This window comes from Collinsella sp. LCP19S3_B6 (assembly GCF_052121815.1).
Lineage (GTDB): Bacteria > Actinomycetota > Coriobacteriia > Coriobacteriales > Coriobacteriaceae > Collinsella.
This window is the reverse complement of record NZ_JBQKDN010000007.1, coordinates 1-57,098: the sequence shown is the minus strand read 5'-3', so window position 1 is coordinate 57,098 and position 57,098 is coordinate 1. Positions and strand designations below refer to the sequence as shown.

Sequence of the window (57,098 nt, the reverse complement as noted above, 5' to 3'; positions counted from 1 at the left end):
AGGACCCCGACGACCCGTTCCCGATCCGTTACATCGGCGGCAAGACGCGCGACGGCATCGTGCTGCACGACGAGCTCGTCGCATGGGTCGAGCGCAACAGCGTCGTCGGCTCGCCCAGAAGGGGCTAGCGCCGATGGCGGCCGCAGGCCCGAGGGGGCGCGACGGCCCCTCCCCGCGCGAGTTCACGACGGTACGGCACTTCATGATGGCGGACCTGGGCCTCTCCGGCCTTCCCCTGCTCGTCTACGCGCGCATCTTCGGCTTCTGCGACGCCGGGTGCGGCTACTTCGAGAGCAAGGGCGGCCTGGCCCGATTCCTCAACGTGCAGGAGCGCAGCGTCCACCGCGCCATCCGCGACCTGCTCGACCAGGGCCTCATCGAGGAGTGCGGCGTGCACGCCCCGGCGCGCGGGCACGCCACCAAGCGGTACCGCATCGTGCGCGAGAGGCTGCCGCCCGGAGCGCTGGCAACCCCTGGCGATTCGTCAGGGTTCCAGGTGCAAAAGGGTGACGAAATGACAGGGCTCGGCGCGAACAAGGATGACGAACCGTCAGGGTTCGCAGCCCGAACCCCTGACGAGATGTCAGGGAAACCCCTGACGATATGCCACCCAATAAGCAAAAGGGATAACAAGGACTTCAGAAGATAAGGAAGGGGCGCCCGATGGACCGAGCGGGACTCATCACTCTGGAGCAGGCCCGGGCTGCCGGGCTCTCCTTCGACGAGCCGGAGCCGAGGGCGTGCCCGCACTGCGGCGCCGCCCTCGATCCGCTCGGCGCGGCGCTGGCGGGCAGGGTCGCCTGGGTCTCCGCCGTCCCCTGCCCGTGCGAGGGCGCAACCCGCGAGCGGGAGGCCGAGGCGCGAAGGTGCGCGGCCCTCGCCGCCGAGGAGGAGGCCGCCCGCCGGGAGAAGACGCTCTCGCGCGCGGGCATCCCCAGGCGCTACTGGGCCGCCGAGGCCGACCGCCCCGAGTTCGCCGAGTACATCGCCTCGTTCGCAGGCAACGGGGGCGCCGGACTCTACATACACGGGGGTGTCGGCGCCGGCAAGACGCACGCCGCCTCCGCCATGGCCAGACTGTTCGCCGAGGCGGGCTACGAGGTCGCATTCACGACGGCCAAGGGCATGCTCGAGCGCGTGAAGGCGACGTTCGACGAGGGCGGCACCGAGGCCGCCGTCGCGCGGTACGCCAAGTGCGACGTCCTCGTGCTCGACGACCTCGGCAAGGAGGACGCGACCGAGTGGTCCGTCGGCACCGTGTTCAGCGTGCTCGACACGCGCTACGAGGACATGCGCCCGACCATCGTCACGTCGAACTACGCGCCCGGCGCGCTGGCGGACAGGCTCGCGAGGCGCGGCGAGCGCGTCACGGCAGAGGCCATCGCGAGCAGGATCTCCCAGACCTGCAGGCCCGTCTACCTGGGCGGAAGGGACAGGCGCCGGCGCGCCTGACCTGTGCGATTCCCGTGGAGGCGCGGACGGCTCGACCCAGCTCGACCCATCGCGGGCGGCCCCGCCCTATGCCGCAATCGAAATCGCTATACACGTCTTGGGCGGCGCCGACGCGCCAGCACGCACGCCTGCTCCGACTCGCACCGTGCCCCCATCGCGAGGACGCCGCCCGCCAAGCAACAAACGAAAGGCGGAGGGCCCATGGACGGCTTCGAGAGGATAACCGGCCGCGAGCATGAAGGGCTCGTGGAGAAGTGCCAGGAGAACGGCTGGCTCAAGGTCGGCGGCTTCGACTGGCAGGACGACCCGTTCCTCGAGGAGTACCCCTACGAGTTCTCCCGCACGGAAAGCCTCGACAGGCTCCGCGAGGCGCTCGGATCGGGCAACTGGGCCATACGCCAGGGGTTTTGCTACCGCGACCTCGCGTTCATCCAGCAGGTGAACGGCGGCGACGAGTGGTGGACGCTCAAGCGCGACGGCGATGCGTGGACCGGCTTCGAGAGCTGGAGCTTCGGCGCCATCGCCCAGGAGCCCGAGCGGTTCGAGCGCGCCATGCGCGACATGTGCGAGGCGACGCCCGAGCAGTGCCGCAGCGGCGAATGGGCCCACCTGCACGAGAAGGCGCCCGAGCCGCTGGCGCAGCGCGCCGCGTCCGCCCGCGAGGCGAGCCGCGCGCACGCCGAACAGGAAGCCCGCGCTCCCATGGCGCGAGAGAGGGCCGTCGGGGCCGAATAGGGACGACCGGGGCGCGAAGGCGCCCCTTTTTTCATCTCGACTGGAAGGGAGGCGCGGGATGGCGAGCGACTACGGGGACGAGGCGGGCGGCAAGCTGCTCGACTGGATGCTTAGGATCGGCCAGGAGGCCGGAGCCGAGGCCATGGCGCGCAGCGCGAGGGAGCTCTCGGAGCGCCTCGCGGGAATCCGCGGGACCATCTCCGGCGGGCGCGCCGAGCAGGTCGCGGCCGAGGGCGCGCCGACCTACGCGAAGCTCAGCCTCGAGGAGCTCTCGGGGCTTCCCGAGTACGCGACGATCAAAGAGGTCGTCTCCGACAAGCTGCGCGCCGCGTCGGTCGAGCACCACATCATCCCAGGCGAGGGCCGCGACTGGCTGCTCTTCAAGGTGGAGGACGCGCCCGAGGTCGACGAGGCCTTCCGCCAGCTCGAGCAAGAGACCGGCAAGGCCGCCGAGCGCGCCAGGGAGCGGCTCTCCGAGATAGCCGAGAGGCGCCAATCACCCGAGCGGCTGGCCGAGCGCGCCGAGCGTGCGCGCGAGGCGTCGAGGGCCCACAGCCAGGGCCTCGGACGGGACCGCGGCCCGCGCCAGATCGAGGGGCCCGAGAGATGAGGTGGCAGGCGGCGGCCGCGCTGGCCGCGGCGGCGTTCGGCGCGGGAGACTTCGCGGCCGCGGCGATTGCGGCGTCGGGCGCGAACCCGATCCTCGACCCGGAGGCCGCAATGGCGGCGATCCCCGCGGCGCTCCGCGCGGGACGCGCCTTCTCCGCGGAGACGCTTCCCCTGTGCGCGGGGACGGCCTGCGCGTGCGCGGCGCTCGTCGCCTGGACGCGCTCCCTGGGGTCCAAAGGCGCCCGGCGCGACGGCGAGGAGCACGGGAGCTCCAGGTGGGCCACGCGTAAGGACATCGCGCCCTTCGGGGACCCCAAGGACCCCGACAACAACATCATCCTCACCGACAACGCGCGCATCCGCCTCGTGAGCCGCAGGTTCGACCTCTCCACCGACACCAACGACAACGTGCTCGTGGTGGGCGGCCCGGGTACCGGCAAGACGCGCTACTACGTCAAGCCGAACCTCCTGCAGGCCAACGCCAGCTTCTTCGTGACCGACCCGAAGGGCACGCTCATCCGCGAGATGGGCGGCGCGCTGGCGGAGCTCGGGTACGAGATCCGCGCGTTCGACACCATCGACTTCTCGCGCTCAATGCGCTTCAACCCCATAGCCTACATACGCGACGAGGCGGGCGTCATCCGCTTCGCCCGCGGCATCGTCGCCAACACCGAGGGCGAGGCCGACCACAAGGGCGACCCCTACTGGGAGAAGGCCGAGCGGCTGGTCTACACCGCTCTCACGGCCTACCTCGTCATGCACTGCGAGCCCGCCGACAGGAACCTCGACGGGCTGCTCACGCTGCTATCGCTCGCCGACGCCCGCGACGACCCGGGCTACATGAGCCCGCTCGACATGGTGTTCCGCGAGCTGGAGACCGGCGAGCGCTACGTGAGGCGCGGCGGCGCTTCGGCGGAAGGCTGCGGTTCGCTACGCGGCTTCGCCGAAGAAGAAGGCGCGTGGGAGTGGGTCAAGGTCCGCGAGCCGGCACCGCCCGACGACTTCGCGCTCGCGAGCTACCGCGAGTTCCGCGTCGCCGCCGGCGACACCATGAAGTCGATGCTCTCGAGCTGCAACGTCCGCCTGAAGCCGCTTTCCATCCGCGCCGTGCGCGACCTCACCTCCGAAGACGAGCTCGACCTCGCCCATATGGGCGACGAGGGCGCCAAGGTCGCGCTCTTCGCGTCCATGAGCGACACAGACTCGACCTTCGACTTCCTGTTCGCCCTGCTCATGGACACCGCCGTGAGCGCGCTTTGCGCCGAGGCGCTCAAGGCGCACGGCGGATCGCTGCCCACGACGGTGCACTTCGTCTTCGACGAGTTCGCCAACATCGGGCGCATACCCGACTTCGAGCGGACCATCGCCGTCACCCGCAGCAGGAACATCGCCGTCTCGATGATCGCCCAATCGCTCTCGCAGCTGAAGGAGACCTACGGCGACAACAACGCCGAGACCATCGTGAACGCCTGCGACACGCTGCTCTACCTAGGCGGCAAGGCCAACGAGACCAACGAGGAGATCAGCAAGATGGCCGGCAAGCAGACGGTGGCGAGCGAGACGCAGAGCGACTCGCGGGGCGCCGGCTGGACCCGGACCGTAAACCGCGGCATCTCCGAGCGCGACCTCATACAGCCCGCCGAGGTGGCGCGCATGCCGCGAGAGGACGCGCTCGTGCTCGTGAACGGATGCATGCCGCTCATGGACCGGAAGTACCGACTCGAGCGCCATCCGCGCTCGCGCCTGCTCGAGGAGGCCGCGCGCCGCGGCCCATTCGACTTCGCAGAGTACCGCAGGCGGAAGGAGGGCGACTCGTGACGGGGCCGCGGAGGGCGCGGGCCTCCCCCGCCGCGGGGGAGGAACAGCAAGGAACATCGTCAACCGAAAGCAAAGGAGAGCAGCATGCTCGCAAACGTCATCAAGCTCGTGTCGGGCTGCGTGACCTTCCTCGGCGGCTTCCTGGTCGTGTGGGGCGCGGTCTCGCTCGGCCTGGCCATCAGGGAGCAGCAGGGCGGCCCGCAGATCGCGACCGCCATTTCCACCATCGCCGGCGGCGCGATCATCATCGCCGCGTCGGTCTACTTCGGGCAGCTGGACACGTCCTGGCTGCCGGCATAGGGGGCGTCGCGAATGGCGCTCCGGATACCGGTGCAGAAGGACATCGGGGAGTACGAGGAGAAGATCGTCGGGAAGATGAGCCTGCGCACGCTCGCATGCGTGTCGCTCGGCTTCGGCAGCGCCGTCGGGGCGGCGGCCTTCGTCCACCTGGGCCTGCGCGCAGACGTCGCGGACGCGGCCTTCCCGATCATGCTCTGCAGCATGCCGTTCTGGCTCGCCGGGTTCTGGCGGCCCTTCGGCATGCGCGCCGAGGAGCTGCTGCCGCTCCTGACGGCCCACGAGCTCTCCCCGCAGCTGCTCGCGTACGAGCCCTGCCTCGCCGGGAGCCTCCCCGAGGGCTCGCCGCGCCCGGGCCGCCCGGGGCGGCGCGCGAGGCGCAGGGCCAGGAAGAAAGGAGTCGAGCTCTATGAGCCGAGCAAGAACCAACAAGGAGAATAGGCCGAAGCGCCCGAGCACCCTCGGGCTGCTCCTCGGCGGCACGGGCGGGCGCAAGGACGCCTCGAAGGGCGCGGAGGCCGAGCGGCAGAGGCGCCGCCGGGAGCGCGACCGCTCGCGCGAGATGGCCGCCTACGTCGGCTACGACGCCATGTACAAGGACGGCATCGCACAGGTGATGCCCGGGGTGTTCAGCCAGACGGTCGAGTTCTCCGACATCAGCTACCAGTCCGCGCGCAAGGAGGCGCGCGAGACGGCCTTCACCGTGATGAGCTCGCTGTTCAACTACTTCCCGGCGGACTCCCACGTGCAGCTCCAGGTCGTGAACGCGCCCATCCCCGCCGACGAGGTCGGCCGCAAGGTCTTCTTCGAGCCCGGGGAGCGCGCCACCGCCGGGCTCGCCGAAGAGTACAACAGGATCCTCAACGACAAGATGCGCGAGGGCGTCTCGAACCTCGTGCGCCACCGCTACCTGACCTACGCCGTGGGCGCCGACGACGTCGACGCCGCGGTGCCCAAGCTCGCGCGCATACGCGGCGACGTGGAGCAGACCCTCGCGCGCATACGCTGCTCGTCGCGCGCCCTCGACGGCGCCGAGAGGCTCGAGCTCTTGCAGGGGCAGCTGCGCCCGGGGTCGCGCTTCGAGTTCTCCTGGGACAAATTGTCCCCGACGTCGGGCGCGCGGACGAAGGACTTCGTCATGCCCTCCACGCTCGACTTCAAGCCCGAGGGCAGGTCGGACTGCTTCCGCAGCGACGGGCGCTACGGCGCGGTGCTCGCCGTGCGCAGCTTCGGATCGGTCATCGAGGAGACCTACCTCGCCTCCATCATCGACCTGCCGCTGCCGCTCAACGTGACGCTCCACGTGCAGCCAATCGCGCAGAGCGAGGCGCTCGCGCTCGTGAAGCGCCAGATCGACTGGATGGACAAGGAGATCATCGACGAGCAGATGAGCGCCGTGAAGAAGGGCTACGACTACCAGATCCTGCCGCCCGAGCTGCGCTTCTCGAAGGAGGAGGCCGAGGAGCTGCTCGACTTCCTGCGCAACAAGTCCGAGCGCCTGTTCGTCTACACGGGCCTCGTCTACACCTGGGCCGACAGCCTCGAGGAGCTCGACCGCCGCGTGCAGCAGGTGACGAGCGTCGCGCAGGGCTGCACGATCGGCCTCGAGCCGCTCCACTTCCGCCAGCGCCAGGCGCTCAACTCGGTGCTCCCGCTCGGGGACAACCACGTCACCGTGAGCCGCTACCTCACCACGGGGCAGGTGGCGATGCAGATGCCCTTCGCCAGCCAGAGCCTCGACGAGGCGGGCGGAGGCTACTACGGGCAGTCCAAGGAGAGCGGGAACCTGGTGCTGTGCGACCGCAAGCGCCTGGCGAGCCCCATGGGATTCGTGTGCGGCAAGCCAGGCTCGGGCAAGAGCTTCTCGGTTAAGCGCGAGATAACCAACACCGTGCTCGCGCACCCCGAGGACGAGGTCGTGATCTTCGACCCCGCCGGCGAGTACGGCAACCTTGTCGGCGCGCTCGGCGGCGCGAACGTCGAGCTCGCCCCGGGATGCTCGGCGGTGCTCAACCCCCTCGACACCGCCGACGTCGCGGACCGCGCCGACGCCGCCAAGCTCGCGTACAAGACCGACGCGGTGCTCGCGCTCTCGAGCGCGCTCATGGCCGAGGGCCGCGAGGGCCTGCCGGAGCGCGACCGCTCGATCATCGCGCGCTGCGTCGGCGAGGCGTACCGGGAGTGCGCGAGGGACGGCCGCCTGCCCACGCTCGGCGACTTCCACGCGGCGCTGCTCGCGCAGCCCGAGCCCGAGGCCGCCGACATCGCGCTGCGCTACGAGCGCTACGTGAAGGGCGCCTTCTCCTTCTTCAACGGACAGAGCAACGTGGCGCTCGACAACCGCATCACCAACATCGACATGCACGGCCTCGGCCAGAACATGCGCGTGTTCGGCATGATCACGGCGCTCGAGATGGTGCGCAACCGCGTGATGGTCACGCCGCCGCGCCCCAACTACACGTGGCTCTACATCGACGAGGTGCAGAGCCTCTTCGCGCACCCGACGGTGGTCGAGTACTTCGCCCGCCTGTGGCGCGAGGGGCGCAAGTTCGGCCTCATCTGCACCGGCATCAGCCAGAACACGAGCCACATGCTGGCCAACGCCGAGGCCCGCGACATGGTGCTCAACTCCGAGTTCTTCCTGCTGCACAAGCAGTCCACCGCCGACCTCGACGCATGGGCGGAGATGCTCCAGCTATCCGCCACGGAGCGCGGCTACATCGGCGACGCCGTCAAGCCCGGCGAGGGTCTGCTCATCAGCGCCGGGATCCGCGTGCCCATCACCGACGACTTCCCGAAAGGCTCGCTCTACGACCTGTGGAACACCAAGCCCGCAGAGGTCGCCGAGCGCGAGATGCGCCGGGCGGCTCAAGAGGCGGAGGAATAGGAATGGCCGGCCCGAGCGAGGGCGGCGGGATGCTCGAGGTGGTCGGGGCGCAGCGCCGCGACGTGCTCACCGCGGGCGACGTCGCGGAGACCGAGCGCGACTCCCTGGGAAACGTCTCGGAGGGAGCCGGCCCGCTCGACGAGGCGGGGGGCCCAACCGCAACGGCGAAGGGGCGCCCTTCCAGGCCCGACGCGCCGGGAGGCGGGCTCGGGGACAAATTGTCCCAACCCGCCGGAGACCGGCGCGCGGCGGCAGCGATGCGCTCGCGCGTCGAGGCGGCGAAGCTGGCGATCGCCCGGGAGGCAGTCTCCCAGCTCGACGACTCTGAGGAGCTCGAGGGCGCCTCGGGCATGTACGACGCGGGGCATGCGGCCAAGAAGGCCGCGGGAGGGCTGCGGCAGAGGAAGGCGAAGAAAGCCGCCCGGGGCAGCCGCAAGGCGGCGACCGCGCTCGGCGCCCCCAAGGGAGGCGTGCGCAGCCCCGAGGCAGCCGGCGCGACCGCCCCGGCCAAGCACCAGGCGGCCCAGGCGGCGGCGCAGGCGTCGGGCGAGACGGCCCGAGCCGCAGGGTCGAAGGGCGCCGCCTCCGCGATCGCGGGCGCGGTCTCGGGCGCGGCGCCCGCCCTGCTCGGAGCGGTGGCCGGCATCGTGGCCTTCGTCGCGTGCGTGCTCGCCGTCGCGCAACTGCTGAGCGCGCTGTTCGGCTTCTGGGACGACGCGGCCTCCAAGCAGCGCCTCGAGGGGCTGCCTCCCTACATCACCTACGAGATGGTCGAGGCGGCGCTCGAGTGCCAGGAGGAGTACGGGCACCCGGCGGGCTGCACCATAGCGCAGATCATCCAGGAGTCCGGCCAGGGGGACCGCATGAGCCAGCTCGCAGAGCGCGACCACAACCTCTTCGGCATGAAGTGGTGGTCGGGCTACGCGGGCTGCCCGGAAGTCGCCGGCAAGGCGAACTGGGCCACCAGCGAGGAGTACGTGCCCGGCGAGCACACCCAGATCACGGCGAGCTTCATCCGCTTCACCGGCGACGCCGAGTGCATCCGCTTCCGCAGCAGGGTCTTCCTGCAGGCGGAGCGCTACTCGGGCAACGCCCTCATCCAGGAGGCGATCGAGAGGCACGACTCGGACAGGATGGCCGAGGGGCTCAAGGACGCCGGCTGGGCGACCGACTCGTCCTACGTCGAGTCCTTGAAGTCGATCATGGCGCAATGGGGCCTCTACAGGCTCGACTCCATGACGGTCGAGGACCTGAAGGACTCGACCGCGAACGGGAACGCGATCGTCGAGGCGGCGTACAGCCAGCTCGGCGTGCCCTACGTGTGGGGAGGCTCGACCCCCGGCAAGGCGCTCGACTGCAGCGGGCTCACGCAGTACTGCTACGCGCAGGCGGGCATCCGCATAAGCCACTACACGGGTTCCCAGTACGAGGAGCTCAGGCGCATACCGCTCTCGGAGGCGAAGCCCGGCGACATCCTCTACCGCTCGGGTCACGTGGCCATCTACATCGGCGACGACAGGTACATACACGAGCCGCGAGCGGGCGACGTGTGCCGCATAGCGAGCGGCATCGGCAGCTTCAGCTGCGCGCTCACCGCGAGATAGGAGAAACCAATGCAGGGAAAGTCAAGGGTCATGGCCGCCGTCGCGGCAGGCGCGCTCGTCGTGGCGATCGGCGCGGGCGCGGCGCGCTGCGCCATCGTCCCGCAGGAAGGCGCGCAGGATAGTCCCCAGGAGCAAGAGCAGCCCGCGTCTGCAGGCGCCGACGCGGCAACCGGGAAGGCCGCCATGGGCGTCGAGGCGTTCTGGAACACCGTGTGGACGGGAGCCGACGACCCGACAGCCACGCTGCGAATCGTCGAGGGCGCCATGGTGGAGAGCTCAGGCGGCACCGAGCGCGCCTGGTTCTTCTCGGCCGAGGAGCCCTCCGAGGCCGGCGGCGTTCTCAGCGTGCCCATCGAGGTTAAGGGAACCGGCGACAAGGCGGGAGGCCTGTCGCTCATCCAGGTCTCGGGCGGCGGGGACGCCCGCACCCTGGCCTGCGACCTCCTGACGCAGGCCTACGTGCCCCAGAAGGCGCAAGACGGAGCGTTCTCCGTGACCGGCACCGACGACCGCCTCTCCGAGGCGCTGGGCGCGGATGCCGCCGCCATCGAGGAGGCCGTCGCCGGGAAGGCGGCGGAGGTGTCCCCGCAGGCGACGGGAGCCACCTGGGACAAGGAGGTGTGGCTCGACTACGCCGGGAACGTCGCGTCGACGACCTTCACGCTCGACGACCCCGCCTCGACGGTGGTCACCGTGGTTTCGCACGGCGGCTCGCTGGAGGCGATGTAGCCGTGCGGGCGCTTGAATCGCGACGCCGAAGGGCCTTCGCCGTCTCCGCCGCGACCGCCTTCGCCCTCTGCGCGCTCCTGCTCGTCCCAGCGCAGCCGGCATACGCCGACATCGCCGGGGACGTCAACGAGTGGCTGTGCGGCCTCCTTCGCGACTGCTGCAACTGGATGTTCAAGGCGCAGACGGGCGTGCTCGGGTCGATCGGCGCGAACGGGATCCTCTCGGCCGACTTCGCGCACATGCTCACGAGCTCGAGCGACCTGACCATGCACGACGTCGCCCGCGGCGTGTGGCAGGTGGCCATCCTGCCGATCGGGTGCGGGGTGCTCGGCCTGGTCTTCACCCTGAAGCTCATCGAGATCTCCCAGCGCATGGACGGCAGCCAGAGCCTTCCCGGCGTCAAGGAGGTCGTCTTCCTCCTCGTGTTCTTCGCCGTGTTCCTGTTCCTCATACAGAACAGCTTTGACCTGATGGCGTCGATCTACGAGGTCTGCGGGCTCGCCATCGACCGAGTCGAGGCGCTCTTCGGAGCCGGAGGCGCGCTCGACCTGCCCGAGGTGTCCGTCGTCACCACCGACGACGACATCCCGTCGCTCATCGCCATGCTCGTCGTGAGCCTCATCAGCTGGGTCGTGGTGCTGGCGGCCTACGTCATCGCCCTCGTGGTCTGCTGGGCCCGCGCGCTCCAGCTCTACATCATGGCCGCGTTCGCCCCGATCCCGCTGGCGTTCCTCGGCATGGACGCCACGCGCCAGATAGGCGTCGGCTACCTGAAGAGCTTCGGGGCGGTCTGCATCGCCGGCGTCATCATCCTCGTTCTGCTCATATCGTTCCCGCTCGTGCTCGGCGGGCTCACCGGTGCGAACCCCGGGACGGGCACCCCGGCCGACGCGGTCGCGAACGGGCTCACCTATGCGCTGCAGTACCTGGCCATGTGCGTGCTGCTCATCCTGGCCCTCGTGAAGAGCGGCTCTTGGGCGCGCGACATCGTGAGCGGCTTCTAGCGGAAAAGCGAGGAAGGGGGCGGTCGCCATGAGATAGGGGCGCCGCGCCGGGGTACGCGTCCCGGCGGATGAAGACAAGGACCGATTGAAAACGAAAAGGAGGAAAGACATGGAAGAGAGGAAGAACGTGTACCTCTCGCTGCACAAGAGCTTCGTGCGCGAGGGAATCGAGTACACCGACCGCGCGACCGGCGAGGCCAGGACCTTCAACTCGGCGACCCTTCCCAAGGGCACCGTCGTCGACGGCGTGGACGTTGGAGGCTACGAGTTCAGCCCCATGTTCGTGAACGAGAGCCGATTCAAGGGGGCCGACTTCCGAGACATACCGCTGCTCGCGAACCGCGAGGTGTGGCTGAGGAAGACGGTGATGGGCCCGGACGGCCAGCCCGAGCTCGACGAGGGCGGCCGCGCGGTCAAGGACACCGTGAGGGTCATGCCGGCGCAGCTCAAGGAGGCCGTTGACGCAGGTCGCTCGCGCTACCTCGCGGAGCGCGCCGAGCACGCCCGCCAGGCGAGCCGCGCCGCCGAGCACGAGGCGCCCCGCGCACAGCGAAGCGTCGAGAGATAGGGAGACGGAAAGATGAACGCAGCGAAAGACTGCACCCTGCAGGAAAAGCTCCTCCGATGCGCCATGGCGCTCATCCTTGCCGCGGGGGCGCTGCTCGCCTCCGTGGCGGCCTCGCCCGCCTACGCCGCGCCGAGCACGGTCGACGTGTCCATCGGCGGCAAGATCCCCTACGGCGGCTTCGCCACCACGTGGATGAGCGCCGACGGCAACATCGCCTACTGCGCCGAGCCCTCGTCCCCGACGCCCGCGCCGGGCTCCTACTCGACGAGCCCCGTGCCGAGCGGCGACGTGACAGCGGCCATCTGGTACTCGTTCGGCTCTCCCGGCTTCGACGCGTCGATGTTCCCGGGCAGCTGGTACGACGGCGGCGGCTGGGACGACGCCAAGTACGCCGCGGCGAGCCATGTGCTCATCGCCTACGCCTACTCCGGGTCCGAGTCGGCTGCCACGCACGGCACGAGCGCCGAGTTCGCCTCCTGGGCGAAATCCGAGCTGATCGGCGGGACCTTCGCCAAGATGAAGGCGGGCGCCGGCAAGGTCTCCGCCGGGTTCGAGGCGTTCTGCGTCAGGACCGGCGGAGGCTCCCAGACGCTCGTGAGCTTCAGCTGGTCCGCAGGCGGCGTCAAGGTCGCCAAAGAGGACTCCGAGGCGGGCGCCGAGCCCCAGGGCGACGCCTCGCTCGACGGCGCGAGCTTCTCAGTCGTGAACGAGACCGGCCGGTACGTGCTGGTCGGCGGCAAGTACTATGCCGACGGAGAGGTCTGCGCCACGATCAAGACCGCGCCCGAGGACGGGTCGCACGTCGCCGCGACCGGCGCCGACGCACTTCCCGCAGGCAATTACCGCATCGTCGAGTCCGGCGCGCCCGAGGGCTACGACGCCAGCGGTGCCCCCGTCGCGTTCGCCGTGAAAGCCGGCGAGGTGCGCGACCTCACGGGCGACCCCGTGACCGACGAGGTCTTCCGCGGCGGCGTGCAGGTGACCAAGTCCGACAAGGAGCTGCAGGCGTCCGAGGCGCTCGCGGGCAGCGGCCACAAGGAGGCGCCTGGCGAGCACCCCGGCCTCGACGGGATCGAGTTCACCGTCACGAACCGCTCGGCGCACAAGGTCCTCGTTGACGGAGAGTGGCGCGAGCCGGGCGAAGCCGTGGCGACGCTGACCACCGCATGGAACGACGAGGCCGGCGCCTACACCGCGCAGACCGCGGCCGACGCCCTTCCGTACGGGACCTACGACGTGCGGGAGACGGCGACGAACGGGAGCTACCTGCTGACCGACGGCGAGCCCCGCACCTTCGAGGTCCGCGCCGGCGGCGAGATCGTGTGCGCCTCCGCGGACGGCGCCGCGCTCGAGTTCCGCGACCAGGTGGTGCGCAACGACCTCGAGCTCTCCAAGAAGAGCGAGTCCGACAACGCCGGCCTCATGGTCCCGTTCGCCATCGAGAACGCGGCCACCGGCGAGACTCACGTGCTGGTCACGGACCGCAACGGCGACGCGTCAACCGCGAGCAGCTGGAACAAGCACTCGAGGGACACCAACGCCAACGACGCCCTGCTCGGCCATGAGGGCCCGATTGCTGTCGCCGACATGGACCCGAAGGCCGGCATCTGGTTCTCGCTCGGCGAGGACGGTTCCTCGGCGCCGGTCGACGACTCGCTGGCGGCCCTGCCGTACGGCGCCTACACCATGACCGAGCTGCGCTGCGATGCCAACGAGGGCCTCGAGCTCATCACGAGGAGTTTCTGGATCGATCGCGACTCGACGGTCGCGAAGGCCGTGTGGATGGGCCTCGACGACCAGGAGAGCCCGCGCATCTCCACCACAGCAAAGGACGGGGCGGACGGCGACAAGGACGTCTCGGCCGACGCCGAGGCCAAGGTCGTCGACGCGGTGGCCTACGAGGGGCTGAAGGCCGGCGAGGAATACGAGCTCTCGGCGACCCTCGTCGACAAGGCGACCGGCGAGCCCGTGGCCGACGCCTCGGGCAAGCCCGTGGGGGCCAAGGCCGAGTTCGCGCCCGCGATCTCGACGGGCAGCCAGGACGTAGAGATCTCCTTCGACGCGAGCCTGCTCGGCGGCCGCGACCTGGTCGTGTTTGAGAGCCTTCGCAAGGACGGCGCCGAGGTGGCGTCGCACGCGGACCTCTCCGACGAGGGGCAGACCGTCCACGTCGCCGTCGAGGTGGGCACCCAGGCAGCCGACGCCGCAGACGGCGACCAGGTCATCGAGACCGGCAAGGCCAAGGTCGTCGACACGGTGGCCTACAAGGGCCTCGTCCCCGGCGAGACCTACATCGCCGTGGGCACGCTCATGGACAAGAGCACCGGAGAGCCGTTCCTCGACAAGGACGGCAACGAGGTGACCGCGCGCACGCCCTTCGAGCCCGAGGCGCCCTCCGGCACCGTCGAGGTGACCTTCGAGTTCGACACCGAGGGCCTGGCCGAGGGAGACGAGCTCGTCGTCTTCGAGAAGGTCCTGGACTCCGCCGGCAACGTCGTTGCGGCCCACGAGGACATCGACTCCGCCGAGCAGAGCGTCGTCGTGGACAACCCCGACACGCCCGAGGTGCCCGAGGAGTCCTACGCCAAGACCGGGGCCGACGCCCCCGACGGCACCGGCTACGCCGTGGCCGCAGGCATCGCTCTGGCAGCTGCGGCGGGTGCGGGCGGAGCGCTCGCGTACCGCAAGCGCAAGACGGCCGGCGCAAGCAAGGACGCGGCAGCCGAAGAGCCTGCCGACGAGCCGGAAGAGTAGCGGCGCCGCATCGATACCGAACCGGAGGCCCTGGGCGATCGCCCAGGGCCTCCCCTGCGAACGGGGGAGGACATGAACAAAGGGAAAGCCGCCACGGCACTCGCCATTGCCGTGGCGTTGCTGGCGCTGGCGGCGCTCGCCGTCCTGCCGCTGCCCGAGAGGAACCCGTACGAGGTGCACGAGGTGCCTGCTGCGGAAGAGGACGCGGCGATGGAGGCTCAAGAGACGGGAGGCGACATCGACTGGGACGCCCTTCCCGCCTCCGTCGTCGCTTGGGTGCGCGTGCCGGGCACGACCGTCGACTACCCGATCGTCCAGGGCCGGCCTGAATCGCCCGACTTCTACCTCACGCACGACGCCGGCAGCGAAAGATCAGCGTGGGGCGCTCCCTACATCGACGCCGGGTGCGTGCAGGGCGCCGAAAGCCCGCTCGTCATCGTCTACGGGCACCACATGTCCGACGGCACCATGTTCGCGCCGCTCGCGCAGTACTCGTCGCGCGACTTCGCCGAGGGGCACCGCACCATCCGGGTCTACACCCGCGAGAAGGCGATCAAGCTCGAGGTCTTCGCGGCCGACGTGGTCGACGCGAGCTCAGAGGGCAAGCGGACAGACTTCGCAGACGCGCCGGCGCTCGCCGCCTACCTCGGGGACAAATTGTCCCGGTGCGAGGTCGTCCTGGAAGAGCCGGCGGACATCGCGCAGGCCTGGGCCTTCGTGACGTGCAGCTACCAGACGAGCAACTCGCGCACCGTCGTCTACGCGAAGGAGGTGGAAGGATGGGATTCGCGCCCTTCGGAATAGGGCTCCTCATGGGGCTTCTCACGCTCACGGCCTACGCCTGCTGCGCAGCCGGCGACGACGATCGGGACTGAGCACGGCGCAAACAACAAGCAGCAACCAAACACAGCGCTCAAAGCCCCTCACAACGCGGCAACATCCATGCCTGTTGGTGTCCATAAGACGCCAACGCCCTCTGTCTGGTATGCGCCCGTCGCATACGGTGGGATAATTACGAATGAAGCAGATTCCACGCGAGAATTGCATCCCCTATAGAGAATGCAGCTCTCGAAACCAGGAGGAAAAGATGGACGACGAAACAGTCGATTCGGGCCATATGAAGAATAGTGGCCTTTTAGGCAGGTTGGCAGCTGGTGTTGCAGATGCCGCGGATGCGGGTGCAAAAGCCGTGAACGCCGGCGCCGAGGCGATCAAGGCCGGAGCAAAAAGGACCCACCAGGCATTCGGAGGCGAATACGGAGAGACATTCGAGGGGAACCTTGTCGCCGAGGACGGCTCGTACATCATGCCGGACCCCGCGCTCGACGAGCGAGAGTTCAACGAGATTCAAACCCTCGCGAAACGCTACGAGAAGCTCACCTCGCCCGGCGCCCTCGCGAAGGCCGGTAAGCAGATCGGCGAGGCGGTGCCCGCGCCCGTGAAGGACCTCGCCAATAAAGCCGGGAAGGCCGCGAAGGACACCCTCAATGGGTTGACCGAGCAAGAGCTTATGGCAAACGCCATCAAGGCGGCAGCGGAGGGATTCGGGGAACTCGAGAAGCAGGCGGCGAAGGCGAGCGTTAGCAGGGAGTACGTCATTTCCCGCATCAACGAGGGCAAGCAGGAGCAGAAGGTCTCCTCGCTCTCCGAGATATGCCTGCTGCGAGCCTACGATGTCGCCGCGGTCTCAGCGAACGAGAGGCTGCACCATATGGGCATAGCCCTCGTCGAGGGCGGAAGCACGGGCGCCGCGGGCTTCTGGGGCCTGCCCGCCAATCTCGCCCTCAGCATGCTCATCTACTTCAGGGCCGTCCAGTCGGTCGCCATGTTCTACGGCTACGACGTCAAGGACGACCCGTCCGAGCTCGTCATCGCGAGCGAGGTGTTCCAAAGCGCCCTCGCCCCCAAGGCGAAAGTCGACGCCGCGAGCGAGTACATCGGCAAGGTTCTCGTCTACGCGGAAGCGGCCGCAGTCAAGCAGACCGTGAAGAAGGGCTGGTCGGCGATGGTCGAGCAGGGCGGCGCCGCCCTCGCGATAGCCCAGATCCGCGCGCTTGCCCACGGCGCTGCCCGCAAGGCGGTCGAGAACGGTGGCAAGAAGGCGCTCGAGGCCGGGGTCTTCAAGAAGGCGCTCACCCAGATCGGGCAGAAGATGACGCTCGAAACCGTCGGGAAGATGGTCCCGGTCATCGGCGCGGGCTTCGGGGCGCTGTTCGACACTGCGCAGATGAAGAGGATCCTAGACTTCGCGGACCTCTTCTACCACAAGCGCTTCATCGTCGAGAAGGACCAGCGCGCCCGCGCCCTCGTGGAGAGGAGTCCCGAGCCGCCAGCGTCCGAGGACCCCGCGTACACGGGAGAATAAACCACCCGTTTAACGAATAAGGTCTCGTGCTCGAGCACGAGACCTTATCCGCTTTCCTGCTTTCCAAGGCTGCTTCCGCACGGTTTTCGCTTCCTCTTCTCACATCACCCACTTGAACACGGCGCGGAACAGCCAGACGAAAAAGCCCAGCGTGACCTTAAGCGCCGCCATGAGGAACCTACCAAGCCTCTTCATCGACGTCACCCCAATCTTCCTTGACCTTGCGGGCTCCCTCGTCGGCGCCCTCTTCCTTCTCTTCCGCGAGCAGCCTCGCCAGCCCGTCGGGCACGCCCGGGACCTCCGCCCTCCCCAGCGCGCGCTGCAGGTCCCTTATCTGCGCCTTCAGCGGTTTTGAGGGAGGGCCCACGTGCTCGCGGTAGCAAGCGCAAATTGCAGCCGCGTCGCACAGGTAGCCCCGCACCCGGGCGAACGCCTCGTCGCCGTCGAGCAGGACGCGGCGGGCGCGCCCGAGCTCGGCCTCCGAGGCCAGCATGAAGCGCCACCCGCGGGATCTGCGCGCGGCCGGGATGCCGTCCGCGGGCGCGTTGGCGCGCCAGTCGTCGCGCACCTGGTGCCAGTTCGCCGTGAGCCAGAGCCCCTTCTCGGGCTCGTCGCGCATCTCGAGCTCGAACTCCGTGAGCATGTTCGCGCCGGAGAACGGCGACCCCTCCGTGAACGAGAGCGTGTCGAACAGCGTCGTCCTGCCGCCCTCGTACTCTATCCTCACCATCATCTCCGGCCCCTCTCCCTGCGCTGGTCCCGCTGGGCCCGCTGTCGCTCGGCGGCGAGGATTCGCTGTTGCTCGTCCTCGCGGCGGCCGTCGCGAGAGTTTACTTCGGCAGCACCGCGCCCGCGATCGTCCCCGTAGCGGGTCTTGAGCGGCATGAGCCCGTTCTCGGCCATGTAGTCGCGCGCCACCTCGAGGCGGCGGTACCCCTCGCCGCCCGCCTGGCCGCGGCGCTCGAGCGTCGCCATCCTGAGACCGAATTCCTCGATGGACTCGACGTCGAACTTCGCGCAGGTCTCGAGCGCCGAGGAGAGCCTGCTCAGCTCCGAAAGGTCGTTGAGCTCGAGGGCTCGCTCGGCGGCCTCGCGGATGCGCGCGGTGCTCGCGTCCGTGGGACGGTAGGCGCCCTCGCGCTCGAAGCGGCGGCGGAGCATCTCCTTGCCGTAGACGAACCCCAGGCGCTCGCCGCTGACCTTCTTGGACGGCTCCTCGGCCAGGCTGAACACCCAGTCGTCCCGCCGCGCCTTGGCCGAGTTGTCGGCGACGTGCACGCCAAGGGCGTCGAGGATGCCGAGGAACTCCGCCTCGTCGCGCGCCGTGGTCTTGGCGAGCGCGACGCGTGCGCGGATGTCGCCGACCCACGAGTAGCCGCCCGAGCGCATGATCTCCTTCTCGGCCCGGCCCAGGTAGACGCTCCTGCGGCTTCTGGGCCCGCCCGCGCCGGCCCGCCCGCGCGCCTTCGACGGCGATTCGGGCGCCCGGTCGTTGGAGAGCCCCGACAGCCCGCGCTCGCGCGCCATGTCCTGCAGGTCGCGGTTGAGGTCCTCGGGGTGCTGGGTCTGCATGCGGTAGCCGGTGCGGAGGTTGGCGTTGTTCACGACGATGTGCGCGTGCGGTATGCCGCGGGCGTTGTCGTCGTGGTACACGATGGCGATCTCGTGGTCGCCGAAGTGCTTGAGCGCCCACGAGCACGCGAGCTCGCGCAGCGCCGCCAGGTCGATGTCGTCGCCGGGGTCCGGCGACAGCACGAAGTGCTTGAACGTGCGCGCGGGCTTTCCCCTCCATGGGGCGTCCGTGCCGAACGCGGCGCGCGTGGCGTCCATCTCGGCGTCCCAGGCGCAGGCCTCCTTGGCGCCGTCTCCCAACGCGCCGGCGTCGCGCTCGTCGTAGCTCAGGTTGAACAGGTCGCGCGCGAGGGCGCGGCCTCCCTTCTCGAGGTAGCGGCGGATGCCTCCGGTCGAGCCGTGGCCGCTTATCGGCTTCAGGATCGGCATGGCGATCCCTCCACGAGCGAGTCGGCCCCGATGCGCCCGAGCTCCGCCGCCATCTCGCGGGCCGCGGCGTTCACGTCGGCGAGCTCGCGCTCGATCGTCGGGACGCTCTCCGCGACGAGGTCGCGGTCGACGCGCCCGTGGCGCGCGTGGAAGTTGATGAGGTTCATCGCGTGCACGGCCTGGTTGTAGTGGTAGCCCCACTTCGTGAGCTCCCGAGACATCGCCCACAGGGCCCTGCGGTCCACGAGTATGCGGTGCTCGTCTCCCGCGTTGGCCTCCGTCGACAGCGGTATGCGCACGAGGTAGCGCAGGTACTCCGACTTGCTGAGGCCGGCGCGCTCGCACCGCTCGCAGAGCGCGTCGTAGTCGCCTCCCTCCATGCGGAACGTGACGCGGCGCTCCTTGCCTTTGGCGGCGCCGGCTTCCTCTTCCATGGCGGATTCCTTTCCTCGGGCCCGGCGGGGGGCGGGCGCGTCTCTCTCGGGGCGGGGGGGATCCCCCGCAGGCGGCGGCCCGGCCCGGGCGCCGCCTCTGGGACCGGGCCTCGCGAAAGCGGGCTCCCGAACGGCCTGCGGCATGACGGGTCCGAGGCCGCCCGGTCCCCAAGTGCTATGGACGCCCGACGCGATGTCGGACGCCATAGGCTACTTGCTGGATTTCGGGCCTGAGGCCCTTCTGCGACGCTTTCGGGCATCGGTGCCCGCCTCCGCGTACGGCGCGGTCATGAGCGCCATTTCACGCAGCAGCGAGAGGTCGGCCGCGCTCGGGCTCTCGGGCGGGCTCTCGAGGAAATCGGCGACGAGCCTCGCTGCCTTGGAGATGCGCCCGTCGGGGCCGGCCTGCGTTTTGCTCTCGCTCCTCACGTAGTCGGAGAGCTCCCGCTTGGTGCGCCGCCAGGGCTCCATTGCGGCGTGCATCTCCGCCTGGCGCTCCTTCGGCATGCCCGCGAGCGAGCGCACCGCCTCGGCGCTGAGGTTGCCGCGATCGGCCTCGGCGGCCCACTCGGGCGAGAGGTCCTCGGCAATCCGGCGGGCCAGCCTCTCCTCACGCGCAATGGTCTTGCCGGAGACCTTGCGGCCCGTCTGCCGCTCGATGATGGCGGCCTTCACGTCGTCGACGCGCATGCCGGAGAGCGAGGGGTCCTCGGAGCGCAGGCGCACGGCGTCGCCCCTGAGCGCCTCGGTCGCGGCGGCGCGCTCGGTCACGGTGAGCGCGCGGGTGAAGTAGTTCGCTGCGTGGAGCAGCGTCACCGCCCGCTCGTCGTCGATGCCCTCTATCACGCGGCAGGGCATCCTCTCGTAAGCGGGGTCGTCCTTCGCGAGCAGCGCGTAGGCGGCCTTGCGCCGATGCCCGGAGACCATCTGCCACGAGCCGTCGCCGACCTTTCGCACGAGCGGCAGGTCGGTGAGGCCGTCCTCGCGTATGGACTCGGCGAGCTCAGCTATCCCAGCAGGGTCCATAGAGTACGCGGCGTTCGCCGGGTGGTCGGCGATGTCGGCCACCGCGATCTCGGACACCGGGTAGCGCCCGCGGGTGCGCGACGCGCCGTCGAGAAGCCCCGTGATGGTGAAGCCCGCGGCCACCTGCCTAGGCGAGTTCACGGCACACCTCGTCTGCGAGCGCCTCGTAGTCGCGCGCGGGGCGGCTCCCCGGCTCGAAGGCGGCCACCGGCTTCCACTGCCAGCTGCCCTCGCAGACCTTGCTGCTCGCGTGGATGACCGTCTCGAACTGCTCGCCCGGGAAGAACCCGTCGAGCACGGCCGCGCCCGTGGCCTCGGCGTTGGTCATGCGGCCGGGCACGCAGGTGCGCAGTATCTTCCAGCGGGGCGTGGGCATGCGCAGAGCGTCGGCGATGGAGCGCGTCGCCTCGACGGTGAGCGCCGTGCCGCGCATCACGGTGGAGTCGAGCTTCACGGGGATGACGACCATGCCGCCCTCCGCCGCGGCGAGGTAGGCGTTGAAGGCGAGCCTGCGCATCACGGGACTGCAGTCGATGAGGCAGACGTCGTAGGAGCCCGAGGCGTCGTCGAGGGCGAACTTGAGTCGCTGCTCGCGCAGGAGCATCTCGTTCTGGTCGACGAGGTCGATGGTCGAGGCCACCACGTCGAGGTTCTCCCCGGCAGCGTAGGCGACCTCCTCCACGGGCGCGCCGCCGTAGAGCAGCTCGACCGACGTGCGCCGCTCGGAGACGGCCCGGTCGTAGAGGCCGAAGAAGTCTGTGGCAGACGCCTGCGGGTCGAGGTCGACAAGCAGGGTCCGAAGGCCCCGGGCGGCGAAGATCGCCGCCAGGTTCACGGCGGTCGTCGTCTTGCCGACGCCGCCCTTGTAGTTGGAAATGGCTATCGTGCGCATGGGTCGCGTCCTCTCTAGCGTGGGGCGCGCCTCGGCGCATCCGGTCCGGCGCGCCCCGAGTCTCGGAGCGTCGGGACAAAACCGTACGGATTTGTCCGACAAGCGGAGTGTACCACGAAAACGTACGGATATGTACGCTTTCGTGGTACAAGGGGCGGATTCGGGGAAACCCGGCCCCGGGAGCCCGGGGCCGGGCGCGCCGCCTAGGAGAGCGGCTCCATCTCGCCGAAGCAGTTGACGTGGTGGCGCAGGAGCGCTCGGTTCTCCTTGACGACCATCATCGCCACCTCGTCGAAGCGGACCGGCGTGTCGGCGTAGTCGTCGCCGTTGCCGGCGAGCCACGTCGCCGCCAGCGCCTCGCGCAGCCCGCGCGCCCTGTGGGCCTCGGGGAAGCCGTCCGTCCCGATCCGGACCGTGGCGTCGACGAAGACCAGGGTCCCGTCCTCGTCCACCGCCACGAGGTCGATTCCGCCGATGCCCTCGGGCCCCTGCCAGGCCTCATCGACGATCTCGTAGCCCTTACGCTCGAGGAAGGTCCTGACCGCGCCCATCGCCTTTTCCTTCATGTCGTTCATGTCTTGCTCCTTAGACTCGGAGGCCCGCCCCTGTGGCGTGCCTTGCGCCGCGTGAGTCGCATGCGGCGCGGGCGCGCCGGCAAGGGAGGAAGCGAAGTCGGGCGTGGAAATAGAAGTATTCCGACGGCAGTTTTTCGCGTTGTTCGCGCGCGCAGCGCATGGAGCGAAGAACCCGAAAAAGTGTCGCGGCCCTTGCGGGCCGCCTGCCGGCGTGCGACCCTGCGCGTCCAAGGAACGCCGGGGCGGGTTTCGGATCGGAGGGGCGGAGGCGTGCGGCATGGAATCGGACATGGGTGCCGGGGCTTCCGGACATGGGATGCGATCTGTCGGCGATTGCTGGGGCGCTCGCGAGGGTTACGTCGGGACGTCGCGTGGAGGACGGAGGCGCGTTTCCGAGTCGCGGCGCCGCTACCCTAATCGGGACGGCCTCTCCCGTGCCGCTCACGGTCGATATGCTCACGGGGCCGCTGGCGGCGAGGCGGCTCTCCATGCGGAACGGCTACGGTGCTGCGCAGCACGTCCGTCGGAAGAAGGAGGACGGCTGTTGACGGGCATCAACGAGAAGGACGAGCGTCGCGAGCTGCTCGACGCGGTGGCAGATGCGGGAAGGCTGGCGAGGGGGCTGGACCAGCTGCTCGAGTCCATGGCGCACGCCGACCAGCTGGACCCTCTCGACGTCGAGGGCATACTGGCCCTGAGGTCGATAAGCGAGAGATGCGCCGAGCGCATCGAGGACGCCGCGCGCATCCTGGAGGCTGCAGAACGAGGTCTTTTATGCCGAGGGGCAAGAGCCTGTTCTCAACGCCGCCCGTCGAAAGGGAACGCTCCGCTCTCGGCGGGGAAGCCGTCGCGTTGCCCGCCCCGCCTCTTCGATTCAGGCAGGCGCCCGGAATTGGGGCGCCCTTGATCAGCTTAGCCCGTTGACGGTTTCCTCGAGCTCCACCATGTAGGCGACTATCTCATCGATGCTCGGGTAGCTGCCGAACAGCATCGGCCTCATCGAGGCGTAATCGGCCGCCAACTCGTCGAGCCTGCCCTTTGGAGGGGCGAGCCTGAGCGTGCCGGGCCTCGCGTCGGCCAGCTTGGCCCACGGAGTGCGGTAGAACTTCTCCTTGAACCTGACGACCTGTTCGAGGAGGCCGGGCTGCGCTACGGCGCGGCCGAGCACGAACGAGTGGCCAAGGCGGTACATGTCGTAGTAATGGCGGGAGTAGCGCCTGGGCATAGCCTTGCCCTCGGGCCTGTTGGCCTCCTGGTGCAGGATGGTGGCCTTCTCCCAGAACGTGCGCTCGGGACTCGCGGTGCGCACCGTGGTCGACAGCTCGGGCCCGAACGGAACCACGTCCGCCGCGTACGGGGCTATCGCCGCCTCCTCGGAGGGCGACCACGCCGCCATGGGCCCTATCTCCAGCTTGATGGTGTCGAGCGTGCCCGCCGACTCGTAGGAGCGCGGGTAGTCGAAGTACACGGTCTCCTCCTCCGCCCCGCACCTGACGGACGCTTCGGTGCCGAGGGACTCGGAGAGCGTGGCCCTGAGCTTCGGGGCAAAGGCGTCGGCCAGGAAGGCGTTCGCGCGCTCGATGCTGTCGGCCCTGAACCGCTCCTGCGCCGAGTTGCTGCGCGGCTCCCACGGTTCGTCCTCGCCGTAGCCCAGGAGTCGCCAATCGAGTATGAGGTCGATGTCCTCCGAGAAGCGCTCGATGAGCCCGAAAGCCTTCGACAGGCTCGTGCCGCCCTTGAACACCATGGACTCGGCGAAGCCGCTTCTGTGGAAAAGGTGGTCCAAGGTGTAGCACACCCAGAAGTCCTTCTCGACGACGGCCGGCGCGAGCGCCATCCTCTGCGCGGCGGCCTCGAAGACCAGCCTGCGCTCGTCGGCCGAGGCCCTAGCGATCCTGTCCATGCTTCGCCTCCCATATCTTCTTCGCGGCCTCGGCAACCCAGGAGGTGAGCCCCGCCGACTCTTCCAGGAACGCGCCGGCCTGCCCTTCCGTGAGGTTGCGCGCGAGCGTTCCGATTTCCTCGTCGCCCACGTTCTCGCGCCCGAGCGCCTTGAGGGCCTGCACGATGGTGCAGGTGATCTGCGAGCAGTCGAGCAGGTCGCGGTTGGCGCGGTGCCGGAGCTCGATATCGTACGGCCCGTACTCGTAGCGCTTGTACGGACCGCTGCTGACGTAGACGAGCTTCGCGGGCACCTGCGTGTCGAGGCCCAGCGCATTGAGCGCCGCGTCGCCGGACGGTGCGACGATCCACTTGTTGGCACGGGCGACGGCGCGCACGACCTCGTCGGCGCTGGCCGGCACCTCGGCGCCCATGAGCGCGCTGCGCTCCGGCGCGTAGTAGACGCCGCGGATGGCGCGGGCGATCCCTCCCTTTGCATGCAAGCGCCCGAGCGCGTTGGCAGCATTGCGTCGGCCTGCGACGTCAGAGAAGTCGGCGGCTGTGAAGGCCCTGCCGGCGCCGAAGCTCTCTATGCGCTCAGCGATGGCCTCTGCTTCTGTCATGGCGTTCCTCCTTTTTGATGAAAATAGTATATACTTTTTTCATCAAATTGCCTCTGATTGCCTTGGTTGCCCACGCATCGCGCCTGCGGTCCCTCGCCGCGCCGGCACGCGCGCGTGCGCCCGGAAGCGGTTGCGCCTCCCGATCGCGGCCCGGGATCAGCGCCGAGGCATCCCGAAGAGATCGTCGCCGGGCCCCTTCTCGCGCTTTGCGCGCCTTCCGGGCGGCGGCGCCTCGCCGAACCCGTTGAAGATCTCCATGACCAGGGCGAGCTGCCTTTGGAGGTCCGCATCGAGCTCGTCGGCGTCGCACACGGCGAGGAGCCGCTCCGCCAGGCTCTTCATGGAGTCGCGCAGCGCCCGTTGCGTCCGCGACGACGGCCTCACCGTTATCTCGGTCCCGGTCAGCCTCGCCATGATGTAGTCCTGCCTGCTCATGCCGCTCCAGGCGGCCATGTTGGCGATCAGCTCGTACTCCTCCGGGGTGCAGCGGAACGCCATCGTCTTGCTGCGCTTGCGGGCGCTGTTCTCGCACGGCATCCTATTCGCCCCTCAGCTCGGAGAGCGCGTCGGCGATCTGCGCGCGCTTGGCGGGGAAAAGGTGCGCGTAGCGGTATGTGATGTCGATGGCCTCGTGTCCCACGCGCTCGGCGATGTCGAGGGCGGAGAAGCCCATGTCGATGAGCAGGCTCACGTGGCTGTGGCGAAGGTCGTGGATGCGTATCCGCTTGACGCCCGACGCCTTGCAGCCGCGGTCCATCTCGTGCACGAGGAAGTGCTTCGTGAAGCCGAAGAGCCGCTCGTCGGGCGCCACGTCATCGCGCATCTCGATGAACTCCGCCATCTCGTCGCGGAGGAACGCGGGCATCTTGATCGTGCGCACCGATTTGCGCGTCTTCGGCTTCGTGATCACGTCCTCGCCGCGCAGCCGCTGGTAGGACTTGTCTATGCGCAGCTCCGACGTCTCCATCAGGAAGTCCGAGGGCGTGAGCGCCATGAGCTCGCCGCAGCGTACGCCCATCCAGTAGAGCACCTCGAAAGCGTAGAAGGCGAGCGGTTTGTCGGAGATGGCCTCCGAGAAGCTGAGGTACTCGTCCTTGGTCCAGAACTGCATCTCGCCGGCCTCCTTGCTGCCCATCTTGTCCACCTTGTGGACGGGGTTCTTCTCCAGGTTGTAGTAGCGCTCGGCGTGGTTGAAGATGGCGTTTAGCTGGTTGTTGATGATCCTCAGGTAAGTGGGCTTGAAGCCGTCGCCGTCCGCCCTTGTTGATCCAGTGAGGGAGTTCTGCCACCTGACGATGTCGACGGGCCGTATGTCGCACATGCGCATGTCGCCGAAGAACGGCAGGAGCTTGCTCTGGATGATGTTCTCCTTGGTGAGCCAGGTGTGCTCGCGGACCCTCGGCCTCACCTCCGCCTCGTAGACCTTGCAGAAGTCGGCGAAGGTCATGTCCATGGCGTCGTCCTTGAGGGCCTTGAAGTTCTTCTCCCACAGAAGCGCCTCGAGCTCGGTCTGGAAACCCTTCTTCGTCTTGTGCCTCTTGGCCCCGCGCGCGTCGCGGTAGTAGAACTGCACGTAGAAGAGGCCCGTCTTCTTGTCCTTATAGGCTGGCATCGTCCACCTCCGGGAAGTAGCGGGCCTCGAACAGGTCGCTGCGGACGCGTCCGCGGATCACCACGCGCCCAAGGGCCTCCTGCTCCTTGTTCATCTGGCGGATGACCTCGTAGGCGCTGCCTTTCTTGATCTTCAGGCGCTCCGCCACCTCGTCGGCGGTGAGCATGCTCGGCCTCGACGTCCTCGCAACCGGTTGTTCCATCTCGAACCTCCTGTCTATTCGTACACATCCGTACGCTGATATTCCCGAGAATAATCGTACGTATATGTACTGTCAATAGAATTGCGTACAAACTTGTACGCTTGTGATGAATCACGCTTTACAAGCTTCTTCGCTCTGCCGACGGGCGGCATCACAGCTGCCTCAATTCGCGCTTCCGCATGCACAAGTTCTGCCTGCCACCAATTCGACCTCATCGCAAAGTAGTAAATAGAAGATGTCCTATTAATACCTTATTACTACATTTTACTATTCTCTTACTACATACTGTGCTATGCTGCCATTGCTGCAGCGAAAGGAATACAGATGAAGTCATACAACGTGAAGGAGATAGCCGAGCTACTCCAAACGAATCCCGAAACGGTCAGGCGCTGGATTAGAAAAGGCAAGCTAGAAGCAACGAGAGGGTCTTCGCGTAAAGAAGGAAGCTCGGTCTCTTCCGCGGCTTTGCAAAAGTTTCTAGAGGACTCGCCAAAATACGCGGCCTCGGCCGCTGCGTTCATTTCATCGCCGGCCGCAATGGTTTCCGTCGGAGTGCTCACGGCAATCGGGGGAATAGCCGCGGCAAAAATGGGCACCGATAACGCTATCGAAAACGCATCGGTAGATACGGTCCAAATATGCGCATACATCAACAAGGAGACGGACTCGCTTAAAGAGTCCATAGCAAGGAAGAAGAAGACCATAAGCCAGCTAACCCAAGAAATTGAAAAGGATGAGCGAAGCCTTAAGGAGTTGGGAAAGCTGCTTGAACAGATTAAAGCCGGGGAGGCGGAAGAGCCGTCTCGATCAGAGAGGAGCGAGGGTGATGCAAGGCAAAAAGGACAAGATCAAGGGTAACGACCAGGCATTCGATGGCGTCAATGAGGACGACGCCCCTTCCGTCGAGAAAAGCCGCCTAAAAAGAAAAATCGGCATTGGGATAGCGACGGGCATTGCGGTCGTAGCCGCCGGAGTAGGCATTAGCTTGCTCGCAAACGGAAAACTTGACTTTCGCACGGCACTGCATACTTCGGCGGTGAAGGGCACAGAGGCCATCGCCGACGGAGCGTCCGAGGCTATTGCCCAGGCACCCAATCTACTCGCCGAAGAGCCTATTGCCGTAGACCCGAAGGTCGTTGACGTCGACTGGTTTATCCGCAAGCTGCCCGAGAGCTGGCACGCCTCCCAGGATGCCATCTCGTACGCCAACGCCATCGGTGTCAACCTCGCCGAGGGCCAGACTATCGTAAGACCTCAGACGAGACTCTATTGTCGAGTGGCGTAGCCCTTTCCTAAACACGTTTACTAATCGCAACAGAAACGGAGCATCGAATGGAACACAACCAGACAGCAATCGAAAACAAAACCCGCACCGGGCTTTTCGGTACCGAGAGCAGCAGTGAGGAGAAATGGATACTCCGTCTGTTCATAGCATTGCTCGCTTGTGCGGTGGCAGTTAGCGTCCTACACGCTATCGGCCAGATTATGCTCATCGCGCACATGTGCGCATAGAGAGACCAAAGGAGTCAAGATGAAGTACAAAGTTGTAATGCATTACCCCGATGGCACGGAAGAGGAAGATGACGAGCTCTACGACAGCGAAGAGCAGGCGGAAGAGGCGGGCAGCTACGGTTGTTCCTGCTATCGCGAGGGCGGAGAGATCCTCAACCTGTCTAATCCAGGAGATTATCCCCTCGATGAAGATGACGACTGTGATTTCGAAGTCATCGAGGTTGAAGACTAACCAAAAACGACAACAAGTTCGGCATTTCCCATTAGAATTGCGTACAAACTTGTACGCTGATAGAATGGTCGCCGATAAAAGCTACAGGAGGGCACATGGCGACAGGCGACAATATCCGACGGTACCGCAAGGCGAAGCGGATGACGCAGGCCCAGCTCGCCGATGCCGTGGGGCTCACCGAGGGTGCGATCAGGCACTACGAGAGCGGCATCCGCGCGGTGAAGCCCGAGCTGCTGGAGAAGATCGCGAAGGCACTCGAGGTCTCCGAGGGCGCGCTCAAGGACTACGGCGTCGAGACGTCGCAAGACCTCATGGCCCTGCTGCTGCAGCTGGAGGAGGGCTACGGCCTCGCGCCCAGCGAGGACGGCATGGCCCTGACGGTCGACCCCAAGGCGCCGCATGCCCCCAAGCTCGCGCAGTCGATCAAGTCCTGGGCGGAAAAGCGCGCAGAGCTAGAACGCGGCGAACTCGACGAGGCCGCTTACGCCGACTGGAAGGCCTCTTTCTGACATCTTCCCAGGTGAATTGACGCTTCCTTGCGAACAGCCTCCGGTTTTCCGGGGGCTGTTCCATTATTCCCGTATGAACTCTGCTCCCCAAAAGCCCTGTTAAGGGAATAATTACGTGCCCCAATACGGCAAGATACGCGGCGTCATTCGGCGGCATTCGGGGTCACTGAAACTGCGGAAACCGATTTTCGCGTTTTATTATTCCCGTTTGTTGACCTGGGAAAACGCAATCGAAAAGCACTTGAATCCGCTTCGCAGTTTCAACTTAGTTTCGGCCGCGCGAAATCGGCCCCCGGGGGACCCGAATTGTGAATTATTCCCGCAGGGCACCATTATTCCCGTACCGCCGAGTACTCCGCCGTACCGCCCAGTAGGGATAGACGGGAATAATTGGGTCGTTTTCCCAGGTAGAGATGCAAAAAGAAAGCCCTCGAACCGGAGGGTTCGAGGGCCATTATTCCCACTATTTCGCTGGTGGCTTTGTCCTGCGGCGATGCCGAAACAGTACCAAGCGGTACTCGGCAGCACCAAAACGCGAGTTCAGAAGCCAGTTCCCGTTATTCCCACTCAATGGTCGCGGGCGGCTTGGACGTGATGTCATAGCACACGCGGTTGGCGCCGGGAACCTCGGCAACGATGCGGCCGGAAATGCGGGCCAGCACATCGTAGGGCAGCTTGGCCCAGTCGGCGGTCATGGCATCACTGGATTCGACGGCACGCAGGATGATCGGGCGCTGATAGGTGCGCTCGTCGCCCATAACGCCAACGGACTTGATGTCGGGCAGGACCGCGAAATACTGCCAGCAGCTGTGCTCGGAGTTGCGCTCGCCGGTCTGCTCAAACAGGCGCTGGTTGTAGGCGTCGAGCTCCTCGCGCACGATAGCGTCGGCGTTCTTGAGGATCTCGAGCTTCTCCTTGTCGACCGCACCGATAATGCGGATGGCCAGACCCGGGCCCGGGAAAGGCTGACGGAACACGATATGACCCGGCAGGCCCAGTGCCAGACCAAGCGCGCGGACCTCGTCCTTAAAGAAGTGATCAAGCGGCTCAATGAGGTCGAAGTGTACGCCCTCGGGGAACGGGATCAGGTTGTGATGGCTCTTGATGGTGGCCGTCTTGCCGCCCGTCTTGCGAGCGCCGGACTCGATGATGTCGGGGTAGATGGTGCCCTGAGCCAGGTACTTGACCGGCTTGCCATCGGTCTCGAGCTGCTGCGCCACGGCGAAGAACTCTTTCCAGAACTGAGTACCGATGATGCGGCGCTTCTCCTCGGGCTCGGTCACGCCGGCCAGAAGCTCGGCATAACGGTCCTCGGCGTGAACGTGGATAAAGTCGACATCGAACTGCTTGGTGAAGACCTCCTCCACCTGCTCGGGCTCGCCCTTGCGCAGCAGGCCGTGGTTGATGAACACACAGGTCATCTGCTTGCCCACGGCGCGAGCGCCCAGCGCAGCCACGACGGAGGAGTCGACGCCACCGGACAGGGCCAGAATCACGCGGTCGTTACCGACCTTCTCGCGGAACTCGGCCGTCATGGTCTCGACCAGGTTGTCCATGCTCCAGTTGGGCTCCAGGCCGCAGATCTCAAACAGGAAGTTGCTCAGCAGCTGCTGACCGTACTCGGAGTGCTTGACCTCGGGGTGGAACTGCGTGGTGAAAATCTTGCGCTCGGAGCACTCCATGGCGGCAACCGGGCACACGTCGGTGCTGGCGGTAACGGTAAAGCCCTCGGGCACCTCGGACACGGCGTCGCGGTGGCTCATCCACACGGTTTGCTTCATGGGCGTGGAGTTAAAGAGCTTGGCGCCGGCAGTGCGCGTAATAGTGGCGCGGCCGTACTCGCCCACCTCGGAGTGACCGACCTTGCCGCCGAGCGTCACGGCCGTGATCTGATGGCCGTAGCAGAAGCCCAGGACGGGAAGGCCCAGGTCAAAGATGGCGGGATCGATGGACGGAGCATCCTCAGCGTACACGGAGGCCGGACCGCCGGAAAGGATGAGCGCAGAGGCGTTCATCTCGCGAATCTCATCGGCCGAGATGTCGCAGGGAACGATCTCGGAATACACGTTGAGGTCGCGGACGCGACGGGCAATGAGCTGACCGTACTGCGCGCCAAAGTCGAGTACGAGGACCTTTGCGGAAGCATTTTGATCCATGGTTTTCCCCTCTTGTTGGCGGGGAGCCGGTGCCCGCCCGCGCGAATAAACGAGAATAACTGTCATAGTGTACACGTTATATGGGGTTTCTCGTCCCTCGCAGCCATCAGCGCACGGCAAACGCACGACCTGGGCCCCTATTTGACGGCAATTGAAGTGTTGCCAAACGTTACAGATGATGTAATACGTTTGAACATTGGACACCCTGTGCCACAATACTGCCGAACGACTCCGCCTCTGGGGCGGCAAATACGATAGGAACACCAACATGAAGCGCATCCTTCTCATCGCCACGGGCGGCACCATCGCATCGACCGAGGACGGCAACGGCCTCTCCCCCGCCCTAACCGGTGAGGAACTCGCCCAGAGCGTCCCCGAGATCTCGGGCCTCTGCGAGCTCGACGTCGTGCAGCCCATGAACATCGACAGCACCAATATGCGTCCGAGTGACTGGATGCGTATCCGCGACGTCATCGTCGAGGGTTATGCTGACCACGACGGCTTCGTGATTCTGCACGGCACCGACACCATGAGCTACACCGCGGCGGCGCTTTCTTACCTGATTCAGGACAGCCCCAAGCCCATCGTGCTCACCGGCTCGCAAAAGCCCATGGGCAACCCCTTTACCGATGCCAAACTCAATCTGTACCAGAGCCTGCTCTATGCGCTCGACGAGCATTCGCACGACGTCTCAATCGTGTTTGGCGGTGTGGCCATCGCCGGCACGCGCGCCCGCAAGCAGCGCACCATGAGCTTCAACGCGTTCATTAGCGTCAACTATCCGCCCATTGCCTACATCCGCAACGACCGCATCGTGCGCAACGGGCTCCACGGCACCCACCAGAATGAGAGCCCGGTTCGTTTCTACGACCGTATCGACCCGCGCGTGTTTGTCCTTAAGCTCACGCCCGGCGTGAATCCAGGCATATTGGACGCCCTGACCGATAGCTACGACGCCGTAATTCTGGAGACCTTTGGCATTGGCGGTATTCCCGAGTTTGGCGAGTCCGGCGAGTCATTCCAGGAGGCGATTTTCCGCTGGGTCGATTCGGGTCGCACCGTCGTTATGACCACACAGGTCCCCGAAGAGGGCCTCGATCTGGGTGTTTATGAGGTCGGCCGTGCCTACGCCGACCATCCGGGTATTTTGCGCGGCGACGATATGACCACCGAAACGCTCGTGGCCAAGACCATGTGGGCGCTCGGCCAGTCACGTGATGCGGCCGAGATTCAGCGCCTGTTCTACAGCCAGGTCAACCATGACCGCATCCCGATGGTGTAGCTAAAACAAAATCCGCCTCTTTGGGCCTTGTGGGGCACGTGGTACCTCTCGGAACGTGCAAAAAGCGGAGTTTTCAGCACCCGCCCCTTCCGGAAACGTTAAAACCGCTAGCTGTAAATCGCTTTTCGGTTCGATAGGCTCGTCCCACGCGTCTATTATTCCTCATAATAATGAATTTTGTGGATAATCCAAAACAGCAAGCATCGTATTTGCGCCTTCGGTTGCTGTCAATTTATTGAGGGATGCTGAATACTCGGGTTTTTGCACGCCGCCGTCGGGGGGACCCGTTCAGCAAACGACAAATCTAGCAAAAACGCCTACTCAATGCCCTCGAGAAGCTCTGACACCGTCATGCCAAGCGCGGGCGCAAGTTTAAATAAAATCTCGAGCGTGCTGTTTGCCGTTCCGCTTTCGATTTGATCGAGATAAGGTCGGCTGATTCCAACCGCCACGCAAAAATCGACCTTGGAGATACCAAGGGCCTTGCGCGTCCGCTCGACTCGCTCGCCAAGAATCTGTTTCGCATGTTCGTTCATGCAGACGAGTTTGAAATGGAGCAAAACAAAAACGTAAACTATAGTTTACGTTTCGCCCAATATACAGGAGTTTTCTATGTCGGGTTCTTCGGTCCGCATGTACCGAGCCACGCTTCGCACAAACAGCGCGCCGCCCAAGCTCGTCGTCGTTGAAGCAGAATGCCTTTCGCCCGATGAGCGCACAGCATTTGCATTGCTATCAAGTCGCGTCGCCGCCGTTTTGGTCCCTTGCCCAGCGCAAGGTGAACTTGCCATCCAATGCCAAGCGCACGGCTGCTCACTCAATCAGGCTGCCGTAATCACAACCAGCCAGTGTGGCCTGCCCCTTCTCTTGGAAGCCGGTATCGCGCTCTGCCTTCGCGGTGCCGGATACGAAAACGAGGCCGCCGCCGATGTGGTCTTTCAACCACGATCGAGCGGCGGCCTCGCAGCAGCCATCGAATATGCTTGCAGGCTCGTTGCCTAAAGGCGCAAGCTAAAAGCCCAGGCCAAAGCCTGTGCCGGTAATCGCCGAATACATAAAGTAGACGTTAATTACGTTGAGGAATACGCCCGTGATGCAGCCGTTTCGCAGGTAGCGCTCGCACACGATGCGCGCCATGGCGGCGGAGTCCTCATTGTTCTTTGCCTGGCGTCCCGCCGTAAAGTACGTCGCCACGCTCAGCAGCAGGTTGAGTACCGGCAGCGCCAGCAGCTCGTAGCTCTTGCCCCAGCGCGTCACCTCACCGGCGGCGTTAAACTTTGTTGCCACCTCGGGACCAATGTTGGGGATTACAAACGCTGCGACCACCAGCGGAAGCACTGCAAGCACCAGCAGCGCGATGCCCATGTAGCCAGCTTTTTTTCCATATTTAAACATGCTCGCCGTCCTTACACGTTAAAGCGGAAGTGTACGACGTCGCCATCGGCCATGACATACTCTTTGCCCTCGATGCGCAGCTTGCCTGCAGCCTTGGCGCCTTGCTCGCCACCGAGCTCGATGTAGTCGTCATAGCCAATGACCTCGGCCTTAATAAAGCCGCGCTCAAAGTCGGTATGGATGACACCGGCGGCCTGCGGGGCGGTCGCGCCCTGACGCACCGTCCAGGCCTTGACCTCCATCTCGCCAGCCGTAAAGAACGACTGCAGACCGAGCAGTTTGTAGGCTGCCTGCGCGAGTACGTCCAGGCCGGGCTGCTCCAGGCCCAGGCTCTCCAGGTAGTCGGCCGCATCCTCGGGATCGAGCTCGGAAAGCTCGGCCTCGATCTTGGCGCAGATCGGCAGCGGCTTGACGCCATCGATGGGCGCCAGGTCCTCGTTGAGCATGTCCTCATCCACGTTGGCCACATACAAGATGGGCTTCATGGTGAGTAGGAACAGGCCCTTCGCAGCGGCGCGCTCCTCGTCGGTCATCTCCATGGACGCGGCGCGCTTGCCCTCGTTGAGCCAGGCGAGCAGGCGCTTGGCGACCTCAAACTTGGGCATGAGCTCCTTGTCGCGCTTGGCCTCCTTCTCGAGCTTAGGCAGCTGCTTCTCGAGCGTGCCCATGTCGGCCAGGATGAGCTCGGTCATGATGGTGTCGGCATCGCCGGCGGGATCGACGAACTCGCCCGTACGACCCACCTCACGCATGACGTTGGGATCCTTAAAATAGCGCACGACCTCGCAGATAGCGTCGGTCTCGCGAATGTTTGCCAAGAACTGGTTGCCCAGGCCCTCGCCCTCGTTGGCACCCTTCACCAGGCCCGCGATGTCGACAAACTCGACCGTAGCCGGCACAATGCGGCCAGGGTTGACAATGTCGGCGAGCTTTTGCAGGCGGCTATCGGGCACATCGACGATACCCACGTTGGGGTCGATCGTGGCGAACGGGTAGTTGGCGGCAAGGCCGGTCTTTTTGGTAAGCGCGGTGAACAGCGTCGACTTGCCCACGTTGGGCAGGCCCACGATACCGATGGAAAGGGACACGACAGCTCCTTTTGGTACAGGTACTTCAAACTGCATAAGTATAGCGCCGCCGCAGCATCCGGGCGAATCCGGACACCGCGGCGGCGCAAATGAAGCAAAGATTGGGGTAGCTGGCTAGTCCGCGAGCTTCTCCACCTGGTCGAGCATCTTGTCGAGCTTGGCCTTCGCCTCGGCTTTTACCTTTTGGGCCTCTTCGTGGGCTTTGGCCTTCTGAGCGGCCTTTTCCTCGGCTTCGGGGTCGACGACAACCAAGTTGGACGCATCGTGTTCGACCAGCTTGAGCGCATGTTCGGGACAAACCTTGACACAGGCGCCGCAGCCCAAGCAATACGTGGACTCCAACGCGAAGCGGCCGCTTCCCACCAAATCGCAGGCGAACGTGGGGCATACATTGACGCACTCGCCACACGACGTGCACTTGTCAAAATCGCACTCCGGCGTACTCACCTGCATGTTCTGGGCAAGCTCGGGATGGTTCTGCAGTGTCGAAAGCACCAGCTGCCGCCCATGCGTGAGCGAACGGCGACGCTTTGCCGTCGTGGTGCCGCACATGGTGTTGAGCGTGCGCTCCAGCTGGGTAATCTGGTGACGGTGGGCCTTCAACTTCTGCGTCACCGAGGCCAGCGCCGCCGTCGCCGGGTTGAGCTTGGTCACCGTCAGACCCGTCGTGCGGGCAATCTTTTCCATGTACTCCTTGCGCTCGTACTCGCGAAGCTTATGGCACTTGAGGCTCTTGGGGTCGATCTCCAGGCCCATACCCGTGCCAGACCACTCCTCAGCCTTCGCAATCGCCTCGCCCAGGATATCCTCGCCGCCGGTGTTGCGGCATTTATCGCACACGCCCAGGGGCAGGTACACACTCACGTTGGGATAGTCCGCCAGTACCGAGAACCAGGTCTCGGCCGTAATATCGCCCACGCAGGCAACGACGACCTCGTTCTCGCGCGGCATGCGCTTGAGGGCGCGCGTGCAGGTGACGTAGGCGGTCTCGTGGCTCGTTGCCGCCGAGACAATGTCGTCATACATGTTTTTGGGCGCCAGGCGCGGCGAGATGATTGCCTCGGTCGGACAGGCAGCGGCGCACAGGCCGCACTTGCGGCAGGAGTCGAGAATCTCGATGGAGTCTTCCTCGACCTCGATAGCGTTGACCGGGCACACATCCATGCACGCGGAGCAGCCACTCTTTTCGTTTTTGCAGGTCAGGCACGGAATGGTGTTGCCGCGCGGACGCTCCTTGTAGTCGGCAGGATTCCACTGCGGCGCCGACGGATCGAGCGCATCGGTCACACCGCCAAGCGGGTTTTTAAGAAAGTCGAAACCCTTGCTGATCTCGATAATGTCATCAAACAGATCGTGTTCCTGCGCCATGCGCGGCCCCTCCCTGAGCAGTGCAAACAAGCAAGAGATAATGATACGCCATCGGCCCACGCCTCGGGCAAATTACATGCGGCGCATCTTTGAGACAAATAGCCTATGGCCTATCGCCGCCTCGATTGCACAAGGTCAATCAAGCGCCAAGCTATGCCTCGCACATGAGCTGCACGAGCTTTTGTTTGGTCACCTTGGCCTGTTCGTTAGCCATATTGCGCTCGTTCTTAAAAGTTGCGTCCGCAACGCTCAGCAGGTCATCATCAGAAATCTCGCCAAGGCCCAGCTCCTCGAGTGTCGTCGGCAGACCAACGCGCCGGCAAAACTCGAGCACCTGATCAAGCTCGGGCGCGCGCTCCAAACGAAGCTGCACCACCAGGCCAAATGCCACGGCCTCACCGTGCATGGCCTTGCACTCGGGCAGAATCGTCAGGCCGTTGGCGATAGCATGCGCCAACGCCAAGCCACCGCTCTCAAAGCCGACGCCCGAGAGTAGGATATTGCACTCGATCAGGCGCTCAACCGCCGGCGATATACGACCCTTTTTAAGATCGCGCTTGGCAGCGACACCAAACTCCATAAGCGTGTCATAGCAGGCACGAGCCGCGACCAAGGCCAAGTGTCCCGGCGCGCCACCGTGCTCGTTGGCGCCGTGCGCCGCGGCGCACGAACGCGCCTCGAAATACGTTGCCAGTGCGTCGCCCATGCCAGCGACCGTCATACGCAGCGGGGCTGCCGCGACCACGCCGGTATCGACCACAACCAAATCTGGATTCTTTTCGAGCATCAGATAGCGGTCGAACGACCCATCCTCGTGATACAGCACCGAAATCGCGCTGCACGGGCCGTCCATCGAAGCCGCCGTGGGGCATACGCACAACGGCAGTTCAGCATAAAACGCAACGGCCTTGGCGATATCGAGCATCTTGCCGCCGCCAATGCCCACCACCATGTCGCAATACTCGGCCCGGGCTTCCTTGGCCATTTCGACAACGGCCTCTTCCGTACACGGACCGTTGTAAATCTTAAAGAACGGCTCGCTTAGATCTTCGTCCAGAAATCCATCGACGATCTGCTTGCGCAGCCGGTCCTCGGTGCCTTGGTCAAACAGGACAAAGGCGGAGCATCCCAACCACGACAGGTATCTGCCCTGACGCGAAAGTTCGCCCGGCCCCTGAACATACCGGCCGGGACCGCCATAAACCATAGGAAGCGCCATACGAGAATCCGCCCTTCATCAAACAACGATTGTTGCAAAGCCACCTGTCCCCTTGTGGCAACTTGGCGCATTGAGGACAGGTTAGATTGCACCATAGAAAAAGGGTCCCGCGCACAGAGCGCGAGACCCTTTTCAGAACAATGTGTGCCGATTAGAACGTGACCGGGGTGTCGGTGTAGACGCACTCGAGCAGCTGCTCCATCTCCTCCTGAGACGGCTGGCGCGGGTTGGAGCCCGTGCAGGCGTCGAGGATGGCGTTGGCGGCAACGTCGTGCTTCTTAGCCTCGAACTCATCGTAATCGATGATGGACTCGTCGGCCTTCACGCCCTTGGCACCGTAGTTCTTGATGCCCTGCGGGATGTCGAGCTTGTCGTTGAGGTCGCGAATCTCCTGGACCAGAGCCTCGACCAGCTCGTCCTCGGTCTCGCCGGCGAGGTGCAGGATCTCCTTGGCGATGAAGGCGTAGCGGCTCTTGGCGCGAGCGTCCTTGGCGTTGAACTGGATGACCTTGCCCAGGTACATGGCGTTGGCGCAACCGTGGATGATGTGGTCGCCCTCAAAGGCGGCACCGGTCTTGTGAGCCATGGAGTGGACAATGCCCAGCAGACCCGAGGAGAAGGCGATGCCGGCGATGCACTGGGCGTCGTGCATGTGCTGGCGGGCCTCATGATCGCCCTGATAGGACTTGGGCAGCCACTCGACGATCTCGCGGATAGCATGCAGGGCGTTGGCGTCGGTGTACATGGAGCCAGCGGTGGAGACGTAGGCCTCGATGGCGTGAGTCAGAGCGTCCATACCGGTGTGAGCGCACAGCTTGGCGGGCATGGTGTAGGTGAGCTCGGGGTCGACGATGGCGACATCAGGGGTGATGTTGAAGTCGGCCAGCGGGTACTTGATGCCCTTGGCGTAGTCGGTGATGACGGAGAACGCGGTGACCTCGGTAGCGGTGCCGGAGGTAGAGGAGATGGCGCAGAAGTGAGCCTTCTGACGGAGCTCCGGGAAGGAGAACGGGACGACTGCCTCCTCGAAGGTCTCCTCGGGATACTCGTAGAACAGCCACATAGCCTTAGCGGCATCGATGGGCGAGCCACCGCCAATGGCGATAATCCAGTCGGGCTGGAACTCGGTCATGGCCTCGGCGCCCTTCATGACCGTCTCGACGGACGGATCGGACTCGACGCCCTCGAACAGCTTGACCTCGAAACCGGCCTCCTTGAGGTCGGCCTCGACGTCCTGCAAAAAACCGCCGCGGCGCATGGAGCCGCCGCCGGTCACGATGATGGCCTTGCTGCCCTTGAGGTTCTTCACCTCGTGGCGAGCGCCCTCACCAAAGTACAGATCGCGAGGATTGGTAAAACGTCCCATACTGTGCCTCCTAAACAAGCCCCTCTTAGACTTGCGTATATAACGGAGCACCCGATTGGCTCCGTTAGGACCGTTTTGCGCGTTGCCGGCGATGACAATGCGCGATGTCTAAACGTCTCAACGCTCAGACAAACATTATTTTACCGTTCTGGTTGGTCAGTTATTTACCGAAAGCCGACAATGATGAAACGTTTTTTCCATCCCTGAAGAACCTTATGCGGCATTCATACTCCCAAGCTGGGCAAACGTTTTATCAAGGTTGACCACATATCCAGGGCAGGACTGTGCCCCTCCAAAAGACACACCGTTCGCCGCCAAAAATCGACCGTTTGCGGCACCGTGATACCACTCGGTCGTCCAAGGTGCCGACATTTGTGCGACATCCGTCTTCGTGGTGCAAAGGTGCATGTCCAAGTGCAGCACTCCCGATGTGCCTCATGCGGGTAAACTAGAACCTTATATAGAGACATTTGAACCCTAACCGCAGCAAAGGAGGCCCCATGGCATTCGATCCCATTCAAGAAGATTGCCATCGCCTCGTTCTTGAGGCCTTGCGCCGCGACAATATCCCGCTCACCGACGGCCCTGCCGTAGAGCGTCTGATGGAACAATTCACCCGCAACCCCGCGCCGCTCATCGTGCACGACCGCGACCGCGCCGGACATCTGATTGCCAAGGTAGTCGAGGCTGTCGACTACCGCATTCCCTTTATCCCTGACGATACCCAGGCAGAGCAAGAAGAGACCGCTGCCGAAAACATGCTTCGCGAGGCAGCCGCACTCGACCCGACCAACTGGGACGCTCAGCGCATGTTGACCGCCCTCACCGCTAACTCCAACGAGGAGTACGTACAGTACTTGGTATCCAAGCGCGATGAAGTCGAGCACGACCTGGCACTCAAGATCGCCTCGGCGCAGGACCCCTACGAGCGCGAGGCCGCAGGCGACCTTACACGCCGCCCCTACCTGCGCTGGCTTGCCGCCCTTGCGTCGCGCGCCCTCATTAGCGGCCGTTACCGCCTGTCGCTCGAAACCGCAAACCGCAGCCTGGACTTTGCCCCCAACGATCCGGCCGGTGTCCGCCACACTGCGATGCTCGCCATGGCAAAACTCGAATACCCCGCCGAGGAGCTCAAACGCTTTCGCTCTGCCCACTCCGTCCCCTATCTTGCCAACACGCCGCTGCGCCGTCGTCCCAAGGACGCGGAGCGCGACTTAGACCCGTGGACGCTCATCGCGCTGATGAGCGCTGCCTGGCGCGAGCTGGACTACGAGGGCGCCGAACACTACTTGCGCATCCTTGCGCGCTCGTGCCCGCACGCAGCCGAGGCGCTTTACTTTCAAACCGAGTTTCCCGATGGCGTCTATGCCCGCGTCAACGTGGGCGTGGGCTCCACCGACGAGCTTGTCCTTGCGCTGTCCGAAGCGACGCCGGTACTGCAGGAGGGCTTGGGCGCCCCCGACAACGCCAGCTTTGCTGCCTGGGTCGCCACCAACGATATCGTGCGTTCCCAGATTGACGAGCGCATCCTGCGGGCGGCCGAGCAGGGCTTGCCGTTTAAGGGAGGAGACCTCTAATGGATCCGAGCGTCTACATCCCCGCCTACCTGGAGCGCGCCTACGTTGCGTCGCACCCCGAACTCACCGATGCAGCACGCGATCTTGTCCATAACGACGTAAGCGTCAACCCCCATAAGTATGCGCAGACCGAGCATGCCCAGGCACTGCTTTCCTATGCCGGTGTTCACCGCCACCTGCTCGACGAGCTCCATCGTATCGAGGATATGGGCAGCGATGAGGAGTTTGAGCAGACGCGCAACCGCCTGTTCGACGATATGCGCGATGAGCTGCTCAAGATCGTCCGCGTCGATGCGTGTGTCTTCGATGCCCAGCTGCTTGCCATCATTTTGGCGGACACGCCCGTCGACGCCTGCCTGGGCGACCTGATGAAGCTCGAGGCGACCACAGCCGATTACCTACGGCAAAGCGTGCCCGGATTCGACATGGAGGCTCCGCACTACTGGGCCAACAAGGTGCTGGCAGACGGCGTGACGGCGGCCGATCTCACCGTGAGCGAGCCGGCGCTTATCGGATGGCTCCACACGCTCGAGGCCATCTCGCAGCTGTGCATGGCGAGCGCCCGCTACCGTGCTGCCGTCAACTATTCTCGCCGTGTTCTTAAGGCGGAAGGCTATCCCACCCGAGCTGCCGGCACCGTGCTACTCGCCCTCGCTCGTCTGGAAGACGAGGACGGCTTTTTTGCCCTGGCCCACCAGCTCGAGGAGCAGATGGGGGCCGATGCCCTCGAGAACTCCCCCTGGTACCTACTCGCCCGCACGATCCTGCTGTTCAAAACAAACAAGATGCGCCCGGCGACACGCGCCCTGCGTGAGTTTGCCAACCGCTGCGAGGGCGGCGCGTTCTTTTTGCTGAACCCCATGTATCAGACGCCGTACCTTCCCTGCCGGCCCGAGCCGCACGACCCCTGGGACCTTTCGCACCAGGCAGTTTGGGAGGCCGACGGTATCATCTCGGATACTCCCGACTTTGCCCCCTGGGCCAACGCTTGCGAAGACGTATCGCAGCTTGCCCAGGAATTTGCGCGCCGTTATGGCTTTTAACGGCACGATCGCCACGACCATGTCATTCACGTTAGGAACGGCTTCATGAACTTCCGCTCATCTCTCGCCTGCACTTCGAGCGATATCGCCCGCTGGGGGCTGCGCTCCATCCTTAAGCGCCAGGGCGGCGTACTCCCCGGCCGCATCGCCATGAAGATCGACCCCGAGCTGCTAAGCGACCTCGCGAGCCTTGTCGACCGCAGCGTGGTGGTCACCGGCACCAACGGTAAGACCACTACCTCCAACCTCATCGCCGACGCCGTTGCCGCCAGCGGCGCCACCGTGGTATGCAACCGCGCCGGCAACAACATGGAGCCGGGCGTGGTGGGTGCCCTGCTCGAGGGCCGCAGCGATCTTAAGCGTGCCGACAGCAGCAAGCGCGTAGGCGTCTTTGAGTGCGACGAGCTCTACACGGTGCGCGTCTTGCCCAAGCTCAAGCCAACGTACTTTGTGCTGCTCAACCTGTTCCGCGACCAGCTGGACCGCTACGGCGAGATCGACCACACCCAGGACGTCATAGCCCACGCGTTGGAGCTTTCGCCGGCAACGACGCTCATCTATAACGCCGACGACCCGCTCTGCGCCTCAATCGCCGCACGCGTCCCCAATGTGAGCATCGCCTTTGGCATCGACGGCGCCACGGGCACCGAGTCCGATCGCATTAGCGACTCGCGTTTTTGCTCGCAATGCAACGCGCCGCTGAAGTACGACTATGTGCAGTACGGCCAGCTCGGCGCCTATCATTGTCCTTCGTGCGGTTGGGGTCGCCCCGCGCTGGTCCGTCGCGTGACAGGCGTTGAGCTCGGCTGCGACGGCTACGGCTTTGACCTGGCCTTTGGACCCGAGGCAAAAGCGCCCGCAACGCACATCGCCACGCGCTACAACGGCCTGTACATGGTCTACAACGTTGCCGCCGCCTTCTTTGCGGCGCGCGAGTTGGGCGTGGACGCAGTGCATCTGCAGCCCACGCTCGATGCCTACGTCCCCGCCGGCGGACGCATGGGCCGCTGGGAGATTGCCGGCCGTACCGTCGAGGCAAACCTGGCCAAAAATCCCGTGGGCTTCGATCGCCAGATCCAGTCCATTAAAACGGCAGGCGGCAGACTCTGCGCCTTCTTCCTGAATGACAACGACGCCGACGGCCACGATGTCTCGTGGATCTACGACGTCGACTTCGAGCGCATCGCCGATACCCCAGGGCTTATCGCCTTTGCCGGGGGTACGCGCGCGCACGACATGCAGGTGCGCCTGAAGTACGCCGGCATCGACGCCGCCATCATCTCGAATATCGAGCAGGCGATCGGCGCCGTGGCAGATGAGGCAGCCGATGACACCTTCTATGCCGTCGCCAATTACACGGCATTCCCGCCGCTGGTCAAAGAGCTCGACGGACTTAAAGACGCCGATGCGAGCTCGGTTGCCTCCTGCGCCGTAACACGCACCGATGGCAGCGCCGTCCCCACCGATATTGCGCCGGTCGAGCTTCCGCGCCCGCTGCGTATCGTCTATCTGTATCCCGATGCCCTCAACCTCTATGGCGACGGCGGCAACGTCATCGCCCTCGAGCGCCGCTGCGCCTGGCGCGGCATTCCCGCGCGCGTGGACGAGGTCCGCATGGGCGAGACGCTCGATCTTACCGACGCCGACATCGTCATGATGGGCGGCGGTGCCGACCGCGATCAGTTGGCTGTGGCACACGAGCTGCTCGCTCAAAAGGACAAGGTTGCGACATATGTTGAGGACGGCGGCTCGTTGCTCGCTATCTGCGGCAGCTATCAGCTGCTCGGTCGTTCGTACTATATGGGCGAGAATCGCATCGAGGGTCTAGGTGTCATCGCCGCCGAGACCGTGCGCGGCTCCGACCGCCTGATAGGCAACGTCGCCGTCAAGACCGACCTGGCACCCGAGCCCTTTGTGGGGTTCGAGAACCACGGCGGCCGCACCCTGCTCGATGCAGAGGCCACGCCGCTCGGAACATCTGTCGTCACGGGCACCGGCAACAACGGCGACGATGGCTTTGAGGGCCTCATCTACAAGGGCGTCATCGGCACGTACCTACACGGACCGGCACTGCCCAAGAACCCCGAGCTCGCCGACTGGCTCATCGCCCATGCCCTCGAGCGCCGTGGCGATGCACAGGCCGCCGCCCTGCTGCCGCTCAAGCCCCTCGACGACACCTACGAGCACGCCGCCCACGACGCCGCGATGAAGCTCCTCCCCTAACGCCCCGCCACCACAAAGGGACAGGCATCTTTGTGGTGGTTTTTCAGTTTGCCAACGATATGTGAACGAATAAAAAAGTCTGCTATACTCTTTCCCGCTGTCCCCATCGTCTAGCGGCCAAGGACGCCACCCTTTCAAGGTGGATATCGCGGGTTCGAATCCCGCTGGGGGCACCATTTGAGACGAGAAGCCCGTTACCCCCGCGGTGACGGGCTTTTTTCTACCCAACGCCGGGATTCGAACCCGACAGGGTGCGGAGCTGAGGAAACGCGAAGCGTTTTCCAGCGCAGCACGCAAGGAGCGGAGCGACGCAGCGAAGGCGGGCGGCGCCAGCCGCACGCGGATATCCCGCTGGGGGCACCATTTGAAACGAGAAGCCCGTTACCCCCGCGGTGACGGGCTTTTTTCTACCCCAACGCCGGGATTCGAACCCGACAGGGTGCGGACCCCGGCAAATCGGCGGCAAAACGGACTCCAAAGCGTCCTTCGCAATCAAAAAGCCAGGGCCCGCGCGATGCGGACCCCGGCTTAATACCGTGACGATATGTTGGCTATGCCCTACACGTAGAACAGGATGTCGTCGTAGGTCGGGACCGGCCAGTAGTCGGCGGCCACGATCTCCTCCATGGCATCCACGGAGGCACGCAGCGTATCCATAGCGGGAACGACCTCGTGTGCATACACATTGGCCTGCTCCTGGCCATCGAGAGCCTCGGCCTTCTGATGCACGGCGTCGAGCGCCTTGATGGAGTCGTTGATGGCGGTGATACCGTTGCAGAGCTTGTTGAGCGTGTTCTGCTCGCACTGCATGGCGGCCTCAGCACCGGCGGCACGAATTGTCTCAAGGCCCTTAGCGACCTTGGTGGCATAGGCGGTAATGACCGGACGATAGGTACGACGTGCCTCGCGAATCATCGTGGTAGCCTCGATGTTCATGAGCTTGTTGTACTTCTCGAGCTTGCAGTCGTAGCGGCACTGAGCCTCGGCCTTGGTCAGAACGCCCGTCTCCTCAAAGAGCGCGATAGCCTTATCGGAAACAAAGGCGGGAAGAGCGTCGGCCGTGGTCTTGTTGTTGGCAAGGCCGCGCTTCTCGGCCTCGATGGGCCACTCGTCGGAGTAACCGTCGCCGGAGAACAGGATGCGCTGGTGATCGGTCAGCACCTTCTTACAGTACTCGAGCGCGGCGTCCTGGAACTTATCCTCGGGCGTACCCTCGAGTGCGTCGGCGAAGGACTTGAGCGACTTGGCCACGGCGGCATCGAGCACCAGGTTGGAGTCGGAGACGTTCTGCTCGGAGCCGCAGGCACGGAACTCGAACTTGTTGCCGGTGAAGGCGAACGGAGAGGTGCGGTTGCGGTCGGTGTTGTCCTGCATCAGCTTGGGCAGGGTATCGGCGCCCAGGTCGAGCACGCCGCGCGTGGCATGGACGGAAGCCTTGCCATCGATGATCTTCTCGACGACCTCGGTAAGCTGGTCGCCCAGGAAGATGGACATAATCGCCGGAGGAGCCTCGTTGGCGCCCAGACGATGGTCGTTGCCGGCCGAGGCAACGGAGGCACGCAGGAGCTCCTGGTAGTTATCGACGGCCTCGATCACCGCGGTGAGGAAGACGATGAACTGCAGGTTGTCGAGCGGGGTGTCGCCCGGATCGAGCAGATTCTCGGACTCGGTGCCAAGCGACCAGTTATTGTGCTTGCCCGAACCGTTGATGCCCTCGAAGGGCTTCTCGTGCAGCAGGCAGACCAAATCGTGGCGGGAGGCGATGAGCTTCATCTTCTCCATCATGACCAGATTCTGGTCGATGGCCTCGTTGACCTCGCCATAGACGGGGGCGAGCTCATGCTGGCAGGGAGCGACCTCGTTGTGTTTGGTCTTGGCGGGAATGCCAAGCGCCCACAGCTCATCGTCCAGGTCCTTCATATAGGCCGAGACGGTGGGGCGGATAGCGCCAAAGTAGTGCTCCTCGAGCTCCTGGCCCTTGCAGGGAGCAGCACCAAAGAGGGTGCGGCCGGTGATGACCAGGTCCCTGCGCTTGCGGTAAGCGTCCTTCTTGATCAGGAAGTACTCCTGCTCATCGCCCACGGAAGGAACGACCTTCTTGGGGGTCTTACCAAACAGCGCCAAAACGCGCTTGGACTCACGCGAGAGCGCGGTCATGGAGCGCAGCAACGGGGTCTTCTTGTCCAGGGCCTCGCCCGTGTAGGAGCAGAAAGCCGTGGGGATGCACAGGACATCGTCCTTGATAAAGGCGGGGCTGGTGGGATCCCAAGCGGTATAGCCGCGGGCCTCGAAGGTGGCACGCAGGCCGCCGTTGGGGAAGCTGGAGGCGTCCGGCTCGCCCTGGATGAGGTTCTTTCCCGTAAACTTGGTAATAGCGGTGCCGTCGTGGTTGGGTTCGAGGAAGCTGTCGTGCTTCTCGGAAGTAATGCCCGAAAGCGGCTGGAACCAGTGCGCGTAGTGCGTCGCGCCCTTGGAGATGGCCCAAACCTTCATGGCATGGGCAACGGCGTTGGCCACATCCAGGTCGAGCGGCTCACCGTCCTCGAGGGTTGCAGCAAGGCGTTTCCAAATGTCCTTGGGGAGGTAGTCCTTCATGACTTCCTCAGAGAACACCATGGTCCCGAAGCGGTCAGTAAGTTCGGCCATACGGAACTCCCTTCGTATCGGCACCGCGTGAGAAGCGGTGTTGATTACTAACGAACGAGTCATAGCTTAGACTCGACGTGTTTCCGCGACATTACCGTTATGTTGCCGTCGCGAAACTAATCAATGAGGTTACCGCATCGCGGCGATGTTGCCACCCTCAACAGTCAATCAACTGTATAAATTGCAGACCTCTCCGCATGGTTTACGGGTAGTCTTTTTGGGACGGGGCTTTTTTAGCTGCCCTATTTAAATATGGTCTCAAGCTTTGGAGGCGCCAGATTGGGTAGCTAAAAAAGCCCCGTCCCAAAAAGACTACCCTGCGTACCTGGTTGATGGGGTAAAAAAGCTCCAAATTAGCTACGCTGTTATAGGGAATGCCGATAGCGAAACATCTTCGATTGATATTTCCAAATAGCGAGTAAAACTCCACCGTAGCGCAGCGGTGCTGTAGAATCCTTACAACACATCACGCTAATGTATCTAAAGGAGCACGATATGCGCGTCGACGAGGTTTTTAAGCAGGCAGCATCCCAGGGCACCACGCCCGTTTCGTTTGAGATGTTCCCGCCCAAGGGCGAGCTTACCCTCGACACGGCTCGCGAGGTGGCTGGCAATCTGTGCAAGCTTTCGCCGAGCTTTGTCTCGGTCACCTGCTCGGCCGGCGGCTCGGGCAACGGCTCCGCCACCGCCCCCATCGCGCATATGATTACGAGCGAATTCGATACGCCCTCGGTGGCGCACCTCACCTGCGTTGGCCGCACGCATGCCGATATCGCTGCCAAGATCGACGAATACCGCTCCGCCGGCGTAGAAAATGTGCTGGCCCTGCGTGGCGATCTTCCCGCCGGCGCGAGCGAGGATAACAAGCCCGCCTCGGACTACGCCTACGCCCGCGACCTCATCCCCGAGCTCGTCGACGCCGGCTTTTGCGTGGGCGCCGCAGCCTACCCCGAAGGCCACATTGCCTGTGAGAATCTCAACCTCTCGGTCGAATATCTCAAGCAAAAGCAGGACGCCGGCGCGAGCTTCTTTGTGACGCAGCTCTTTTTTGATAACGAGTGCTTCTACCGTTTTCGCGAGCTTGCCGACAAGGCCGGTATCACTGTGCCCATTACCGCAGGCATCATGCCGTTTATGGGCAAGTCGCAGATCAGCCGCATGGTCTTTATGTGCGGCGCGTCGCTGCCCTCCCCCGTCATCAAGATTCTCGCCAAATACGAGAACGACCCCGAGAGCCTGCAGGCAGCCGGTGTAGATTATGCAGCCCGCCAGCTTTGCGACCTTAAGGAGCACGGTGCCGACGGTCTGCACCTGTACACTATGAATCGTCCTGCGATCGCCGCAACCATTATGGAGCGCCTGGGGTAATGGAAAAACCGCACATCGATACAGCTTTTGGTGAAGTGCCGGCCGACCTTGCGTCGCCGGCGCTCTACCGTATCGATGATGCCCACCATCCCCGCGTCGATCGTGCCGAGATGCTGCGGTATCTGGGTTACGGCGGCCAGCAGATTGAGCCCGAGCTGTCGCAGCGTATTGAGCTTGTCGTTGAACGTTTGGAACTGGACATTGAGCCCCGTGGCGTGCGCCGCGTATTTGCCGTCGATGCCATGGGCGTGGACGAGCAGGGAGAGCCCAGCATCCGTCTGGTTGGAACCAACGTTGAGCTGCGCGGTCGCGATATCTATCGACATCTCAAAGACGCCCGCTTTGCCGCGCTCATGGCATGCACCCTCGGCATGGACGCCGAGCGTCGTCTGCGCACCACGGGAGCCCAGCAGCCCCTAGAGGGAGCCGTGCTCGATGCCGCGTGCTCCGCCTATGTGGAAGCTGCCGTCGAGCAGATGGACCAGCAGGTCAAGGCTGCGGCCGCCGCACACGGACTCGCCGGTAACTGGCGCTTCAGTCCCGGCTACGGCGACTGCCCGCTTACGGCTCAGCGTTCAATCGTGGCTGCACTCAACGCCACGCGGCTCATCGGGCTTACCGTCACACCTACCAGCCTGCTCATGCCCACCAAGAGCGTGACCGCGGTGATCGGTCTGTTTGACGGCGAGGTCCACGACGCCCAGAGTCGCCCCACCTGCAATATCTGCCGCATGCGCGAGCACTGCCGCTTCCGCGCCGCCCACACCACCTGCTATTCCAGCCATTAGGAGCCCCCGATGTTTACTCCGCTTATCACTCATGATCTGGACGGCACCGCGCTGGCGGCGCCCGTTGATGCTGCCCGCCGCAAGGGCGCCACGTACAAGACGCGCACGATCGACGACCTTTGCATTAAGGACGATCGCCTGCGCGCCGCCATCGAGGGCACGGGGCACCTGCTGTTCGACGGCGGCATGGGCACCATGCTGCAGGCGGCCGGCATGAAGGCCGGCGCCCTGCCCGAGCTGCTCAACTTTGAGGAGCCCCGGGTCATTACCGATATTCAGCGTCAGTATGTCGAGGCCGGCTGCGATGTGATCACCGCCAACACCTTTGGCGCCAACGCCCACAAGCTCGACGGTGCCGCCACCGTGGCAGATGTCTTTGCCGCCGCCGTCGCCTGCGCCCGCGCGGCCGGTGCCCGCTACGTCGCCGGCGATATCGGCCCCATCGGTGCGCTGCTTCGCCCCTTGGGTACCCTCAGCTTCGACGAGGCCTATGACCTCTTTGCCGAGGAAGTGCGCGCTGGCGTCGAGGCGGGTGTGGACCTCTTTATTATCGAGACCATGACAGATCTTGCCGAGATCAAGGCGGCGGTCCTTGCCTGCCGCGAGAACTCCGAGCTGCCCGTCTTTGCCACCATGACCTTTGAGGAAGACGGCCGCACCTTCCTGGGCACGAGTCCCGAGGTTGCCGCTATCACGCTCGACGCCATCGGCGCCGACGTCCTGGGCATCAACTGCAGCCAGGGACCGGCCGAGCTCCGAGGGCTCGCCGCACGCATGCTCACCGTTACCGACAAGCCCGTTATGGTGCAGGCCAACGCGGGACTCCCCCACGTGGACGACGACGGTAACACCGTCTTTGACATCCAGGCCCCCGAATACGCCAAGGCCGTCGCCGGCATGATCGCCGACGGCGTGAGCGTCGTGGGCGGTTGCTGCGGAACCACGCCGGCGCACATGGCAGCGCTGTGCACGCTTATCGATACCCACACGCCCAGTCCGCGCCACCGCAAGCCCAGCATGTCGGTCACAAGCGCCCAGACCGTGGTGGACCTCCCCTGTGACGGCCACAAGATCGCCGTCATCGGCGAGCGCATCAATCCCACCGGCAAAAAGCGCCTGCAGCAGGCCCTACGCGACGGCGACCTGGACTACGTCGTAAGCCAGGGCATCAGCCAGCAGGAGCAAGGCGCCGACATCCTGGACGTCAACGTGGGCCTGCCCGAGATCGACGAGGTCAAGATCATCCAACAGGTCACCGAGCAGCTCCAGGGTTCCACGCTGCTGCCGTTGCAAATCGACTCCACCGACCCCGCAGCCGTCGAGGCCGCCGTGCGCCGCTACGCCGGCAAGCCCATCATCAACTCGGTCAATGGCAAGCAGCAGATCATGGATGAGATCTTTCCGCTGGTCGCCCATTACGGCACCAACGTCGTCGGCCTCACGCTCGACGAAGGCGGCATTCCCGATACCGCCGAGGCTCGCTTCGCCATCGCCGAGCGCATCGTGGCCGAGGCCGCCCGCTACGGCATCGGACCGGACCGCATCCTCATCGACTGTCTGGTCATGACCGCCTCGACCAATCAACGCCAAGCCGAGCAGATTCTGCGCGCCATGTCCCTGTGTAAGGAGCGTCTGGGCGTCAAATGCGCGCTCGGCGTGTCGAACATCAGCTTTGGTCTGCCCGCCCGCCCGCTGCTGGGCTCGGTCTTTTTGGCTGCCGCCTTCGGCGCGGGCCTGGACGCTCCCATCATGAACCCGGGCTCCAAGCGCTTTATGGATACCGTCTACAGTTATCGCGTCTTGAGCGTTGAGGACGAGGGCTCGACCGGATACATCGAGCGCTACGCCGGCTGGACCGATCCGTACAAGATCGCCGCGAACCCGGCGGCGGCTCAGACAGTATCGACCGACACTGTGCCCGCCGCTGGCACCGACGGCACCGACGGCAACGACGACCCGATTTGTCGCATGGTCGTCTCGGGCCGCAAAGGCGAGATTGCGGCCGAGACCGAGCGTCTGCTGGCAGACCACGACGCCATGGACCTCATCAACAACCACTTTATCCCCGCCCTCGACGAGGTTGGCGTCCTCTTTGACCAGGGAAAGTTCTTCTTGCCGCAGCTCATGGCCTCGGCCGAGGCCGCGCGCGTGGGTTTTGACACCATCAAGCGCCTGATGCCCGCCGGCGAGATTGCCGACAAGGGCAAAATCTGCGTGGCCACCGTCAAAGGCGACATCCACGACATCGGTAAGAACATCGTCAAGATGCTGCTCGATAACTACGGCTATACCGTCTTTGACCTAGGCCGCGACGTCGACCCGCAGGAGGTGCTCAAGACCGTACGGGAGCGCGACATCAAGCTCGTCGGCCTCTCGGCGCTTATGACCACCACGGTCGTCGCTATGGAGGAGACCATCAAACTGCTTCATGCCGAGGTGCCGGGCGTCAAGATCATCGTAGGCGGTGCCGTACTCACCCCCGAATACGCCAAGCAGATCGGCGCGGACTACTACGCCAAGGACGCCGCCGAAAGCGCTCGTATCGCCGAAGAGGTCTTTGGGCAGTAACACAACGGAAACAACCGAGCACCAAAACGTGCCGCATGCGCCACTTGGCACGTGCGGCACGTTAGAATAGACAAGACTATGCTCGTTTTGGCAGATAGGAGTGCAAGGATGGCGATCACGCCCGCAGAAATCGCGGAAACCCGCGGCATGGTTGAGGAGCAGAACCTCGACATCAGGACCATCACCATGGGTGTTTCGCTCATGGGTTGCGGCGACGAGAACCTCGACCGCATGTGCACGAAGATCTACGACCACGTGACGCACACGGCTGAGCATCTGGTCGAGACCGCCGAGAACCTCGAGCGCGAGTACGGTATCCCCATTGTCAACAAGCGCGTTTCCGTCACCCCGGTGGCGCAGATCGCCGCGTGCTGCAAGGATGAGGACCTCACCCCCATCGCGCATGCCCTCGACCGCGCGGCCGAGACGCTCGGCATCGATTACCTGGGCGGCTTCTCCGCACTCGTCCAGAAGGGCATCGGCGACGCCGACCGCCGCGTCATCCAGTCCATCCCCCAGGCGCTCGCTACCACCAGCCGCGTCTGCTCCAGCGTCAACGTCGCCAGCCTGCGCGCCGGCATCAACATGGACGCCGTGCTCATGGCGGCTCAGACCATCATCGATGCCGCCAAGCTTACGGCAGATGAGGATTCCGTCGGTGCTTCCAAGTTTGTCTGCTTTGCCAACATGGTCGAGGACTCCCCGTTTATGGCGGGCGCCGTTCACGGCGGTGGCGAGGCCGACGCCGTCATCAACGTAGGCGTCTCGGGCCCCGGCGTTATGGCCGCAGCCCTGGAGAAGCTGCCCGATTCCGCATCGATGATGGAAGTCGCCGAAAAGATTAAGCAGACCGCCTTTAAGATCACCCGTGCCGGCGAGCTCATGAGTCGCGAGGCCGCCCGTCGCCTAGGTGTCGAGAAGGGCATTGTCGACCTGTCGCTAGCGCCTACGCCTGCCGTCGGCGACTCCGTCGCGCGCATCCTCGAGATCATCGGCGTGGGCACCTGCGGTGGCCCCGGCACGACCTGCGCGCTCGCCATGCTCAACGATGCCGTCAAGAAAGGCGGCGTCATGGCCAGCTCCAGCGTGGGCGGCCTCTCGGGCGCCTTTATCCCCGTGTCCGAGGACGCCGGCATGATCGCCGCCGTCGAGGCCGGCGCGCTTTCGCTCGAGAAGCTCGAGGCCATGACCTGCGTGTGCTCCGTTGGCCTGGACATGATCGCCATTCCCGGCGACACCCCGGTCGAGACTATCGCCGGCATTATCGCCGACGAGATGGCCATCGGCGTCATCAACAATAAGACCACGGCCGTGCGCGTGATCCCCGCCATCGGCAAGGGCGTGGGCGACTGCGTCGAGTATGGCGGCCTGTTTGGCCGTGCGCCCATCATGCCGGTGAACCCCAACGCCGGCACCGTGCTTGCCCACCGCGGTGGACGATTCCCGGCGCCGCTGAACTCGCTCAAGAACTAGCTGAAGGGTTCGGGCGGGAGCCCCGGTGAGGGCAAATATATAAGGTCGCCTGCTCGGACAGTCCTGACTCGCACGGAGAGCACATTATGTGCTCTCCGGCTCGTGCGGAACTCGCGATCGACCTTATATATTTGCCCTCACCGGGGCTCCCGCACATCGGGACCTCAGTTGGGTTCTATCCCGGTTGCAGTTGCTTCGCTCCTGCACCACTTGGCTGGTGCGGCGGTTTGGCGTTGGAACGGTTCTTTTTCTGATATATGCTGGTTGCGGCTCTTCTTTTGGGAGGAGTCGCTTTTTTGTTGTGAGGAGGGATGGCCCGTGGTTGATGGGGATGCTCGTTCTGAGCTTCTTTCTGCGGATTGGAATGGCGAATGGATGCGCTTGCAGGCTGGTCGGCGGCGGGCTGATGATTCTTTTGAATGGGATAAGCGTGCTCGGCATTTTCGGCCGCTTGAGACTGCCCCCTACGCCCGAGATTTTATAAAGCTGCTGGCGCTTGAGCCCGGCGAGTCGGTGCTCGATATGGGGTGCGGGGCCGGGTCGATTGCTGTTCCGCTTGCTCAGGCTGGACATCCCGTGATTGCTGCTGATTTTTCCCCTGCTATGTTGGGCACGCTTGATGCTGGCATTGAGTACTATGGGCTCGAGGATCGCATTACACCGCTTGAGCTTGCTTGGGATGATGACTGGGATTTGGTTGGACCGGTCGCGAAAGCGGTAGATGTTGCCTTTGCGAGTCGCTCGGTTACTACGAACGACCTAAAAGGCGCGCTTGCCAAGCTCGACCGTACGGCTCGGCGGCGTTGTGCTGTCACGATGGTCGCCAACTCCAGCCCGCACTATGACCTGCACGTGATGAATGCCATCGGCGCCTCGGTTACCCGTAGCAATGGTTTTTTGTACGCCTTTAACATCCTTATTCAGATGGGTGCACTACCGCAGGTCACGTATTTTGAATCGTCCCGTCGTGACACCTTCGATAGCCTCGAGGCCGGCGTGGCGGACCTCTCCCGTATGCTCGAGCATGGCAACGAGGATAAGATCGATCGTCTGCGCGACTATATCGCCCAACATATGATCGAGAACCCCCATGCCGGCGAGCCGGGATCCAAGGGCGTGCCACAGGGACGTTACATGCTCGACCACATCCGCAAAGTCCGATGGGCGTTTATCGCCTGGGAGCCGGTCTCTGCGCCCCGACCGTAGCCCATCTAAAGTATGCATCGTCTACCCGCCCGGCATCCGCATTCTTTGCGAACTGGCAAACGCGCTCCACACCGCGCCGTTCCTGCGCTATCGTGGGACAGCTCACGTAGATTAAGGCCCCATCGCGGGGCGCCCCATACATAGAAAGCGAGAACCCATGGCACTGACAGGAGCCCAGGTCAAGCAGCTTCGCAGCATGGCCCATCACCTCAACCCCGCCATCATCATCGGTAAGTCCGATGTCAACGAGGGTACCGTCGAGCAGACGGTCGCCTACCTGGAGAAGCACGAGCTCGTTAAGTGCTCCGTGTTGGACGGCTCCAGCCTTTCTGCCCGCGAGGCCGCCGAGGAACTCGCCGAGCGCTGCCACGCCGACGTCGTTCAGGTTATCGGCCGCAAGTTCTCGCTGTATCGAGAGTCCTCGCGCAAGGATATCGAGAAGATCAAGCTCGTCTAAGGGCCGATCGGTTCACACAGAGCAAGCCTGCGGGCGTCCGATTGATGCGGGCGCCCGTTTTTTATCGCTCAATGAACGGTCGGTTGACCCTGCTTTCGACCAGACGCTCGTAGAGACGCTTGGTCTCGGGCTCGGGAACGCCTGCGACCTGTTCCTTAAGATGATGGATATGCCCGCTATAGAGCTCGACGATATCGCGGCGTCTCCCCGCCGCTCCGTACACACGCATGGCGCATCGCACCATGTCCTCGCGTGCGGTCTCCTGACGTAGCCCCGCTTCTGCTAGCCAGATTGCCGACTGCAGGTCGTTTTCTTCCAAGGCAGCGCTTGCTCCCACAATCATGCAGTCGATAAACTTCGACTGCATGATGCGGCGCATGCGCAAAAAGTACGTCGGATTGCAACCGTTGGGGATATACAGCGGTCCGGTATAGAGCTGTTCGATCTTAAGACACAGCTCGACCAGGTGAGGCCCACGCACTCTTGTGCGATTACCCAAAATCTCGCGGCTTATCTGCTCAAATAGCTTCACATCGGTCTTAACGTAATCCCTGTTGAGGCCAAGGCAGTCGTTTTGAATCAGGACGCACGACTTGCCATCTGGCGTGGGTCCCAAAGCGGATCGTAAGCGTGACACAGTCGAATACAAGTTGTTACGGGCGCTACTGTACTCGGCATGTGGCCACAGTTCCATAGCCAAGGTCTCGCGATCGACAAACGAATCGATACCCAACGCAAGCCGCTCGGCAAGCGTTGCCGCTTTCTTACGACGCCACATCTTGTCTGTGATGGGAAATCCGTCGCGCTCGGCACGAAACGCGCCAAACATGCGAATCTCGATATGATCGATAGCGTCGACGGGTTCGACCTCGCCGACCTGGAACAGCCGCTCGCTCTCTCCCTCCAAATCGTCGCGCAGCGAATATCGCGATAGCTCACGCACCGGGAGCTTCTTTCGAATCTTGGCAGCAGGCTCGCCCAGGCAATGCATCGCAAGGCGTGCAAACAGCCGATACGCTGGCTCCAGAATCCCAGAACGATTCATAGACATCCAGGCGGCAAGATCGCTGTCACGGCCCGCAGACGCCAAATGCAGCGCTACGACCCAAGCCTCCGCGCCGCCGACTTGTGTCCGACTTAGGTCGAGCAGCTCTGCCTCTTCTCGTACCGATACCATCGACGTATTGCGAAGGCTTGATGCACGCTCCAACAGCAACGCGTTGTCGCGCATGTATGCGATCGACTCGTCAGCAAGCTTGAGTACCTGGACCGCGCGGAACTTCGCGTTGACCGGGCGCCCCTCGGCGAGCGCCTGCCAGCCTTCAAGTAGCAGGCCAAACAGCTGGATTTGATTGTCACGCACGCGCACGGCAAAGCGATCGAGCTCATTAAACGCCGTATCGTCAGTCATTGGCAGGCCTGCAAGCAGACGCCGTGCCGCCAGCACCATACGCACCCAGACAGCCGGTGCCTTAAGCCCACGAGCATCGAGTGCCTCCCGTGTTCGAGACATCTCGTCGTCACGCTCATCGATTTCCATAAAGGACCCATCGAAGAGCTCCACCAACATCCGATCTGCCCGTATAAGAATCTCTGCAATATCGAGTTCGCAATCATATACCTTGTTCGCCTTGAGTCCCGAAAGCGCTGCGCCGTCTTTCGCCTGTTCGGTCAGCCGGCTCTTAACCTCGATATGCGCCGACAGCATATCGAGCGCAGCACAAGATGCCTCATTTTTTGGAAGAGCAGGATTGGCTGGAAGCCCAAGCTCGCAATCTCCATAACAGACGACCGTAAGCACCTGGGCGACTTTCCAAGAAACCAAATCAATCTCGCGGACCGACTGTGCGCTCGCATGTTCGACAATCGAGGCCATATACCGGGCCAGTTTAGTATTCGAAACGCTTACCGCCGCCAAATAGACACCAAGTGCCTCGGTGGGCGTCGGCTCCAACGCGGGATTGTCGGCATCCGTCGTCCTCAGTACCGCGCGACAGACATCCCCTCCATGCCCAGTCAGAGCCAAATCGACACCATACTGTCCAGCAAGCTCAAGGACGGCATCGCGATCCAAAAAGGCATCTGCCAAATCCATCGCAGCATCGCATCGGCCCGCCTTGAGCAGAATGCGTGCCGCGCGCATAACGAGTTCTGGACGAATTTCCGCAACCATTTTTCGTAATCTCAGGCGCGCGTTATCCTCGGTGCCCATACACGTAAAGCTTCGGTCGACCGGATCGACACCAAAAATCGGATAATCACGAACAAGATAGGACTGATCGATCATGGAGAGCCTGACACCGCATGCCTCAAGTTCCGCAATCTTGCCCTCGCCCATCAGGGCCATCACGCACGCCACGTTAAATAGGGCGCCGTTATCGATTGATGCCATATCGGCAAGTGCCGCACCGTATACGTTGACAATCTCGTTTTCGAGCAAGCTGGCAACGTCGCCCTCTCCGTACAGCCCCGTCTGCATAGCCGAAACCAACTCGGGAACACCCTGTGTGAGCTGATAAAAATCGAGCGACGTGCTAATCGAGAACGCCGATGCCCAAGCCGAATACTCATAGGCATGCACCTTGAGCATCTGCGCATTGATCTTGACCGAGTCACCCAGCCCGCGAATCAACTGGCGATTTGAGGGGCGGCAGGTGACAAAGACCCCGATCCCCATAGTGCGCAGGCCTCGAATTCGATCGATAAGCTCCTCGGTATCTTGCTGATCGAGGTTGGGGACGTTATCAATCGCAATCAACGATCGCGGTTTGTCCTCAAGTTCATCTGTGACCACTTCGAGCTGCATAAACACCTCGCGGGCAATCGCGCGGTCAGCCTCGATGATTCGTACCAGACCGCGCGTCGGGTCGCTTTTGACTTCCTGAGTGTACTGAAGCAATATCGATGTTTTCCCAAACCCATCTGGTGCATAGAGCAACACAATGCCCGCCTTGCGGCCCTTGACAATCAACTCGCTCATCAGGCGATCACGTCGGACCATATAACCTGTGCCCAATGGCGCCAATTCGAGATCGTCCGTATCGTTCAGCCCGTTCATCATGCTCGCTCCTTACCTCGGCCACATGGACACCGTAATCGCAAGACAGCCCAAGCCATCCCGTAAATCGAACGACGCAGAGTTTTAGGTTGTCTTTCGGTTCGCATTTGGCAAGTTTTTGTTCAGCGAGCGCCGATTGAAACTTTTCCCCCAACCAACCGGTCTTTGCGCAGGTCAATGCGCTTGCCAGCATGTCCCACTCATTTGGCAGTGTAACGCAATGGGGCTTGTAATATTTTGTTGCGCAACTCGCCTACGCGCTGCTACCGTTTGCGACTCATTAGTAGCATATTTGAATAGAATATGCTAGAGAATGCATCACACTATACGAGGCACCACCGTCAAGCTTTTGGCAAGCTAATGTTATGCACACCATAAAGCCCGCGGTGACGCATAATTTCTTTCGCAAATTGACAACCGCATAGCGGAACACGGCCCGCGCCCCGTCATATGATTTCTAGCGACTAAACAACAAATCACCGACGAAGGGGGCACG

The 57,098-nt window shown here is 64.1% G+C and carries 51 protein-coding genes and 1 tRNA gene (1 of these 52 running past the window's edge); 32 read left to right on the top strand and 20 right to left on the bottom strand.

Annotated elements, in window-relative coordinates:
- The 16 genes from ACTQWD_RS04035 to ACTQWD_RS03960 all read left to right on the top strand — a co-directional run.
- A protein-coding gene (locus ACTQWD_RS04035; protein WP_071129839.1) for a helix-turn-helix transcriptional regulator crosses the window boundary here: on the top strand, window positions 1-128 show its 3' portion. It extends 121 nt beyond the left edge of the window; only the last 128 of its 249 coding nucleotides appear in the window; the start codon falls outside the window, past its left edge; the stop codon is at window positions 126-128.
- A gap of 5 nt (window positions 129-133) precedes the next feature.
- The gene (locus tag ACTQWD_RS04030) at window positions 134-649 is read left to right on the top strand and encodes a hypothetical protein (protein ID WP_441559320.1); all 516 of its coding nucleotides are present in this window, start codon (window positions 134-136) and stop codon (window positions 647-649) included.
- Window positions 650-663: 14 nt separating this feature from the next.
- A complete protein-coding gene (locus ACTQWD_RS04025) occupies window positions 664-1,452 on the top strand; it encodes an ATP-binding protein (protein ID WP_441559319.1) in 789 nt (262 codons plus the stop codon).
- Window positions 1,453-1,653: 201 nt separating this feature from the next.
- Window positions 1,654-2,187, top strand: a complete 534-nt coding sequence (locus ACTQWD_RS04020) for a peptide ABC transporter substrate-binding protein (protein ID WP_441559318.1) — start codon at window positions 1,654-1,656, stop codon at window positions 2,185-2,187.
- A 58-nt stretch (window positions 2,188-2,245) separates the two neighbouring features.
- Entirely contained in the window at window positions 2,246-2,797 is a 552-nt protein-coding gene (locus ACTQWD_RS04015; RefSeq protein ID WP_441559317.1) for a hypothetical protein, read from the top strand.
- Window positions 2,794-4,614, top strand: a complete 1,821-nt coding sequence (locus ACTQWD_RS04010) for a VirD4-like conjugal transfer protein, CD1115 family (RefSeq protein ID WP_441559316.1) — start codon at window positions 2,794-2,796, stop codon at window positions 4,612-4,614. Before ACTQWD_RS04015 ends, ACTQWD_RS04010 begins: the two co-directional genes overlap by 4 nt.
- An 84-nt stretch (window positions 4,615-4,698) precedes the next feature.
- On the top strand, window positions 4,699-4,914 hold the full coding sequence (locus ACTQWD_RS04005; RefSeq protein ID WP_006234636.1) for a hypothetical protein: 216 nt from the start codon (window positions 4,699-4,701) through the stop codon (window positions 4,912-4,914).
- Window positions 4,915-4,926: 12 nt separating this feature from the next.
- On the top strand, window positions 4,927-5,352 hold the full coding sequence (locus ACTQWD_RS04000; protein WP_441559315.1) for a PrgI family protein: 426 nt from the start codon (window positions 4,927-4,929) through the stop codon (window positions 5,350-5,352).
- Window positions 5,321-7,798 carry a VirB4-like conjugal transfer ATPase, CD1110 family gene (locus ACTQWD_RS03995; protein ID WP_441559314.1) on the top strand — a complete coding sequence of 826 codons (2,478 nt, stop codon included), beginning with the start codon at window positions 5,321-5,323 and terminating at the stop codon, window positions 7,796-7,798. Before ACTQWD_RS04000 ends, ACTQWD_RS03995 begins: the two co-directional genes overlap by 32 nt.
- A gap of 29 nt (window positions 7,799-7,827) precedes the next feature.
- The gene (locus tag ACTQWD_RS03990) at window positions 7,828-9,402 is read left to right on the top strand and encodes a glucosaminidase domain-containing protein (RefSeq protein ID WP_441559313.1); all 1,575 of its coding nucleotides are present in this window, start codon (window positions 7,828-7,830) and stop codon (window positions 9,400-9,402) included.
- Between the two features lie 30 nt (window positions 9,403-9,432).
- Entirely contained in the window at window positions 9,433-10,131 is a 699-nt protein-coding gene (locus tag ACTQWD_RS03985; RefSeq protein ID WP_441559312.1) for a hypothetical protein, read from the top strand.
- Between the two features lie 2 nt (window positions 10,132-10,133).
- Window positions 10,134-11,135 (top strand): conjugal transfer protein TrbL, encoded by a 1,002-nt coding sequence (locus ACTQWD_RS03980; protein ID WP_441559311.1) that lies wholly within the window; start codon window positions 10,134-10,136, stop codon window positions 11,133-11,135.
- A gap of 109 nt (window positions 11,136-11,244) precedes the next feature.
- The gene (locus ACTQWD_RS03975) at window positions 11,245-11,703 is read left to right on the top strand and encodes a DNA gyrase (protein ID WP_441039011.1); all 459 of its coding nucleotides are present in this window, start codon (window positions 11,245-11,247) and stop codon (window positions 11,701-11,703) included.
- Between the two features lie 12 nt (window positions 11,704-11,715).
- Complete coding sequence (locus tag ACTQWD_RS03970; protein WP_441559310.1) at window positions 11,716-14,457, top strand: VaFE repeat-containing surface-anchored protein; 2,742 nt, start codon at window positions 11,716-11,718, stop codon at window positions 14,455-14,457.
- Between the two features lie 72 nt (window positions 14,458-14,529).
- Window positions 14,530-15,261 (top strand): class B sortase, encoded by a 732-nt coding sequence (locus ACTQWD_RS03965; protein ID WP_441559309.1) that lies wholly within the window; start codon window positions 14,530-14,532, stop codon window positions 15,259-15,261.
- A gap of 283 nt (window positions 15,262-15,544) precedes the next feature.
- Window positions 15,545-16,822 carry an EcsC family protein gene (locus ACTQWD_RS03960; RefSeq protein ID WP_441038698.1) on the top strand — a complete coding sequence of 426 codons (1,278 nt, stop codon included), beginning with the start codon at window positions 15,545-15,547 and terminating at the stop codon, window positions 16,820-16,822.
- A gap of 178 nt (window positions 16,823-17,000) precedes the next feature.
- Here ACTQWD_RS03960 and ACTQWD_RS03955 read toward each other — a convergent pair whose 3' ends face one another.
- From ACTQWD_RS03955 to ACTQWD_RS03905, 11 genes are all read right to left on the bottom strand, one after another.
- Window positions 17,001-17,555, bottom strand: a complete 555-nt coding sequence (locus tag ACTQWD_RS03955; RefSeq protein WP_441559308.1) for a hypothetical protein — start codon at window positions 17,553-17,555, stop codon at window positions 17,001-17,003.
- Entirely contained in the window at window positions 17,552-18,823 is a 1,272-nt protein-coding gene (locus ACTQWD_RS03950; protein WP_441559307.1) for a relaxase/mobilization nuclease domain-containing protein, read from the bottom strand. Before ACTQWD_RS03950 ends, ACTQWD_RS03955 begins: the two co-directional genes overlap by 4 nt.
- A complete protein-coding gene (locus ACTQWD_RS03945) occupies window positions 18,811-19,257 on the bottom strand; it encodes a plasmid mobilization protein (RefSeq protein ID WP_441038692.1) in 447 nt (148 codons plus the stop codon). Before ACTQWD_RS03945 ends, ACTQWD_RS03950 begins: the two co-directional genes overlap by 13 nt.
- A 210-nt stretch (window positions 19,258-19,467) precedes the next feature.
- Window positions 19,468-20,424, bottom strand: coding sequence for a ParB/RepB/Spo0J family partition protein (locus ACTQWD_RS03940; RefSeq protein WP_073293298.1), 957 nt, complete (start codon window positions 20,422-20,424; stop codon window positions 19,468-19,470).
- Complete coding sequence (locus ACTQWD_RS03935) at window positions 20,411-21,175, bottom strand: ParA family protein (protein ID WP_441559306.1); 765 nt, start codon at window positions 21,173-21,175, stop codon at window positions 20,411-20,413. The genes ACTQWD_RS03940 and ACTQWD_RS03935 overlap by 14 nt, the downstream gene beginning before the upstream one ends.
- A 203-nt stretch (window positions 21,176-21,378) precedes the next feature.
- Window positions 21,379-21,750, bottom strand: a complete 372-nt coding sequence (locus ACTQWD_RS03930; protein WP_117752660.1) for a YraN family protein — start codon at window positions 21,748-21,750, stop codon at window positions 21,379-21,381.
- 907 nt (window positions 21,751-22,657) lie between these two features.
- Window positions 22,658-23,653, bottom strand: a complete 996-nt coding sequence (locus tag ACTQWD_RS03925; RefSeq protein WP_441559305.1) for a nucleotidyl transferase AbiEii/AbiGii toxin family protein — start codon at window positions 23,651-23,653, stop codon at window positions 22,658-22,660.
- Window positions 23,637-24,254 carry a DUF6088 family protein gene (locus tag ACTQWD_RS03920; RefSeq protein WP_441559304.1) on the bottom strand — a complete coding sequence of 206 codons (618 nt, stop codon included), beginning with the start codon at window positions 24,252-24,254 and terminating at the stop codon, window positions 23,637-23,639. Before ACTQWD_RS03920 ends, ACTQWD_RS03925 begins: the two co-directional genes overlap by 17 nt.
- 156 nt (window positions 24,255-24,410) lie before the next feature.
- On the bottom strand, window positions 24,411-24,791 hold the full coding sequence (locus ACTQWD_RS03915) for a plasmid mobilization protein (RefSeq protein WP_441559303.1): 381 nt from the start codon (window positions 24,789-24,791) through the stop codon (window positions 24,411-24,413).
- A 1-nt stretch (window position 24,792) separates the two neighbouring features.
- The gene (locus ACTQWD_RS03910; RefSeq protein WP_441559302.1) at window positions 24,793-25,866 is read right to left on the bottom strand and encodes a site-specific integrase; all 1,074 of its coding nucleotides are present in this window, start codon (window positions 25,864-25,866) and stop codon (window positions 24,793-24,795) included.
- Window positions 25,853-26,068 carry a hypothetical protein gene (locus ACTQWD_RS03905; RefSeq protein WP_441559301.1) on the bottom strand — a complete coding sequence of 72 codons (216 nt, stop codon included), beginning with the start codon at window positions 26,066-26,068 and terminating at the stop codon, window positions 25,853-25,855. The genes ACTQWD_RS03910 and ACTQWD_RS03905 overlap by 14 nt, the downstream gene beginning before the upstream one ends.
- Before the next feature lie 324 nt (window positions 26,069-26,392).
- Here ACTQWD_RS03905 and ACTQWD_RS03900 point away from each other — a divergent pair, with 324 nt between their 5' ends.
- The 4 genes from ACTQWD_RS03900 (at window position 26,393) to ACTQWD_RS03885 (ending at window position 28,321) form a co-directional block, all read left to right on the top strand.
- On the top strand, window positions 26,393-26,926 hold the full coding sequence (locus ACTQWD_RS03900; protein WP_441559300.1) for a helix-turn-helix domain-containing protein: 534 nt from the start codon (window positions 26,393-26,395) through the stop codon (window positions 26,924-26,926).
- Window positions 26,892-27,353 carry a hypothetical protein gene (locus ACTQWD_RS03895; protein WP_441559299.1) on the top strand — a complete coding sequence of 154 codons (462 nt, stop codon included), beginning with the start codon at window positions 26,892-26,894 and terminating at the stop codon, window positions 27,351-27,353. The genes ACTQWD_RS03900 and ACTQWD_RS03895 overlap by 35 nt, the downstream gene beginning before the upstream one ends.
- Window positions 27,354-27,599: 246 nt before the next feature.
- The gene (locus ACTQWD_RS03890) at window positions 27,600-27,812 is read left to right on the top strand and encodes a hypothetical protein (RefSeq protein ID WP_441559298.1); all 213 of its coding nucleotides are present in this window, start codon (window positions 27,600-27,602) and stop codon (window positions 27,810-27,812) included.
- Between the two features lie 95 nt (window positions 27,813-27,907).
- A complete protein-coding gene (locus ACTQWD_RS03885) occupies window positions 27,908-28,321 on the top strand; it encodes a helix-turn-helix domain-containing protein (protein WP_441559297.1) in 414 nt (137 codons plus the stop codon).
- A 557-nt stretch (window positions 28,322-28,878) separates the two neighbouring features.
- Here the strand turns inward: ACTQWD_RS03885 and guaA are convergent.
- Window positions 28,879-30,477: a glutamine-hydrolyzing GMP synthase gene (gene guaA / locus ACTQWD_RS03880; RefSeq protein WP_441559296.1), complete on the bottom strand. Its 1,599-nt coding sequence runs from the start codon at window positions 30,475-30,477 to the stop codon at window positions 28,879-28,881.
- 268 nt (window positions 30,478-30,745) lie between these two features.
- Here guaA and ACTQWD_RS03875 point away from each other — a divergent pair, with 268 nt between their 5' ends.
- Window positions 30,746-31,759, top strand: a complete 1,014-nt coding sequence (locus tag ACTQWD_RS03875) for an asparaginase (protein WP_427795021.1) — start codon at window positions 30,746-30,748, stop codon at window positions 31,757-31,759.
- A gap of 317 nt (window positions 31,760-32,076) precedes the next feature.
- Here ACTQWD_RS03875 and ACTQWD_RS03870 read toward each other — a convergent pair whose 3' ends face one another.
- Window positions 32,077-32,295, bottom strand: a complete 219-nt coding sequence (locus tag ACTQWD_RS03870) for a helix-turn-helix domain-containing protein (RefSeq protein WP_427719445.1) — start codon at window positions 32,293-32,295, stop codon at window positions 32,077-32,079.
- 76 nt (window positions 32,296-32,371) lie between these two features.
- Here ACTQWD_RS03870 and ACTQWD_RS03865 point away from each other — a divergent pair, with 76 nt between their 5' ends.
- Window positions 32,372-32,761: a hypothetical protein gene (locus ACTQWD_RS03865; protein WP_441042349.1), complete on the top strand. Its 390-nt coding sequence runs from the start codon at window positions 32,372-32,374 to the stop codon at window positions 32,759-32,761.
- 9 nt (window positions 32,762-32,770) lie between these two features.
- On the opposite strand, the gene ACTQWD_RS03860 is transcribed toward ACTQWD_RS03865, so the two are convergent.
- From ACTQWD_RS03860 to ACTQWD_RS03840, 5 genes are all read right to left on the bottom strand, one after another.
- Entirely contained in the window at window positions 32,771-33,154 is a 384-nt protein-coding gene (locus ACTQWD_RS03860) for a DUF1648 domain-containing protein (RefSeq protein ID WP_427719441.1), read from the bottom strand.
- A gap of 11 nt (window positions 33,155-33,165) precedes the next feature.
- A complete protein-coding gene (gene ychF / locus ACTQWD_RS03855) occupies window positions 33,166-34,242 on the bottom strand; it encodes a redox-regulated ATPase YchF (protein ID WP_089572784.1) in 1,077 nt (358 codons plus the stop codon).
- Between the two features lie 114 nt (window positions 34,243-34,356).
- Window positions 34,357-35,610 (bottom strand): 4Fe-4S binding protein, encoded by a 1,254-nt coding sequence (locus tag ACTQWD_RS03850; protein ID WP_441559295.1) that lies wholly within the window; start codon window positions 35,608-35,610, stop codon window positions 34,357-34,359.
- Window positions 35,611-35,761: 151 nt separating this feature from the next.
- The gene (locus tag ACTQWD_RS03845; protein WP_441559294.1) at window positions 35,762-36,829 is read right to left on the bottom strand and encodes a glycerol dehydrogenase; all 1,068 of its coding nucleotides are present in this window, start codon (window positions 36,827-36,829) and stop codon (window positions 35,762-35,764) included.
- Window positions 36,830-36,980: 151 nt separating this feature from the next.
- Window positions 36,981-38,195, bottom strand: a complete 1,215-nt coding sequence (locus ACTQWD_RS03840) for an iron-containing alcohol dehydrogenase (protein ID WP_117794788.1) — start codon at window positions 38,193-38,195, stop codon at window positions 36,981-36,983.
- A gap of 500 nt (window positions 38,196-38,695) precedes the next feature.
- On the opposite strand from ACTQWD_RS03840, the gene ACTQWD_RS03835 reads away from it, so the two are divergent.
- The 4 genes from ACTQWD_RS03835 to ACTQWD_RS03820 all read left to right on the top strand — a co-directional run bounded on the left by ACTQWD_RS03835 (window position 38,696) and on the right by ACTQWD_RS03820 (window position 43,214).
- On the top strand, window positions 38,696-39,772 hold the full coding sequence (locus ACTQWD_RS03835; RefSeq protein WP_154517956.1) for a hypothetical protein: 1,077 nt from the start codon (window positions 38,696-38,698) through the stop codon (window positions 39,770-39,772).
- Window positions 39,772-40,815 (top strand): hypothetical protein, encoded by a 1,044-nt coding sequence (locus ACTQWD_RS03830; protein ID WP_441559293.1) that lies wholly within the window; start codon window positions 39,772-39,774, stop codon window positions 40,813-40,815. Before ACTQWD_RS03835 ends, ACTQWD_RS03830 begins: the two co-directional genes overlap by 1 nt.
- Window positions 40,816-40,860: 45 nt before the next feature.
- Complete coding sequence (locus ACTQWD_RS03825; RefSeq protein ID WP_441559292.1) at window positions 40,861-43,038, top strand: MurT ligase domain-containing protein; 2,178 nt, start codon at window positions 40,861-40,863, stop codon at window positions 43,036-43,038.
- Window positions 43,039-43,137: 99 nt separating this feature from the next.
- Window positions 43,138-43,214, top strand: a tRNA-Glu gene (locus tag ACTQWD_RS03820).
- A 382-nt stretch (window positions 43,215-43,596) separates the two neighbouring features.
- Here ACTQWD_RS03820 and ACTQWD_RS03815 read toward each other — a convergent pair.
- Window positions 43,597-45,684, bottom strand: a complete 2,088-nt coding sequence (locus tag ACTQWD_RS03815; RefSeq protein WP_154517961.1) for a glutamine synthetase III family protein — start codon at window positions 45,682-45,684, stop codon at window positions 43,597-43,599.
- A 495-nt stretch (window positions 45,685-46,179) separates the two neighbouring features.
- On the opposite strand from ACTQWD_RS03815, the gene ACTQWD_RS03810 reads away from it, so the two are divergent.
- The 6 genes from ACTQWD_RS03810 (at window position 46,180) to ACTQWD_RS03785 (ending at window position 53,544) form a co-directional block, all read left to right on the top strand.
- On the top strand, window positions 46,180-47,052 hold the full coding sequence (locus ACTQWD_RS03810) for a methylenetetrahydrofolate reductase (RefSeq protein WP_441055158.1): 873 nt from the start codon (window positions 46,180-46,182) through the stop codon (window positions 47,050-47,052).
- On the top strand, window positions 47,052-47,840 hold the full coding sequence (locus tag ACTQWD_RS03805; RefSeq protein ID WP_441055160.1) for a hypothetical protein: 789 nt from the start codon (window positions 47,052-47,054) through the stop codon (window positions 47,838-47,840). Before ACTQWD_RS03810 ends, ACTQWD_RS03805 begins: the two co-directional genes overlap by 1 nt.
- Window positions 47,841-47,849: 9 nt before the next feature.
- Window positions 47,850-50,408 carry a homocysteine S-methyltransferase family protein gene (locus tag ACTQWD_RS03800; RefSeq protein WP_441559291.1) on the top strand — a complete coding sequence of 853 codons (2,559 nt, stop codon included), beginning with the start codon at window positions 47,850-47,852 and terminating at the stop codon, window positions 50,406-50,408.
- A gap of 108 nt (window positions 50,409-50,516) precedes the next feature.
- On the top strand, window positions 50,517-51,881 hold the full coding sequence (locus tag ACTQWD_RS03795; protein ID WP_427719427.1) for a PFL family protein: 1,365 nt from the start codon (window positions 50,517-50,519) through the stop codon (window positions 51,879-51,881).
- A gap of 318 nt (window positions 51,882-52,199) precedes the next feature.
- Entirely contained in the window at window positions 52,200-53,087 is an 888-nt protein-coding gene (locus ACTQWD_RS03790; RefSeq protein WP_441559290.1) for a methyltransferase domain-containing protein, read from the top strand.
- A gap of 157 nt (window positions 53,088-53,244) precedes the next feature.
- On the top strand, window positions 53,245-53,544 hold the full coding sequence (locus tag ACTQWD_RS03785; protein WP_117839974.1) for a YhbY family RNA-binding protein: 300 nt from the start codon (window positions 53,245-53,247) through the stop codon (window positions 53,542-53,544).
- 61 nt (window positions 53,545-53,605) lie between these two features.
- On the opposite strand, the gene ACTQWD_RS03780 is transcribed toward ACTQWD_RS03785, so the two are convergent.
- Window positions 53,606-56,524: an AfsR/SARP family transcriptional regulator gene (locus ACTQWD_RS03780; protein ID WP_441559289.1), complete on the bottom strand. Its 2,919-nt coding sequence runs from the start codon at window positions 56,522-56,524 to the stop codon at window positions 53,606-53,608.
- Window positions 56,525-57,098 lie beyond the last annotated feature (574 nt).

Coding starts and splice junctions, on each gene's coding strand:
- ACTQWD_RS03785 (WP_117839974.1), top strand. CDS start 53,245: ATGGCACTGACAGGAGCCCAGGTCAAGCAGCTTCGCAGCATGGCCCAT.
- ACTQWD_RS03920 (WP_441559304.1), bottom strand. CDS start 24,254: ATGACAGAAGCAGAGGCCATCGCTGAGCGCATAGAGAGCTTCGGCGCC.
- ACTQWD_RS03945 (WP_441038692.1), bottom strand. CDS start 19,257: ATGGAAGAGGAAGCCGGCGCCGCCAAAGGCAAGGAGCGCCGCGTCACG.
- ACTQWD_RS03850 (WP_441559295.1), bottom strand. CDS start 35,610: ATGGCGCAGGAACACGATCTGTTTGATGACATTATCGAGATCAGCAAG.
- ACTQWD_RS03885 (WP_441559297.1), top strand. CDS start 27,908: ATGGCGACAGGCGACAATATCCGACGGTACCGCAAGGCGAAGCGGATG.
- ACTQWD_RS03910 (WP_441559302.1), bottom strand. CDS start 25,866: ATGCCAGCCTATAAGGACAAGAAGACGGGCCTCTTCTACGTGCAGTTC.
- ACTQWD_RS03875 (WP_427795021.1), top strand. CDS start 30,746: ATGAAGCGCATCCTTCTCATCGCCACGGGCGGCACCATCGCATCGACC.
- ACTQWD_RS03860 (WP_427719441.1), bottom strand. CDS start 33,154: ATGTTTAAATATGGAAAAAAAGCTGGCTACATGGGCATCGCGCTGCTG.
- ACTQWD_RS04010 (WP_441559316.1), top strand. CDS start 2,794: ATGAGGTGGCAGGCGGCGGCCGCGCTGGCCGCGGCGGCGTTCGGCGCG.
- ACTQWD_RS03970 (WP_441559310.1), top strand. CDS start 11,716: ATGAACGCAGCGAAAGACTGCACCCTGCAGGAAAAGCTCCTCCGATGC.
- ACTQWD_RS03985 (WP_441559312.1), top strand. CDS start 9,433: ATGGCCGCCGTCGCGGCAGGCGCGCTCGTCGTGGCGATCGGCGCGGGC.
- ACTQWD_RS03930 (WP_117752660.1), bottom strand. CDS start 21,750: ATGAACGACATGAAGGAAAAGGCGATGGGCGCGGTCAGGACCTTCCTC.
- ACTQWD_RS03795 (WP_427719427.1), top strand. CDS start 50,517: ATGGCGATCACGCCCGCAGAAATCGCGGAAACCCGCGGCATGGTTGAG.
- ACTQWD_RS03815 (WP_154517961.1), bottom strand. CDS start 45,684: ATGGCCGAACTTACTGACCGCTTCGGGACCATGGTGTTCTCTGAGGAA.
- ACTQWD_RS03840 (WP_117794788.1), bottom strand. CDS start 38,195: ATGGGACGTTTTACCAATCCTCGCGATCTGTACTTTGGTGAGGGCGCT.
- ACTQWD_RS04015 (WP_441559317.1), top strand. CDS start 2,246: ATGGCGAGCGACTACGGGGACGAGGCGGGCGGCAAGCTGCTCGACTGG.
- ACTQWD_RS03870 (WP_427719445.1), bottom strand. CDS start 32,295: ATGAACGAACATGCGAAACAGATTCTTGGCGAGCGAGTCGAGCGGACG.
- ACTQWD_RS03995 (WP_441559314.1), top strand. CDS start 5,321: ATGAGCCGAGCAAGAACCAACAAGGAGAATAGGCCGAAGCGCCCGAGC.
- ACTQWD_RS04000 (WP_441559315.1), top strand. CDS start 4,927: ATGGCGCTCCGGATACCGGTGCAGAAGGACATCGGGGAGTACGAGGAG.
- ACTQWD_RS03990 (WP_441559313.1), top strand. CDS start 7,828: ATGCTCGAGGTGGTCGGGGCGCAGCGCCGCGACGTGCTCACCGCGGGC.
- ACTQWD_RS04020 (WP_441559318.1), top strand. CDS start 1,654: ATGGACGGCTTCGAGAGGATAACCGGCCGCGAGCATGAAGGGCTCGTG.
- ACTQWD_RS03805 (WP_441055160.1), top strand. CDS start 47,052: ATGGAAAAACCGCACATCGATACAGCTTTTGGTGAAGTGCCGGCCGAC.
- ACTQWD_RS03955 (WP_441559308.1), bottom strand. CDS start 17,555: ATGATGGTGAGGATAGAGTACGAGGGCGGCAGGACGACGCTGTTCGAC.
- ACTQWD_RS03950 (WP_441559307.1), bottom strand. CDS start 18,823: ATGCCGATCCTGAAGCCGATAAGCGGCCACGGCTCGACCGGAGGCATC.
- ACTQWD_RS04030 (WP_441559320.1), top strand. CDS start 134: ATGGCGGCCGCAGGCCCGAGGGGGCGCGACGGCCCCTCCCCGCGCGAG.
- ACTQWD_RS04005 (WP_006234636.1), top strand. CDS start 4,699: ATGCTCGCAAACGTCATCAAGCTCGTGTCGGGCTGCGTGACCTTCCTC.
- ACTQWD_RS03800 (WP_441559291.1), top strand. CDS start 47,850: ATGTTTACTCCGCTTATCACTCATGATCTGGACGGCACCGCGCTGGCG.
- ACTQWD_RS03975 (WP_441039011.1), top strand. CDS start 11,245: ATGGAAGAGAGGAAGAACGTGTACCTCTCGCTGCACAAGAGCTTCGTG.
- ACTQWD_RS03960 (WP_441038698.1), top strand. CDS start 15,545: ATGGACGACGAAACAGTCGATTCGGGCCATATGAAGAATAGTGGCCTT.
- ACTQWD_RS03865 (WP_441042349.1), top strand. CDS start 32,372: ATGTCGGGTTCTTCGGTCCGCATGTACCGAGCCACGCTTCGCACAAAC.
- ACTQWD_RS03905 (WP_441559301.1), bottom strand. CDS start 26,068: ATGGAACAACCGGTTGCGAGGACGTCGAGGCCGAGCATGCTCACCGCC.
- ACTQWD_RS03845 (WP_441559294.1), bottom strand. CDS start 36,829: ATGGCGCTTCCTATGGTTTATGGCGGTCCCGGCCGGTATGTTCAGGGG.
- ACTQWD_RS03780 (WP_441559289.1), bottom strand. CDS start 56,524: ATGAGCGAGTTGATTGTCAAGGGCCGCAAGGCGGGCATTGTGTTGCTC.
- guaA (WP_441559296.1), bottom strand. CDS start 30,477: ATGGATCAAAATGCTTCCGCAAAGGTCCTCGTACTCGACTTTGGCGCG.
- ACTQWD_RS03965 (WP_441559309.1), top strand. CDS start 14,530: ATGAACAAAGGGAAAGCCGCCACGGCACTCGCCATTGCCGTGGCGTTG.
- ACTQWD_RS03925 (WP_441559305.1), bottom strand. CDS start 23,653: ATGGACAGGATCGCTAGGGCCTCGGCCGACGAGCGCAGGCTGGTCTTC.
- ACTQWD_RS03825 (WP_441559292.1), top strand. CDS start 40,861: ATGAACTTCCGCTCATCTCTCGCCTGCACTTCGAGCGATATCGCCCGC.
- ACTQWD_RS03915 (WP_441559303.1), bottom strand. CDS start 24,791: ATGCCGTGCGAGAACAGCGCCCGCAAGCGCAGCAAGACGATGGCGTTC.
- ACTQWD_RS03900 (WP_441559300.1), top strand. CDS start 26,393: ATGAAGTCATACAACGTGAAGGAGATAGCCGAGCTACTCCAAACGAAT.
- ACTQWD_RS03810 (WP_441055158.1), top strand. CDS start 46,180: ATGCGCGTCGACGAGGTTTTTAAGCAGGCAGCATCCCAGGGCACCACG.
- ACTQWD_RS03830 (WP_441559293.1), top strand. CDS start 39,772: ATGGATCCGAGCGTCTACATCCCCGCCTACCTGGAGCGCGCCTACGTT.
- ACTQWD_RS03835 (WP_154517956.1), top strand. CDS start 38,696: ATGGCATTCGATCCCATTCAAGAAGATTGCCATCGCCTCGTTCTTGAG.
- ACTQWD_RS03890 (WP_441559298.1), top strand. CDS start 27,600: ATGAAGTACAAAGTTGTAATGCATTACCCCGATGGCACGGAAGAGGAA.
- ACTQWD_RS04025 (WP_441559319.1), top strand. CDS start 664: ATGGACCGAGCGGGACTCATCACTCTGGAGCAGGCCCGGGCTGCCGGG.
- ACTQWD_RS03935 (WP_441559306.1), bottom strand. CDS start 21,175: ATGCGCACGATAGCCATTTCCAACTACAAGGGCGGCGTCGGCAAGACG.